The sequence below is a fragment of the Desulfopila aestuarii DSM 18488 genome (assembly GCF_900143695.1).
Classification (GTDB): Bacteria; Desulfobacterota; Desulfobulbia; order Desulfobulbales; family Desulfocapsaceae; genus Desulfopila; species Desulfopila aestuarii.
This window is the reverse complement of record NZ_FRFE01000005.1, coordinates 1-57,671: the sequence shown is the minus strand read 5'-3', so window position 1 is coordinate 57,671 and position 57,671 is coordinate 1. Positions and strand designations below refer to the sequence as shown.

General features: G+C 49.4%; 48 protein-coding genes (1 of these 48 running past the window's edge). 30 read left to right on the top strand and 18 right to left on the bottom strand.

All coding sequences use genetic code 11. The features are described from left to right. The 4 genes in view from BUF15_RS06640 to BUF15_RS06625 are tightly spaced (at most 12 nt apart) and all read right to left on the bottom strand, a layout consistent with a single transcriptional unit that may run on beyond the window. A protein-coding gene (locus BUF15_RS06640) for a pseudouridine synthase (RefSeq protein WP_073612686.1) crosses the window boundary here: on the bottom strand, positions 1 to 291 show its start. It extends 426 nt beyond the left edge of the window; the window shows 291 of its 717 coding nt (coding positions 1-291); it begins with the start codon at positions 289 to 291; its stop codon lies off the left edge, out of view. After that, complete coding sequence (locus tag BUF15_RS06635) at positions 288 to 2,066, bottom strand: UbiD family decarboxylase (protein ID WP_073612685.1); 1,779 nt, start codon at positions 2,064 to 2,066, stop codon at positions 288 to 290. Before BUF15_RS06635 ends, BUF15_RS06640 begins: the two co-directional genes overlap by 4 nt. 12 nt (positions 2,067 to 2,078) lie before the next feature. Continuing rightward, complete coding sequence (locus BUF15_RS06630; RefSeq protein WP_073612863.1) at positions 2,079 to 2,336, bottom strand: hypothetical protein; 258 nt, start codon at positions 2,334 to 2,336, stop codon at positions 2,079 to 2,081. An 8-nt stretch (positions 2,337 to 2,344) separates the two neighbouring features. Next, positions 2,345 to 2,755, bottom strand: a complete 411-nt coding sequence (locus BUF15_RS06625; RefSeq protein WP_073612684.1) for a secondary thiamine-phosphate synthase enzyme YjbQ — start codon at positions 2,753 to 2,755, stop codon at positions 2,345 to 2,347. Positions 2,756 to 3,321: 566 nt separating this feature from the next. Between BUF15_RS06625 and aroL the strand changes: the two genes are divergently transcribed. The 6 genes from aroL (at position 3,322) to BUF15_RS06590 (ending at position 12,780) form a co-directional block, all read left to right on the top strand. After that, positions 3,322 to 3,858, top strand: a complete 537-nt coding sequence (gene aroL / locus BUF15_RS06615) for a shikimate kinase AroL (protein WP_073612682.1) — start codon at positions 3,322 to 3,324, stop codon at positions 3,856 to 3,858. After that, positions 3,858 to 4,937 (top strand): chorismate synthase, encoded by a 1,080-nt coding sequence (aroC, locus tag BUF15_RS06610; RefSeq protein WP_073612681.1) that lies wholly within the window; start codon positions 3,858 to 3,860, stop codon positions 4,935 to 4,937. The genes aroL and aroC overlap by 1 nt, the downstream gene beginning before the upstream one ends. A 25-nt stretch (positions 4,938 to 4,962) precedes the next feature. After that, positions 4,963 to 6,597, top strand: a complete 1,635-nt coding sequence (locus BUF15_RS06605) for a glycogen synthase (protein WP_234981127.1) — start codon at positions 4,963 to 4,965, stop codon at positions 6,595 to 6,597. 82 nt (positions 6,598 to 6,679) lie between these two features. Continuing rightward, complete coding sequence (gene gap / locus BUF15_RS06600; protein WP_073612680.1) at positions 6,680 to 7,684, top strand: type I glyceraldehyde-3-phosphate dehydrogenase; 1,005 nt, start codon at positions 6,680 to 6,682, stop codon at positions 7,682 to 7,684. Positions 7,685 to 7,840: 156 nt separating this feature from the next. Beyond that, positions 7,841 to 12,115 (top strand): PEP/pyruvate-binding domain-containing protein, encoded by a 4,275-nt coding sequence (locus tag BUF15_RS06595; protein WP_073612679.1) that lies wholly within the window; start codon positions 7,841 to 7,843, stop codon positions 12,113 to 12,115. 422 nt (positions 12,116 to 12,537) lie between these two features. Further along, positions 12,538 to 12,780 (top strand): hypothetical protein, encoded by a 243-nt coding sequence (locus BUF15_RS06590; protein ID WP_073612678.1) that lies wholly within the window; start codon positions 12,538 to 12,540, stop codon positions 12,778 to 12,780. A 39-nt stretch (positions 12,781 to 12,819) separates the two neighbouring features. Here BUF15_RS06590 and BUF15_RS06585 read toward each other — a convergent pair whose 3' ends face one another. Next, positions 12,820 to 13,050, bottom strand: a complete 231-nt coding sequence (locus tag BUF15_RS06585) for a YgaP family membrane protein (RefSeq protein ID WP_073612677.1) — start codon at positions 13,048 to 13,050, stop codon at positions 12,820 to 12,822. A 45-nt stretch (positions 13,051 to 13,095) separates the two neighbouring features. Next, entirely contained in the window at positions 13,096 to 13,386 is a 291-nt protein-coding gene (locus BUF15_RS06580) for an ArsR/SmtB family transcription factor (RefSeq protein WP_073612676.1), read from the bottom strand. A gap of 446 nt (positions 13,387 to 13,832) precedes the next feature. On the opposite strand from BUF15_RS06580, the gene acs reads away from it, so the two are divergent. From acs to BUF15_RS06530, 10 genes are all read left to right on the top strand, one after another. Next, positions 13,833 to 15,800 (top strand): acetate--CoA ligase, encoded by a 1,968-nt coding sequence (gene acs / locus BUF15_RS06575; RefSeq protein WP_084553689.1) that lies wholly within the window; start codon positions 13,833 to 13,835, stop codon positions 15,798 to 15,800. A gap of 223 nt (positions 15,801 to 16,023) precedes the next feature. Further along, positions 16,024 to 16,596, top strand: a complete 573-nt coding sequence (locus BUF15_RS06570) for an isochorismatase family protein (protein ID WP_073612674.1) — start codon at positions 16,024 to 16,026, stop codon at positions 16,594 to 16,596. Positions 16,597 to 16,699: 103 nt separating this feature from the next. Continuing rightward, positions 16,700 to 19,348, top strand: coding sequence for an alanine--tRNA ligase (gene alaS, locus BUF15_RS06565; RefSeq protein ID WP_073612673.1), 2,649 nt, complete (start codon positions 16,700 to 16,702; stop codon positions 19,346 to 19,348). 299 nt (positions 19,349 to 19,647) lie between these two features. Next, positions 19,648 to 20,073, top strand: coding sequence for an ATP synthase F0 subunit B (locus BUF15_RS06560; RefSeq protein WP_073612672.1), 426 nt, complete (start codon positions 19,648 to 19,650; stop codon positions 20,071 to 20,073). 2 nt (positions 20,074 to 20,075) lie between these two features. Next, positions 20,076 to 20,792 carry a F0F1 ATP synthase subunit B family protein gene (locus BUF15_RS06555; RefSeq protein ID WP_073612671.1) on the top strand — a complete coding sequence of 239 codons (717 nt, stop codon included), beginning with the start codon at positions 20,076 to 20,078 and terminating at the stop codon, positions 20,790 to 20,792. After that, positions 20,789 to 21,334 carry a F0F1 ATP synthase subunit delta gene (locus BUF15_RS06550; RefSeq protein WP_073612670.1) on the top strand — a complete coding sequence of 182 codons (546 nt, stop codon included), beginning with the start codon at positions 20,789 to 20,791 and terminating at the stop codon, positions 21,332 to 21,334. The genes BUF15_RS06555 and BUF15_RS06550 overlap by 4 nt, the downstream gene beginning before the upstream one ends. Next, a complete protein-coding gene (gene atpA / locus BUF15_RS06545) occupies positions 21,335 to 22,858 on the top strand; it encodes a F0F1 ATP synthase subunit alpha (protein WP_073612669.1) in 1,524 nt (507 codons plus the stop codon). It begins immediately after the preceding gene. 17 nt (positions 22,859 to 22,875) lie between these two features. Further along, the gene (atpG, locus tag BUF15_RS06540; protein WP_073612668.1) at positions 22,876 to 23,745 is read left to right on the top strand and encodes an ATP synthase F1 subunit gamma; all 870 of its coding nucleotides are present in this window, start codon (positions 22,876 to 22,878) and stop codon (positions 23,743 to 23,745) included. Positions 23,746 to 23,789: 44 nt separating this feature from the next. Next, positions 23,790 to 25,205, top strand: a complete 1,416-nt coding sequence (gene atpD, locus BUF15_RS06535; protein WP_073612667.1) for a F0F1 ATP synthase subunit beta — start codon at positions 23,790 to 23,792, stop codon at positions 25,203 to 25,205. A gap of 29 nt (positions 25,206 to 25,234) precedes the next feature. Next, positions 25,235 to 25,645 carry a F0F1 ATP synthase subunit epsilon gene (locus BUF15_RS06530; RefSeq protein ID WP_073612666.1) on the top strand — a complete coding sequence of 137 codons (411 nt, stop codon included), beginning with the start codon at positions 25,235 to 25,237 and terminating at the stop codon, positions 25,643 to 25,645. Positions 25,646 to 25,966: 321 nt separating this feature from the next. On the opposite strand, the gene BUF15_RS06525 is transcribed toward BUF15_RS06530, so the two are convergent. The 3 genes from BUF15_RS06525 to BUF15_RS06515 form a co-directional block, all read right to left on the bottom strand. Next, a complete protein-coding gene (locus BUF15_RS06525; RefSeq protein ID WP_159441238.1) occupies positions 25,967 to 27,778 on the bottom strand; it encodes an N-acetylmuramoyl-L-alanine amidase in 1,812 nt (603 codons plus the stop codon). A gap of 285 nt (positions 27,779 to 28,063) precedes the next feature. Beyond that, positions 28,064 to 30,736, bottom strand: a complete 2,673-nt coding sequence (gene mutS / locus BUF15_RS06520; RefSeq protein ID WP_073612664.1) for a DNA mismatch repair protein MutS — start codon at positions 30,734 to 30,736, stop codon at positions 28,064 to 28,066. A gap of 151 nt (positions 30,737 to 30,887) precedes the next feature. Further along, complete coding sequence (locus BUF15_RS06515; protein WP_073612663.1) at positions 30,888 to 31,385, bottom strand: metallophosphoesterase family protein; 498 nt, start codon at positions 31,383 to 31,385, stop codon at positions 30,888 to 30,890. 407 nt (positions 31,386 to 31,792) lie between these two features. Between BUF15_RS06515 and efp the strand changes: the two genes are divergently transcribed. From efp to BUF15_RS06495, 4 genes are all read left to right on the top strand, one after another. Further along, positions 31,793 to 32,356 carry an elongation factor P gene (gene efp, locus BUF15_RS06510; RefSeq protein ID WP_073612662.1) on the top strand — a complete coding sequence of 188 codons (564 nt, stop codon included), beginning with the start codon at positions 31,793 to 31,795 and terminating at the stop codon, positions 32,354 to 32,356. A gap of 4 nt (positions 32,357 to 32,360) precedes the next feature. Beyond that, positions 32,361 to 33,281 carry an EF-P lysine aminoacylase EpmA gene (gene epmA / locus BUF15_RS06505; RefSeq protein ID WP_073612661.1) on the top strand — a complete coding sequence of 307 codons (921 nt, stop codon included), beginning with the start codon at positions 32,361 to 32,363 and terminating at the stop codon, positions 33,279 to 33,281. Positions 33,282 to 33,430: 149 nt separating this feature from the next. Beyond that, complete coding sequence (locus BUF15_RS06500) at positions 33,431 to 34,981, top strand: Wzz/FepE/Etk N-terminal domain-containing protein (RefSeq protein WP_073612660.1); 1,551 nt, start codon at positions 33,431 to 33,433, stop codon at positions 34,979 to 34,981. A gap of 92 nt (positions 34,982 to 35,073) precedes the next feature. Then, a complete protein-coding gene (locus BUF15_RS06495; protein ID WP_073612659.1) occupies positions 35,074 to 35,979 on the top strand; it encodes a polysaccharide biosynthesis tyrosine autokinase in 906 nt (301 codons plus the stop codon). 127 nt (positions 35,980 to 36,106) lie between these two features. On the opposite strand, the gene BUF15_RS06490 is transcribed toward BUF15_RS06495, so the two are convergent. From BUF15_RS06490 to BUF15_RS06480, 3 genes are all read right to left on the bottom strand, one after another. Beyond that, on the bottom strand, positions 36,107 to 37,996 hold the full coding sequence (locus tag BUF15_RS06490; protein WP_073612658.1) for a YgiQ family radical SAM protein: 1,890 nt from the start codon (positions 37,994 to 37,996) through the stop codon (positions 36,107 to 36,109). A gap of 134 nt (positions 37,997 to 38,130) precedes the next feature. Then, the gene (locus BUF15_RS06485) at positions 38,131 to 40,293 is read right to left on the bottom strand and encodes a SulP family inorganic anion transporter (RefSeq protein WP_073612657.1); all 2,163 of its coding nucleotides are present in this window, start codon (positions 40,291 to 40,293) and stop codon (positions 38,131 to 38,133) included. A gap of 169 nt (positions 40,294 to 40,462) precedes the next feature. Further along, positions 40,463 to 40,681 (bottom strand): hypothetical protein, encoded by a 219-nt coding sequence (locus BUF15_RS06480; protein WP_073612656.1) that lies wholly within the window; start codon positions 40,679 to 40,681, stop codon positions 40,463 to 40,465. A 337-nt stretch (positions 40,682 to 41,018) separates the two neighbouring features. Here BUF15_RS06480 and BUF15_RS06475 point away from each other — a divergent pair, with 337 nt between their 5' ends. Then, positions 41,019 to 41,687, top strand: a complete 669-nt coding sequence (locus BUF15_RS06475) for a response regulator (RefSeq protein ID WP_073612655.1) — start codon at positions 41,019 to 41,021, stop codon at positions 41,685 to 41,687. A 469-nt stretch (positions 41,688 to 42,156) separates the two neighbouring features. Beyond that, a complete protein-coding gene (locus BUF15_RS06470) occupies positions 42,157 to 42,429 on the top strand; it encodes an HU family DNA-binding protein (protein WP_073612654.1) in 273 nt (90 codons plus the stop codon). 200 nt (positions 42,430 to 42,629) lie between these two features. Here BUF15_RS06470 and lgt read toward each other — a convergent pair whose 3' ends face one another. From lgt to BUF15_RS06455, 3 genes are all read right to left on the bottom strand, one after another. Beyond that, on the bottom strand, positions 42,630 to 43,445 hold the full coding sequence (gene lgt / locus BUF15_RS06465; RefSeq protein WP_073612653.1) for a prolipoprotein diacylglyceryl transferase: 816 nt from the start codon (positions 43,443 to 43,445) through the stop codon (positions 42,630 to 42,632). A gap of 215 nt (positions 43,446 to 43,660) precedes the next feature. After that, on the bottom strand, positions 43,661 to 45,544 hold the full coding sequence (mnmG, locus tag BUF15_RS06460) for a tRNA uridine-5-carboxymethylaminomethyl(34) synthesis enzyme MnmG (RefSeq protein WP_073612652.1): 1,884 nt from the start codon (positions 45,542 to 45,544) through the stop codon (positions 43,661 to 43,663). After that, positions 45,541 to 46,419, bottom strand: a complete 879-nt coding sequence (locus tag BUF15_RS06455; RefSeq protein ID WP_073612651.1) for a class I SAM-dependent methyltransferase — start codon at positions 46,417 to 46,419, stop codon at positions 45,541 to 45,543. The genes mnmG and BUF15_RS06455 overlap by 4 nt, the downstream gene beginning before the upstream one ends. Before the next feature lie 313 nt (positions 46,420 to 46,732). Here BUF15_RS06455 and rpmH point away from each other — a divergent pair, with 313 nt between their 5' ends. The 6 genes from rpmH to mnmE all read left to right on the top strand — a co-directional run bounded on the left by rpmH (position 46,733) and on the right by mnmE (position 51,794). After that, positions 46,733 to 46,870, top strand: coding sequence for a 50S ribosomal protein L34 (rpmH, locus tag BUF15_RS06450; protein WP_073612650.1), 138 nt, complete (start codon positions 46,733 to 46,735; stop codon positions 46,868 to 46,870). Between the two features lie 8 nt (positions 46,871 to 46,878). Further along, positions 46,879 to 47,235: a ribonuclease P protein component gene (gene rnpA / locus BUF15_RS06445; protein WP_073612649.1), complete on the top strand. Its 357-nt coding sequence runs from the start codon at positions 46,879 to 46,881 to the stop codon at positions 47,233 to 47,235. Positions 47,236 to 47,269: 34 nt separating this feature from the next. Then, positions 47,270 to 47,464 (top strand): membrane protein insertion efficiency factor YidD, encoded by a 195-nt coding sequence (gene yidD / locus BUF15_RS06440; RefSeq protein WP_234981135.1) that lies wholly within the window; start codon positions 47,270 to 47,272, stop codon positions 47,462 to 47,464. A 74-nt stretch (positions 47,465 to 47,538) separates the two neighbouring features. Beyond that, positions 47,539 to 49,206 (top strand): membrane protein insertase YidC, encoded by a 1,668-nt coding sequence (yidC, locus tag BUF15_RS06435; RefSeq protein ID WP_073612647.1) that lies wholly within the window; start codon positions 47,539 to 47,541, stop codon positions 49,204 to 49,206. A gap of 197 nt (positions 49,207 to 49,403) precedes the next feature. Further along, positions 49,404 to 50,351, top strand: coding sequence for a Jag family protein (locus BUF15_RS06430; protein WP_073612646.1), 948 nt, complete (start codon positions 49,404 to 49,406; stop codon positions 50,349 to 50,351). A gap of 51 nt (positions 50,352 to 50,402) precedes the next feature. Next, positions 50,403 to 51,794 carry a tRNA uridine-5-carboxymethylaminomethyl(34) synthesis GTPase MnmE gene (gene mnmE, locus BUF15_RS06425; protein WP_073612645.1) on the top strand — a complete coding sequence of 464 codons (1,392 nt, stop codon included), beginning with the start codon at positions 50,403 to 50,405 and terminating at the stop codon, positions 51,792 to 51,794. Positions 51,795 to 51,906: 112 nt separating this feature from the next. Here the strand turns inward: mnmE and BUF15_RS06420 are convergent, their stop codons facing one another. Then, positions 51,907 to 54,186 (bottom strand): tetratricopeptide repeat protein, encoded by a 2,280-nt coding sequence (locus BUF15_RS06420; protein ID WP_073612644.1) that lies wholly within the window; start codon positions 54,184 to 54,186, stop codon positions 51,907 to 51,909. A 269-nt stretch (positions 54,187 to 54,455) separates the two neighbouring features. Between BUF15_RS06420 and BUF15_RS06415 the strand changes: the two genes are divergently transcribed. Together BUF15_RS06415 and BUF15_RS06410 are read left to right on the top strand one after the other, a co-directional pair. Then, a complete protein-coding gene (locus BUF15_RS06415) occupies positions 54,456 to 55,175 on the top strand; it encodes a polysaccharide biosynthesis/export family protein (protein ID WP_084553590.1) in 720 nt (239 codons plus the stop codon). A 33-nt stretch (positions 55,176 to 55,208) separates the two neighbouring features. After that, entirely contained in the window at positions 55,209 to 56,606 is a 1,398-nt protein-coding gene (locus tag BUF15_RS06410; protein ID WP_143170649.1) for a porin family protein, read from the top strand. 159 nt (positions 56,607 to 56,765) lie between these two features. Here the strand turns inward: BUF15_RS06410 and BUF15_RS06405 are convergent, their stop codons facing one another. Further along, positions 56,766 to 56,960, bottom strand: a complete 195-nt coding sequence (locus tag BUF15_RS06405) for a hypothetical protein (protein WP_073612641.1) — start codon at positions 56,958 to 56,960, stop codon at positions 56,766 to 56,768. 390 nt (positions 56,961 to 57,350) lie between these two features. Continuing rightward, the coding region (locus BUF15_RS06400) for an IS66 family transposase (RefSeq protein ID WP_143170701.1) at positions 57,351 to 57,671 on the bottom strand (321 nt) is incomplete at its 5' end.

Here is a 57,671-nt window from a genome sequence, read left to right as displayed (position 1 = left end):
GGGAATATCGCTTACCAGCGAAGTAACCACCGGCCTGCCCTGGGGATCGGAGAGGGTAGTGACATAGCCTTTAGGCTTGTTGAGCATGACATATATGTGCTCCTCATCTACCAGAACAGGTTTGCCATCGCAAAGAACAGTGTCTTTTCCAGGGCTGACTTTTTCGCCCATGGAGGTAATAACTTTACCATTAATGCTCACCCTGCCGGCGGAGATCAGTTCTTCGGCTTTACGCCTTGAGGCAACGCCACAGGTGGCAAGATATTTTTGCAATCTGACTGGTTCGCTCATCGGAATCGGGCCGGGATAATGCGTTCAAATTTTTCGTCAACGAGGCTTCGGGTCGGTTCATCAACCTCAAGTACCTCGGTATACCAGGGCTTCAAACGGCAGTCGATAATGATGGGCGCGCGCAGGCCGACGTGAAAGCGGCGAACAGTGCTTGCTGCGGCGTAAATATCATTTGCCGGTTCAAAACGGGTGAAAAAGGTCCAGAGGAATTCCTGCATGGAGCAGGTGGCTTCCTCGATATTGTCCACCAGAAGGACAAAGGGCCAGTTACCGAGCCCCTCCCATTGAGCCAGCTGGGCACCAAGCTCATGGTTATCATTGTAGCCAGTGCCTTGTACAACAAGGGTGCCTGGTAAAAAGACCTCGGCCTTGGTGCACTCGGCAGGAAGCGTCCCATGAAATACCTCGGGCAGTTCACGGATCTTCTCTTTACCCAGCCCCATGAGCATGGCTTTCGAGCCTTTGTTGACAGAGGGGCCAGTGTAGTCCAGGGTATCCTGGGAGACGTTGGCAAAAACAAAAAGATCCTGATCCCAACGAGCCCGCTCAAGGACATGGGTCCAGAGAGCACCAAAATCAGTGATATCCACTTCGCCGTCAGTGATGATGAGGAATTTGCTCAGTGAAAGTTGGCCTTCTCCGAGGATCCTGAGGCCGCAGGCAAAGGCTTCACGCGGATATCGATCGGCAACCCTGGCGGCGGCCAGGCAATGAAATCCTGTCTCACCGTACGTTTTTAACTCGCGTACACCTTTCATGACCAGGGGGAAGAGCGGTGAAAGCAGCTCCTGCAGATAGTCCCCGATAAAATAATCTTCCTGCTTGGGCCGGCCCACCACTGTGGCCGGATAGATGGCTTTGTTACGATGGTAGAGGTGGCTGACCTGAAAGACCGGATAGTCATGCTGCAGGGAGTTGTATCCGTAATGATCACCAAAAGGACCTTCGGGTCGGCGGAGATGTGGTGGAACTTCTCCTTTAATAGCAAACTCGGCAAAGGCAACAAGATTATGACCGCCACGCGGATCCTCAACCATCTTCAGCTTTTCACCCATTACGAGTGAGGTGAGCATGAGCTCGGGAATATCTTCGGGCAATGGTGCGATGGCCGAGAGCATAAGAGCCGGTGGTCCACCTATATAGAGCGTGAGTGGCAGAGATTTATTCTGTTTTTCCGCTGCATGGTAATGGTAGCCGCCGCCCTTATGGATCTGCCAGTGGATACCGGTGGTGACGTCGTCATGTTGCTGGATGCGGTACATGCCGAGGTTGTGGCCGTGGCCGTCCGGGTGTTCTGTGTAGACCAGCGGCAGAGTAACAAAAGGGCCGCCGTCGCTGTGCCATGAGGTGAGCATGGGCAGACTGCTGAGTCGTGCCGGACTTTGGCAATTTTCAAGAATGGGTGCCCGACCCGTTTTTTTCAGGCCGAGTTTCATACAGTCTGAAAGAAGGCCACGGTTGTCCCAAAGTTTGGCGGGAGTCAGTGGCATAGCTGTTTCAATCAAACGGACGATATCGCGAACAAACTTCTGGGGTTTGCCGCCAAAGGCCAGCTCGAGTCGGTTCGAAGTGCCAAAAAGATTGGTCACAACCGGGAAGTTGGAATTTTTCACCCTGGTAAAGAGAAGTGCCGGCCCACCTTTAGAGATGACACGGCGGTGTATCTCCGCGATTTCCAGATAAGGATCGACTTCCTCGTCTATGACCAGCAGGTCTCCATCTTCTTTGAGTAGATCGATATAGCTGCGCAGGTCGTGGAGTTTTCTTTCGCTCACTGGTTTATCCTTTCATGTATTGCTGCTGCTCTTTTCATGGGAGTCGTCCCGTAGGAAAAGCTCATGATATTCTTTTTCTTTGAGATGGCGCTTCATCAGCACCGTGAATAAATCGACAATTTCATGTATCTCCGTTTCAGTAAGTCGGGAGGCCAGGGTGTCTGCCATCTCTTTTCTGCCAATGAGTTGCAGATACGTGGAAATTGAGCTTTCGTCGAGTTGGCGATTGAGGCCAAAACAGATGTGATCCGGAGAGAGTGTGTTTTTCATAAGTTGGTTCAAGGCTCGGGAATACGATGCAGACGAAGGTGTACTTTCCTGGTTCGCGGGCCATCAAACTCACAGAAAAAGATGCGCTGCCAGGTGCCAAGCCGGAGCTGACCATTTTCAACGGCGATGGTGAGATGGCTGCCCATGAGCGAAGCCATGACGTGTGAGCGGGAGTTGCCTTCCGCATGACGATAGGGGATGTCTTTGGGGACCATTCGTTGGAAAGCGTTAATAATATCGGTCTGTACATCCGGATCCGCGCCTTCGTTGATGGTCAGACCGGCGGTGGTATGGGGATTGAACAAATAGCAGTATCCTTCTTCATGCTTCTGTGTGTGAATAAATCGTTGCACGTTACCTGTGATATCAACCATTTCCATGTGGCCTGCGGTCTTCAAAGTGAAGGTGTCGGAGTTCATCTCGGCTCCTTGCATGATGTTGAAAAGAGGGTTTGTCCGGGATCCTTCGGAAAACAAAACGATACACATTGCCAAACATGGTACACTGAATGAAAAGCATAACCTTTTGGCATGTTCCAGCCGGGTAGAAGATTCAACCCGTGCGATCACTATAGGGGCATTTCATTCTGTAGTCAATGTCACTAGAATCTTTATGGATTAAAAGATCCCTGGTGGCATAGCCAACGATAATCGTTGGTTCGTAGATAATTTCGGCAGATAATTGTGACCTCGGCATGGTGGGGATGAGTATTGGCCACCGCAATGGCTTTCTTGACAATGTGAAAACAGGAAATATCTTTTACCGTTGGTTTTCTGTAAAATCATCATTATGATTGGGGTGTTATCCGGTAACTGGGAAAAGCTTTTCCCAGTTTCTGAAAAATAATGGCTTCATAAAAAACGCATTTATAGCGACGGCTAAGTGACGAGCTCTATATGGTTTGCATGCCTATTTTCAATTGTTTCGGCACTATCAGTAACAGGACAACGTGTTTCCCACGTAATACCTCACCATTTTCTAAGTAATGACAGAGCATATTTTTCTCATCGGCTACCGTGGAGCTGGCAAGAGTACCATCGGCAGGTTGCTGGCGGCGGCGCTTGACTGCGCATTTGTCGATACTGATCAGATGGTTTGCCATAAACGGAACATGGAAATCTCGCAGATCGTTGCCAGGGAGGGTTGGGAGAGCTTTCGTCGCTCTGAAGCGGAGGCGATTGTGGAAGCGGCCGCTGGCCCTGTAAAGGTTGTCGCCACCGGTGGCGGTGCCGTCTTGCACCAAGAGGCGTGGCAGCAGATCCGGAAGCGGATCTTTGTTGTCTGGCTGAGTGCCGATATCGCGACCCTGGCGGCAAGGCTCAGCCCTACCGGGAAAGATGGTCGGCCGTCATTGACCGGCAGGGACAATCGTGCCGAAATTGAAGAGGTTCTGGCAGAGCGACTGCCATTGTATAGCGGTCTTGCCGATCTGGAAGTTGACACCGGCAAATATGGCACGGCCGAAGTGGTCGGAAAAATTGTGGAAAAGTATCGAGAACGATGCGGCAGGAGTGAAGGCTGATGGCAGGTAATAGTTTTGGCAAGGTGTTTCGGGTGACGACCTGGGGAGAATCACATGGAACGGGTATCGGTGCCGTGATTGACGGCTGCCCCCCAGGGATAACGATTGATACGGAGCGATTGCAGCAGGAGATGAATCGGCGTAGGCCGGGTCAGGGTGGGGCGTCCAGTCCCCGCAAGGAACCTGATGTTGTTGAAATTCTTTCCGGCATTTTCAGTGATGAGCCTGATGCCCTGCCGCGAACCACCGGGACCCCTATCTCTCTTGCTATATTTAATAAGGATGCCCATTCTAAATCCTATGCTCATATAAAAGATATCTACCGACCAGGTCACGGCGATATTACGTACGACGCCAAATACGGTCTGCGCGATTATCGTGGTGGTGGGAGAGCCTCAGCTCGTGAGACCGCTGCCCGGGTTGCCGCAGGGGCCATCGCCGGACAGGTGCTGGAGCAATATGGAATCAGGGTGCTTGCCTATACTGTGGCGCTGGGCGGGGTGAAAATCACCAGTTGCGACCTGGGTGTTATTGAGAAAAATCTCTATTGTTGTCCTGACCGTATTGCCGCGGAGCAAATGGAGCAGCGGGTGCAGGAAGTCCGCAGCGCGGGAGACACCTTGGGTGGCATTGTTGAGATCCGGGCCATTTGTCCTGCCGGTCTCGGTGAACCGGTGTTCGATAAACTTGAGGCGGAACTGGCCCATGGGCTTATGTCTATCGGGGCAGTGAAGGGTGTTGAGTTCGGGGCCGGTTTTGCTGTCGCCGACATGCTTGGTTCGGAAAATAATGACCCAATTACCCCGGAAGGTTTTGCTGCGAATAACGCCGGCGGCATTTTGGCTGGAATCTCCAGTGGTCAGGAGATCGTCATGAGAGTTGCTGTAAAGCCTATTCCGTCCATCGGCAAGGAGCAGCAGACGGTCAATCGTGCCGGCGAGCCAGTTTCGGTGAAGATTGGAGGCAGGCACGATATCTCTGCAATTCCAAGGGTTATTCCGGTGTGTGAGGCGATGGTTCGGCTGACATTGGTCGATCATTTACTGAGACAGAATGCGATCAAGCTGCCGAACATATGATAGAGGCGGAGAGATTCATAATCTTATGAAAAGCACAGAAAAAACGCAGCTCAATAATATATGGATGTTGAGCCGCGAGTATGGTGAGCTTGCCGGTGCCGGCGGGGTGAAGGATGTCGTTTGCCAGCTGGCCGAGGCGCTGGCGGTAATTCCCGGTCTGGCGGTACGGGCGGTACTGCCGTGCTATGGATTCATCCGCCCGGTGCAGAATGGTTTCGTTCCCCTGATGGATCCACTCGATAGCTCGCGCGAGCTCTTCTTTGATGTGGATATGAACTATGGACTTGAGGAGCGGCGGGAGCGTTGCCGGGTTTGGACCGCAACTTCTGGTGGTGTTGTGCTCTATCTGATCGAGGCGGATCGCTTTGTCGAAAAGGCAGGGGTCTACACCTACTCGGATAAAGACAGTGGTTGGGAAAGCTGGAAAAAGAGTGGTATGGGCCATTATGACTATTTTGCCATGAATCTGCTCCTCCAGAAAAGTAGCCTGGAGCTTATGATGCTCCTGGGAGAAACGCCCGATGTGATCCACTGCCATGACGGCCATACTGCCCTGGTGCCGACGCTTATCCATGAATGCCAGGGTTGGCGCAGCTATTTTCGTCGGACCGGTTGCCTGGTGACTATTCATAATGCCGGGATGGGCTATCATCAGGAGATTGCCGATCTCCCTTTTGCCCATGGCCTCACCGGATTGCCTTGGCAGACATTGAGCGAAAATCGGTTATCCGGGAAGTTTGATCCCTTTCTGGCGGCAGGCCGCTATGCTGTGCTCAATACGGTAAGCGAGAATTATGCCAGAGAATTGCAGGAGACCGAAGCCGATAATGCGACCGATGGCCTTGGTCATGCGTTGCTTGAACGGGGGGTGAACCTGGAAGGCGTTACCAATGGTATCTGTCCCGATTTTTTCAATCCGGCAAATGGTACGGAAATGGGGTTGCCCGCATCCTACAACCCGGCTGACAAGAAAGACGAATTGGCCGGAAAACGTACATGTAAAGAACATCTATTGAAGCTGGTGGCCACCGAAACAGAAGTCGAAGGGGTCGAACTTTATGGTTCTCTTGAAAAGGACAGCATGGAGCCACTTTTTGCCTTTATAGGCCGGCTCAGCGAACAGAAAGGGGTTGACCATTTCCTTCTCGCCATCGAACAGCTTTTTGCCGAGTACGAGCATGGCCAGGCAGTGATCCTCGGCACCGGCGGTGAAAGTATGGAGGCGGCCATCTTATCGCTTGCCGCCAAAAAAAGTTTGCATGGCCGGATCTGTTTTCTGCGAGGGTTTAGTTCAAAGCTTGCCAATCTGATTTATGCGGCTGGTGATTTTTTTGTCATCCCCTCACGCTATGAGCCGTGCGGGCTTACTGACTATATTGCCCAGCTTTTTGGCAATATCCCGGTGGTGCACCATGTTGGGGGACTGGTCAAGGTAGAGGATGGCCGTACCGGCATCGCCTATCAGGATGGGTCGGCCGAGGCTTTGCATAAAGCTCTCGAGCGGTCGCTCAGACTATTTGAAGACAAAAACACGCTGAGGAGCATGCAACTCGCGGCGGTGGAAGAGATTCGAAAAAAATATACCTGGGATGTAGTGAAAAAGCAGTATTTGAAACTGTATAATATGGCGAAGGAGCAGAGAGCCAAGGAACGCAGCTGACCGGTCACTATTTCCCGAAAGGAGAGTGGTGTCTGGTTCATGGGCTGTACCGGGATGAACGCTTGATGAAAAGGAGATGCAGATGACTGTGAAAATTGGCATTAACGGTTTTGGCCGTATAGGTAGAAACATGTTCAGGGCGCTCAGTAAGGACCCGTTGTTCAAGGATATCGAAGTCGTCGCCATCAATGACCTGACTGGAACCCCGACTCTTGCCCATTTGTTGAAATACGACTCGGTAATGGGCGTTTATGAAAAGGATGTACAGAGTGACGACAAGGGTATTATCGTCGATGGTAGACACATAGCGGTATCCAGCCAGAAAAATCCGGCGGAGATCCCCTGGGGACAGCTTGGTGTAGATTATGTTGCGGAATGTACCGGCATCTTTCGTGATGCGGAATCGGCTCAGGCCCATATTGATGGTGGTGCCAGCAAGGTGATCATCTCCGCTCCGGCCAAAGGCAGCGTCAAGACCTTTGTCATGGGGGTGAACGAGGATGAGTATGATGCGACCGAGCATCATATTGTTTCCAACGCCTCATGTACCACTAACTGCCTTGCACCTTTTGCCAAGGTTATCATGGATAAATTCGGTATCGAGCGCGGACTGATGACCACGGTTCATGCCTATACCGGTGATCAGCGGCTGCTGGATTTTCCCCACTCTGATTTGCGACGTGCCCGGGCCGCTGCGCTTTCCATGATTCCGACCAAGACTGGCGCTGCCGCCGCCGTCTCACTGGTTATTCCTGAATTGAAGGGGAAGTTTGACGGTTTGGCCGTGCGTGTTCCCACACCAACCGTCTCTTTGGTCGATGCAGTCATGGAGGTTGAGCGGGAAACGACGGTTGACGAGGTAAACCAGGCATTGAAAGAGGCCGCTAACAGATATCTGGGTTATACTGATCTGCCACTGGTTTCGATCGATTTCCAGGGTGACAGTCATTCCTCTATAGTTGATGGCTCCTGCACCAAGGTTATAGGTAAGACTGTCAAGGTGATGAGCTGGTATGACAACGAGTGGGGCTACTCAAATAGAATGCTTGACCTCATTCTTCACATGGAAGCGAATAAGCCGCTGTAGTCTTTCGTGTCTATGGAGTTCGAATGACGCCCCTGGAGTATTCCTAAAGGGGCGTTTTTTTTGATGCTTGTCAGGGGAAAACCGGAGGCGGTATAGTAAGTGGATATCGAATCCTCGTGGAGCTGGACGAGTGGCAATATGTTATCGGGAAAGGTTATGGACACGACGAAGACAGAAAACACCATCGAATCTGATGCCTTACGGGCTAATCTGCTGGAAACTGCGCAAACGGTGGAGATTGACCCCGAATTGCTGCTGTTGCTGGAGGTGGTTGACAAGTATAAGGGCTTGCATTCATCGCTTGAGAAACTGCTCTACGAAATCTGTCATCCGTTTCGTAACTGGAAGATCATTCTGCCACAACTGCGCAGCTTCGTCCTGAAAAACTCGAACCTCTATCGCGTCCATGAGAAAGGTCCTGCGGCTTTCCGGTGCTTTTCCCAGCTGTTTTTCGAAGCCCTGGAGGATTCTACCCGGTATCCCGCCTTGCTGAATCAGGTAGTGGGTGCCAAGCTCGCCTGGATAGACAAGATGATCACCCTTTTTAGCAGCGATGATATTCGCCGTTTTGAAGGTCCGTTAAATGAGATGTTCCGCCGGATTGAAGAGCTTGACCGGGAAGATGACGCCATCATTATGCATATTGTCCATGGTCAGCATTCGGTCACCAAGCTTGCCTCCCGCCTCCTTGCCTTTCGGGAGGGCGGCGAGCTGGAATTTAACTTCGAACCCCTGGCCTCGCTTGTGTGGACGGTACTAAGAAAGAATTACCTTTACTGGCTGCAGGAAGACGACCCACTACCCTGGTTCAACGAACATTGCGGTATTCTGACAGACGACGCGGGTTCGGCGGAACTCTTTGGCAAGGTTTCGCATTCGACTATGCAGACTCATGTCGATCTCCTTGAATCCCTGAATTGTGAGACTGAGCCGGTGATGGCATTGGAGAAGATGCTGCTGTTGCCCGGCCATGTGGATATCGTCCGCTATTATAGGGAGGTCCCTGGGATTTTGAACAATGCCGAACAGTCTCTGGCAACCTCTACGCAGAATAGTTCGGAGTTGCATCATTTTATCGAGAACAAAAAGCTACTATTTCTCTTTAAGATTATGGATACCAGGGGACTCTACCTCATCCATGAGGAGACCCTTCGCGAGATTAACCGCAGTCTAGTGCAGCTTGTCAGGCAGCAGACTTTTGAAGAGATTGAAGATTTTTTGCTCACCACCTTCAAGCTGCTAAAGGCCAATGTCGTCAAATTCCCCCACACATCTCTGCAGTGTATTCAGGTGCTTGGCGATGAGATCTTCGCCCGCGGCAACAGTCGCATGGTAGAGGCTTTTCTCTGGGGCGTAGTCCGTTTTGGCTTCCAGCACGCCGATGTTGAAGGCGTTGACGAAAACTGGCAGCCGTTGATTAATCCCGCCCATCTCAGCAACATCCGGGTTTGGCTACACCTGATCATGCGTGAGCCGAAATGGTGCGGCACCCTCTTTTCCGCACTTATCATCCATCTGAAACTTTCCGGCACCTGTATTAAGGATACCGATCTGTTCCAGCGTGATATCACCGAACTGCTGAATCATCCCATCGAGCCGATCTATAATCTTTCCAAACAGTTTACGAAGCTGATGCCGGTCTTCTACAACGAGATCGGCTCCGAAGGGGAGCTGCGTGATGTCTCCACAGAACTTGATGAGATTCATCGCCGCAAAGACCTCCTGATCCATTTCCTTCGTAAGCAGGGACATGTAGAGAGTTCAAATCTGATCGTCGACTTCATCAAGGCGATTTTTCAATTCTGGAAAACCCTGGATAAACCGCTTCTGATCCCCTTTGTGCCGGAAGAGGTCTATAATCAGATTGATTCAACCGGGCCGTTTGTGGACGAACAGCATCTGCTCAGTCAGAGGGTCTGGAGCCATTTTAACATTGTCGATGTTTACGATTTGCTGGAAGTGGATCATGAGAGTCTGAAGGAGTTGCTGGCCGAGCAGGTCGATCTGCAACCCCATGAAGTGCGACGCTTTGAATTGCTGGTAAAGATGTTCAAGCTTCTCTTTATGAAATATCGCTTAGGCTTTCAGGAGATTCGCACCGAGCTTGAGCAGGCGGTGCAGGATGGTTTTACCGAGATGGAGAAGGTGATCGAGGTATTGGACAACGAGAATACCGAGGAGTGTCTCGAGGTGATCTTGGAGGTCCTGGAAGGGTTGAAGACCATCATCCTTTCCGAAGAGAAGTTCGAGTCCCGTGAAGATATCTACTATAAACGGCATATTGCCGTGGATATTCCGTCTGTGTACGGGCGCTACAAGGAAAAGAAGTTTGACGCGCTGAGCCTGACCTTTCGGTTGGAGAATCTTGCCAATATTTATCTAGAGAAACTCCCCGATACGGTAAACCTCTCATTCATTACCCAGGCGACCTTCTGGCATATTATCCGCTGTCTTCGCATTTACATGAAGGCGCTGATGATTGACGGTATTACCTCGAGGCGACTCAATACCTACCTCTCATTACTCACCAACTCACTTAAGGTGAGGCGTTTTTCCTATACTCAGTATCTCGATATATTCAGGGGACTTTCCGAAGGTGTGAAAGATATCATCTACGCCTACTACACCAATATTCACCAGAACAACCTGTCGATGATCATCCCGCAGATCGGTGAAGACAATCTGCTCCCTAAATACAAAAGCCTCTATGTGGAGGACGAGATCGCCAATTCGATCCAGCGGTTGTCAGAGACATTTTTACGTGAGCTCATTTCCTCAACCTTTGGCTTGCAACATCTCGACAACTTTATTCTGCGGATCATCCAGACCTTGGAGAGCCAGAAGGATGAACTGGATAAGCAACATCTCGATCTGCTCATGACCTATAATCAGGAGAAGGCTATTTCCCTCTTGCACAAGCCTAATCCCTATACCCACAACCTGATCCATCTGGGGAATAAAGGTTTTAACCTAGCGACCCTGACTTCTGAGAACATTCCGGTGCCGCCCGCTTTTGTCATAACCACCGAAATCTTCCGCTGCCGCGACGTCGTGTTCGGTTATACCCAGGCGCGGGAAGAGTTCATGCAACGGATTCGCGAGTCTTTGACTGAAGTTGAGCGACTCACGGGCAGGGTCTATGGATCGCATGAACGCCCACTTCTTCTCTCGGTGCGCAGCGGCGGGGCCATATCGATGCCTGGCATGATGGCAACGGTGCATAATGTCGGCTATAACGAGGATATTATCGCCGACTATGTCAGTATGAACGGTAATGAATATGTGGCCTGGGATAACTATCGTCGATTTCTGCAGTCCTGGGCCATGATATCCGGGGTTGAGCGCGAGGATTTTCAGGAATTAATGAACGCGGCCAAGGCTCGGCATGGTGTGGCTTTGAAGAGACAGTTCTCCGCCGAGCAGATGAAAGAGCTGGCTCTGTCGTATCAGAAACTGACCCGGCAGCGAGGCATGGGGATTCCCGACGATCCATGGCTGCAGCTGGTGAATGCCATAGAGCTGGTGCTCGACTCCTGGGATACCAGGAAAGCTTCCGATTACCGTCGGATTATGGATGTGAGTGATTCGTGGGGTACTGCGGTGATTGTCCAGGCCATGGTGTTTGGTAATAAGAGCGAAACGGCGGGTTCAGGTGTGGTGTTTACGGCCCATCCGTATCGGAAGGTGCAGAGGGTCGCCCTTTGGGGTGACTACGCCTATGGTGATCAGGGTGAAGATATCGTCTCCGGCCTCGTCACCAGCTATGCTATTTCGGTGGAGCAGGCAGAACTCGATGGTCGATCGGTTGATGATACCCTGGAGAGACGTTTTCCGAATATCTATGCTGAACTGCTGAAAATATCGCGGGATCTGGTCTATTATAAGCGCTGGAATCCGCAGGAGATTGAATTCACCTTCGAAGGGCCGGAACCGGACAATCTTTATCTCTTGCAGACCCGTGACATGATCACCATCAAGAAGAAAGAGCACTTAAGCGTCTTCATCGAATCCGATAGTCTAGCCGAATGTCATCTGGGTCAGGGGATTGGTGTCTCCGGATCGGCACTTTCCGGGCGGGCGGTGTTCACCGAGGAAAATATTATCGAAATGCGGGCCAAGGATCCCAGCACACCCCTGATCCTCATCCGTTCAGATACAGTCCCTGAAGATATCAAGGTTATCAGCATGGCTGATGCATTGCTTACTTCACGGGGAGGACAGACCTCGCACGCATCGGTGGTCGCGGTTCGCTTGGAAAAAACATGTGTGGTGGGCGTTCGGCAGTTGAAGGTCTATGAAACGGGGCAATATTGCGAAATTGGCGACCACCGGATTTATTTTGGAGATGCGGTCTCTATCGACGGTCGTAATGGAGTGGTATTGCGGGGCACCCATCCGATCCGAGAGGAGCATCATATCCTGCCAATCTGATGAAGCGCGGTAAAGAACAATGCGCCGGGCCTTCTGATAAAGGCCTGTCGTATTGATGCATTCAATTGAATTTTATGGTTTTTTCCTCTCCTGGATATGTACTGCATAAAGAATGTCAAGAAATGTGCTGATAAGTCTGGACATTTTGCCTGAGGTGCTTATATAATAAGCAGCATAATCCTCTCGTTAGGTGTTGATGCTGTATCTCCATCGGAGTTGTTCCGTAATATAGCGTATTGTTTATATAATTAATTCGCGTCTGGTTGTGACGCCGTATGTTTTGGTATGTCTGATAGTTTTTAATGCACGTGTAAAACGTCTTATGACCTGCTGGTTGAGCAGAGTGGCTTTCAGTGCCGCAATGCGCAACCAGTGGCTATCCTGTATTTTTATCAAACCACAAATGTAAGAGGTGATGATCTATGGCACCAAAAGCCTATCTCAAAGGACCGAAACTGTTTTCTCTGGCACGTAAAAAAGCACTTCGGATGGATATCCCGCAGTATAAAGGCATCAAACTTTCCGAGCTGATCAGCAGAATTCAGGAGAAGGAAGGAAACCTGCCGTGCTACCAGCAGAGGGAGGTTTGTACCCAGACAAATTGCTGTTGGCAGGCATCATGCTGTCCAAAGATGGTAGATCAGATGAAAACAGCGAAAGCCTGATATTGTGGTAAAGGAGCTGGTGTTGTTTGCCGCTGGCAATCAGGCGGAAGGTGATGTTCCAATCCTATTTTCCGGAACACCAAGTTTCTTTAATATCAGTCCGAGCGGACAGAATTTGGTGAAGCCGAACTGCAGCAGGTTCGCACCGACAAACGCGGTGAAGAACAGCCAGTAGCTGCTATGGTACAATGGGCTAGCCTCTACTCCGAGAGCGAGACTCACTAGGATGAATGTACCGGCAATTGCGTGAATCCAGTCTGTTATGATCATCTTATACCTCCATGATGGGGCCTGAAATGATCCCAGGTCCCATGATTAGTCAAACGTGGGGCAGAACAACTTGCGCATGGTCTGGATCAGTTCCAGGATGCGCTTGTCTGTTATTCTGTTATAGATAAAATTTGCATCCTTTCGGTAGTCGATGATTCCCTGACTGCGGAGGATGTTCAGGTGCTGAGACACATTGGCATTGGTTGTTTCAACCTGATCACGGATGTCGCCGACAGAAAGTTCTTTATCCTGCAACAGACAGAGAATTTTCAGTCGAATGGGGTGAGACATCGATTTGAGAATCTTTGACATCGCGTCGATCTGATCATCTTTCATAGTTTTGCCTCGGTATGCATTTAAGCTTTTAATATAATTATTATGCAGGACGTGTAAAGCATAGTACTAACATCTTCTTTTTACCAAGGAATTTTTCTTCTGGATAGTTTTTTTCATCTTTGCGGTATCTAAGAGCCGTATTCTTCTGATGTTTCATCTGTGTTGCCGGCTGGCAAATCCTACATTGTCGGCTCTCTTTTCGTTAATAATAGTGGTGAAAGCGAACTTTATTCTTTACTATAGTGCGGAAACAGCGATTTAATCCTGAAGGAAGTGGATTCTTGAGGGGCTGGTTGGGGCCAGTCTGGAAGATTGTGTTGCTGATTTCCTCACACTATTGACTCAGGTTCTGTGGTTGAGACTACAGTCAGCTGTTGACGTGAATTTCGCCTTGATGATGACCAGAAACAGAATGCAGGGAGGAGAATATGAGCGGCGACACCACCATGTTCCACGGCCTGTCTGGGAAAACACGTTCCGATGGACCGGCATCAGCCGAGATAGAGAGGCGGGGAGGGGCCGGGGTTCGCGAAACCAAAGATACAGCCATGCTCTTTCCTGAAGATGCTGTACGTTTCTGGGGGGAACAGGCTGAGGCGCTGGTCAGCTGGTCCGAAGGTTGGTCCAGTGTGTTGTCAGGGGAAAAAGAGATGAGCAGTGTCCGCTGGTTTGACGGGGCAAAGCTCAATGTTGCCTATAATTGCATAGACCGGCATCTCGCCAGAGGTCGAAAAAATAAAGCGGCTCTCATCTGGCAGGGCGATTGTAATGATGATGTGCGGGTTTTTACCTATCAGATGTTGCACATGGAGGTTAGTCGCTTTGCCAATGTCTTGAAAAAGTATGGGGTCAAAAAGGGGGATCGTGTCGTTATCTACCTGCCGATGATCCCTGAGCTGCCCATTGCCATGCTGGCCTGTGCCCGAATCGGCGCGACTCACTCTGTAGTTTTTGCAGGCTTTTCTGCTGTGAGTCTCAGGCAGAGGATCGAGGATTGCGGTGCCCGACTGGTTATTACAGCCGACCATGTTGTTCGTGGCGGGAAGGTGCTGCCACTCAAAACACATATCGATCAGGCGCTCTCCACTCTCTCTCAGGTCCTCAACTGTATTGTTGTCAAACGGGGAGACGGAGATGTCTCCATGCAGGAAGGGAGGGATCTCTGGTATCACCGGGAAATAAACTGCATTGATATTCTCCCGGAGTGTGAGCCTGAAGAGATGGCCGCCGATGATCCTCTGTTTATTTTATACACATCCGGCTCTACTGGTAAGCCCAAGGGTGTGGTCCACTGCTGTGGCGGTTACCTGGTCTATACCCTCTACTCCTGCCAGTATGTTTTTGCATTACACGAAGACGATACCTACTGGTGCACGGCGGATATTGGCTGGATAACCGGACATACCTGCACCGTCTATGGCCCACTCGGTCTTGGCGCCACCACCCTTATGTTTGAGGGGATACCGTCCTACCCCGGGCCTGACAGGTTCTGGCAGATTGTCGAAAAATATGGGGTATCCATCTTTTATACGGCCCCAACGGTAATTCGGGCACTGATGCGTTATGGGAATGAGCCGGCAGAAATTCATGATCTTTCTTCACTCCGTATCCTTGGCTCAGTCGGGGCACCGCTCAATACCGACGCCTGGAAGTGGTACAACACGGTGATTGGTCAGGAGTTGCTGCCTATAATGGATACCTGGTGGCAGACGGAAACAGGTGGAATTATGATCTCATCACTCCCTGAGCTTGGTGGAGGGCAAGGTTGTGCCGGTGGCAAACCACTTCCAGGAGTCGATGCTGTTATTCTCGATGAGAACGGCCAAGAGGCTTCTGTCGGGGTTACCGGCAGCCTGGTGATCCGCCACCCCTGGCCGGGAATGCTGACCGGCTTGTTTGGTGATGGTCGTGAGTATCTGGTGAACTATTACCAAAAATTCCCAGGTATGTTTTTCACAGGCGACAGCGGGTGTCGAAATGCAAACGGCTGTCTTGCCATTACCGGTCGTCTCGATGACGTGATAACCATTTCCGGTCACAGGATCGGTACAGCGGAGGTGGAATCAGCACTGGTGAGCCACACTTCCGTGGCGGAGGCCGCGGTGGTGGCTATGCCGCACCCAGTCAAGGGGCAGGCTATTTATGCGTATGTCAGTGTGAAGGATGATGTTGGACAGGATGATCAGTTGATAGAAGAGTTGAAGAGCCATGTTCGTAAACAGATTGGTGCGATAGCGACACCAGATGTTATCCAGGTTGCCGGGGGCCTGCCGAAAACCAGAAGCGGCAAGATCATGCGCAGGGTGTTGCGGAAAATCGCAGCAAAAGAATATAACGATTTTGGCGATACCTCAGCTTTGGCAGATCCGTCGATTATCTCTGATCTCATTGCTTGCAGGAAAAACGAAGCCTGAAATCCCTTCATCTATTCACATAACAATCTGATGCTGCCATGCGCCGGCTATGTGCCGGCGCATCTTTTTTGGTGGCGGCGGGAGGATACTCTTGAATCTGGTGAAAGAAAAGAGTTAATTAGACGGGTATCTGAAGGAATTACACCCATTATTGCGATAGTCATTGTATCTGTTCCGACTATTAAGAGCTTGGTTATGGAATGATTTTGTGAACGGAGGGACTATGAAACCTGCTGGTCAGCTTTTGACTGCCGATACCTGCTATCTCCACGTGATTGATGTGCAGGAGAGTTTGATGCGACAGATTCACGGGGTGGAACAGGTGACCTCCGTGACAGCAATGATGATGAAATTTGCTCAAATCATGGAAATTCCTGTCTTGGCCAATACCCAGTACAAGAAGGGGCTGGGGCTCTATGTACCGGAGCTGGAAGAACTTGCGGTTGGCATTCCCCGTCCCGATAAGGTCGAGTTTAGTGCCATGGCCAACGAGGAGACATTAGCATTGGTGGAGAAGCTCCCGAAAAACATAACCAATGTGATTCTGGTCGGTGTTGAGACCCATATCTGCATTTATCAGACCGCCATGGGTGCTCTGGCGCGGGGATTGACCCCGTGGATTGTTTCGGACGGTGTTTCCAGCAGGCGTAGAGAACACCACGAAGCTGGTATTGCCCGACTCAGTGCTGCAGGTGCCAATGTTGGGCCGGGAGAGATGTTGATCTATGAGTTGCTTGGCCGCGCGGGAACACCGCAGTTCAAGCAGGTATTGCCGCTCATAGTTGCGCAGGGCTGATGCCCAGGCACACTATCGTAAGCTGACACCGGATAATGTCCGGATACGGTACTCAAGGGAATACGGGAACCGTGTTATGAATTAATGAAATTGAAGAGTATTTATGAAAGGCAACGAGATTCGATCGAAATTTTTGGAATATTTTGAAAAAAACGCACATACGATAGTTGAGAGTTCTTCGCTGGTGCCAAAAGACGACCCAACCCTGCTCTTTACTAATGCTGGTATGGTGCAGTTCAAGACCGTATTCATGGGCGAAGACAAGCGCGACTATGTCCGCGCAGTTACCAGTCAGCGTTGTGTTCGAGCCGGCGGCAAGCATAACGATCTGGAGAATGTTGGTTATACTGCCAGGCATCATACCTTTTTCGAAATGCTCGGGAACTTTTCTTTCGGTAACTACTTCAAAGAAGATGCGATCCGTTTTGCCTGGGACTTTTTAACTGTTGAACTCAAAATACGTCCTGAAAATCTCTGGGTTTCCATTTTTGATGATGACGATGAGGCTTATGCGCTTTGGGAAAAGGTTGAGGATCTACCAAAAGGGCGCATCGTCCGCATGGGTGAAAAGGACAATTTCTGGGCCATGGGTGATACCGGACCATGTGGTCCTTGCTCCGAAATTCATATTGATCAGGGCGCGGCGGCTGGCTGCGGCAGCCCTGATTGCAAACTCGGTTGCGATTGTGACCGGTTTCTCGAGCTGTGGAACCTGGTCTTCATGCAATTCAACCGTTCCGAAGATGGCACGATGACGCCGTTGCCAAAGCCGAGTATTGACACAGGCATGGGCCTTGAACGGGTTGCGGCGGTGCTGCAGGGCAAATACAACAACTACGATTCGGACCTCTTCTTACCGATTATAAAACGGCTGGAAAAACTCTCCGGTAAAACCTATGGCGAAATTGACAGCGTCAATGTTGCCATGCGGGTCATTGCCGACCACGCCAGGGCCACCACTTTCCTGGTGGCGGATGGGGTACTGCCATCCAATGAGGGGCGCGGCTATGTGCTCAGAAGGATTATGCGAAGAGCCGTACGCTACGGCAAGAACCTTGGGCTTGACAAACCGTTCATGGAGGATGTGACCGATGCCGTTGTCGCGGCTATGGCCGATGCCTATCCGCATCTGCTTGGTGCTGTCACCCTGTTGAAAAAGGTGGTGAACAACGAGGAGGAGCGTTTCCGTGAGACCTTGGAGCATGGACTTTTGCTACTCGATGAAAAGATTGCTCAGATGAAGGACGGTACGGAAACGGTTATTGACGGTGAATTTATCTTTAAGCTCTACGATACCTTCGGTTTCCCATTTGATATTGTCCGCGACATTGCCCTCGAAAAAAAGGTGGGCTTTGATGAGAGCGGTTTTCTTGCAGCAATGGATGCCCAGCGGAGTAAATCCCGCGCTTCCCGTAAAGGGGAGGGTGTGCGTTTGAAGGATGAAGGTGTAAAGAGCCTTGCTGAAAAGGGGCTGAAATCTGAATTTACCGGCTATAACTCTCTGACAGAAACAGTGACTGTCGATGGCTTGATTGATGGCGAGGGTAAGAGCGTTTCAGTGCTTGCAGCAGGTGATGGCGGTAGGGTCTTTTTTACCAAAACGCCCTTTTATGCTGAATCTGGCGGCCAGTTGGGTGATCGAGGTCAGCTCCGCTGGCAGAGTGGCAGCGGTGAGGTTTTCAATACTATGAAAGAAGGTGAAGGCCTGGTACTTCATGAGGTACGGATTACCGAGGGCTCACTGGCGTTGGGGCAGACTGTCGAGCTGACAGTGGCAAAGAAAATGCGACGGGCGACTGCAGCTAATCATTCCGCTACCCATTTGCTGCAGGCTGCACTTATCAAAGTACTTGGCGATCATGTCAAGCAGTCGGGTTCCCTCGTGGGACCGGAGCGGCTCCGCTTTGACTTTACCCATTTCTCGCCCATGACAGAGAAGGAACTTGAGCAGGTTGAAGTTTTGGTCAATGATGCAATACGGGATAACATGCTGGTCGAGACAGCGGTTCTCGCCAAAGAAGATGCGATCCAGGGAGGTGCCACTGCACTGTTCGGGGAAAAATATGATGACCATGTCCGCGTGGTTTCCATGGGTGATTTTAGCCGTGAACTTTGCGGTGGTACCCATGTTGGCGCATCCGGAGAAATTGGTCTTTTCAAAATTCTGTCCGAGAGCGGTATCGCTGCCGGTGTGAGACGTATCGAGGCCATAGCCGGTGAACCGGCCTTTATGCTGGCACAGGATGTCTCCCGACGAGAACGACGTCTGAGTGAGCTTCTGAACGCCCGTGACGAGGAAATCGTTGCCAAGGTCGAGGCGATTCTCGCCAATCAGAAGAAACTAGAAAAACAGATCGGTGAGCTGGCGGCAAAACTTGCCTCTTCGGATCTCGACTCAATCCTGCAGGGGGCAATTGAGATAGCAGGTGTGAGGGTGCTTGCTGCCGAGATACCACTGGATAGCCCGAAGACGCTCCGTGATGTCGGGGACAAGATTCGGGACACCATGGGGTCGGCCGTTGCGGTGCTGGGCGGTGAAGTCAATGGCAAAGTTGCCCTGCTGGCCATAGTCTCAAAAGATCTCACCGGCAAGGTCAAAGCGGGCGATATCGTTGGCAAGGTGGCGCAGGTGGTTGGCGGCAAGGGTGGTGGTCGGCCCGATATGGCGCAGGCCGGTGGACCAATGGTCGACAAGCTTACGGAAGCCATTGGTCAGGTGCCGAAAATAGTTGAATCTCTCCTTGGCAACTGATTGAGTTATGAGAAAAAGCTGGTTTCTAAAAAGAAACCAGCTTTTCTGTATAGGAATCTAAGAGCGCTAACTCTCTTTGGTTTCAGCTGAAAACGAGCGGTTGTCAAGTCGATAAAGTGGTTGACAGCGCCCTATATATACAGTAAAGATTTTTTGCTATTGTGAATGGTCGTTCAGTGTAAAAATAGAACGATTCTCAGTTTTTGATGCCAGTTTTTGCCGTATTTGCGGTTATCATTCACCGCGGTGAATGTTAGTGTTTTTATTTTCTTATCCAAGTTAATCGGGGGCTTAACGACATGATTACGATGGACATTACTTTGGTGATTCAGATCATCAACATGTTTGTACTCATGTTTCTCCTTAACAGTGTTCTTTACAAACCAGTAAAGAAAATACTGAAGGAGAGATCTGAAAAGCTGCTGGGGATGCAGGCGGATATCTCGAAATCTGAGAATAACGCCCAACTCCGGCAGGCAGAAGTCGATGCGAAAATGGCCAAAGCATCCGGCAAGGCAAAAGCGGCGCTGGACACCGCCAGAGCGGAAGCTCAGGCGGCAGGTGACAGCAAGCTTGCCGAGATCAAGGCAGCGGCTGATGCCGACAAGGCAAAGCAGTTGGCTGAGATCAGTTCTCAGATTGAGAACGCCAGGAAGACCCTTCATGGTAATCTTGAAGGTTTCGCGGCAGAGATGGCCGGTAAAATTCTGGGAAGGAGTCTCTAGCGATGAAGAGTGTGAAGCAAGCAGCCAGACTGCTCATTCTGGCAATGGTAGCACTTTGTTTTACCTTTTCAGCGGCGTCTGTCTGGGCATCTTCAACCCAGCCTACCCACGGTACCGAACAGCAGGCGGCCGCAGGCCATGATGCCGCGGCTACAGCCTCTCATGATGCTGCGCCCGCCGAAGGACATGGCGAAGCCGCTGCAGGGAGCCACGGTGCCGCAGGCGGTAGTCTCTCCGCTGCTAAGCTGAAAGATCTTGGCCTCAGGGTTATGAACTTTGCGGTTCTTCTGTTCCTGCTGGTGAAATTTGCTGCCAAGCCAATTGGTTCAGGACTTGCCGGCCGTCGTAAGGCTATCAAGGACGAAATCGAAGAACTTGAAGCAAAAAAGGCAACTGCAGAGAAGTCATATAAAGAATTTGAACAGAAACTGGCTACAGTTGAAAAGGATATCGACAAGGTCGTTGATCGGGCCATAGCTCAGGCTGAGGTAGAAAAAGCGAAGATCATCGAGAAAGCCGAGCAGGCTGCAGCAGATATCAAACGTCAGGCGGAGATGTTGATCCAGAAAGAGATCATGGAAGCCAGACGTACCCTGAAAAATGAAGTGGCAGAGCAGGCCGCTGTGCTGGCTGAGGAATTGATCGTGAAGAATCTCACCGCCGATGATCAGGTGAAGATTGTTGAAGATTATCTCGATAAAGTGGGGGCCGTACAGTGAAACAGACAATTCTAGCACGAAGATACGCCAAAGCTCTTTTTGCGGTTGGTAAAGAGCAGGGTACCTATGAGGCGTACAAAGACGCCTTGCAGGCTCTGGGCGCACTTTTTGAGACTACTCCAGAAGTGGCCGATGCGCTGACCAATCCGCTCTACCCAATGGATATCCGGGAAAAGGTCATGGCCGGTATCGTCAAATCTATTGACGCCGACAAGGTCCTGGGCAATTTCCTTAACCTGCTGGTTCAGAAAAAGCGGGCTGAGATTCTTCCAGAGATAGCAGAAGCATACCAGGTCATGGTTGATGAAGAGCAGAACATCAGCCATGGCAGTGTCATTTCAGCGGTTGAATTGAGTGATGAATTGCAGGCCAAGGTTCGGGCTACACTTGAAAAGTTAACAGGCAAGAAGGTGGAACTGACAATCAGTGTCGATCCGTCGATTATCGGCGGGGTGATCGCCAAAGTTGGCGACATGGTACTGGATGGAAGTATAAAAGCACAACTTGCAGGTTTAAAAGATTCCATTAAGGGGAGAGAATAGATGCAGATCAAAGCCGAAGAAATCAGTCAGATCATTAAAGAGCAGATTGGCGAGTATGAGACACGTATTGACCTCAACGAAACCGGTACCGTTATTTCGGTAGGTGACGGTATCGCCCGTGTATACGGTGTCCAGAACTGTATGGCCATGGAGCTCCTCGAGTTCCCGGGCGGCATCATGGGTCTTGCCCTGAACCTTGAGCAGGACAACGTCGGTTGTGCTGTACTTGGCGACGTTGCCCACATCAAGGAAGGTGACATTGTCAAGCGTACCGGCAGAATTGCCGAGGTTCCGGTTGGTCCTGAAATGGAAGGTCGCGTTGTTGACGCCATTGGTGCACCTATCGATGGCCAAGGCCCGATCGCCGCTACTCGCACCTCCAAAATTGAGGTTCTGGCTCCTGGTGTTATCGCCAGAAAGGGCGTACATGAGCCGTGCTACACCGGTGCCAAAGCTGTTGACGCCATGACCCCGGTTGGCCGCGGTCAGCGTGAGTTGGTTATCGGCGACCGTCAGATCGGCAAGACCGCTCTCTGTGTTGACGCCATTATTGCTCAGAAGAACACCGATGTTCACTGTATCTACGTAGCCGTTGGTCAGAAAAAGTCTACAGTTGCCCTGGTTGTTGAAGCCCTCAGAAAACATGGTGCAATGGAGTACACCACCGTTGTTGCCGCTTGTGCTTCCGATCCTGCACCAATGCAGTACATCGCACCGTTTGCCGGCTGCGCCATGGGCGAATATTTCCGCGATAACGGCATGCATGCCCTGATCATCTATGATGATCTCTCCAAACAGGCTGTCGCCTATCGCGAGCTCTCCCTGCTGCTTCGTCGTCCGCCGGGACGTGAGGCATACCCTGGTGACATTTTCTTCAACCACTCCCGTCTTCTTGAGCGTGCTGCCAAAGTAAACGACGATCTTGGTGCAGGTTCACTTACCGCCCTGCCGATCATCGAGACCCAGGCAGGCGACGTTTCCGCCTTCATCCCGACCAACGTTATTTCCATTACCGACGGTCAGGTATACCTGGAACCGAACCTCTTCTTCTCCGGTGTTCGTCCGGCGATTAACGTTGGTCTGTCGGTTTCCCGCGTTGGTGGTGCTGCCCAGGTAAAGGCAATGAAGCAGGTTGCCGGTACCCTTCGTCTTGACCTTGCCCAGTTCCGCGAACTTGCCGCATTCGCCGCTTTCGGTTCCGATCTTGATGCTGCAACCCAGGCCAAGCTGACCCGCGGTGAGCGTCTTGTTGAGATTCTGAAGCAGCCTCAGTATCAGCCGCTGCCAATGGAGAAGCAGGTTACCATCATCTATGCCGGCTCCAACGGTTACCTCGACAAACTGCCGGTGAGCTCGCTGGCAGAGTACGAGCGCGAACTGTACAGCTACATTGAGTCCAATGAGCCTTCGATCTTTACCGATCTCGTTGCTGAAAAGGCCTTCACTGATCCGATCAAGGAGAAACTCAATAAACTGCTGACCAGCTTTGGCGAAACTTTCAAGGCAACAAAAGGTCTTAACTAATACAGATAGGTACCGATATGCCGAGTTTAAAAGAAGTTAAAACAAAGATCTCGGGTGTGAAGAAAACATCCCAGATCACCAAAGCCATGAACATGGTCGCCGCGGCAAAACTGCGCGGCGCCCAGGAGAAGATGGAAGCGTTTCGTCCATATACCTCCAAGTTCAATGAGGCTATGTCGAATCTTTCAGCCGGAGCAAATCCTGATCAGTTTCCCCTCATGGAAACTCGTGAGGTAAAAAATGTCGAGCTGGTCGTAGTGACCTCCGATCGAGGGCTTTGTGGTTCTTTCAATGCCAACATCATCAAACAGGCTCTGAGGATGATGGAGGCTTACGAGAAAGAAGGCAAGACCGTAAACTTCGTCTGTGTTGGAAAAAAAGCTCACCAGGCGCTCCGTAAAACCGGTAAGGTTCGTAAATCCTATACCGCTATTATGGCGCATTTCCAGATGTTCAATGCCAGAGAGATTGCTTCGGATGTTGCAGATCAGTTCTTAAAAGGTGCTTGCGACAAAGTCGAGGTTCTCTACAGTGAGTTCAAATCGGTTGCATCGCAGAGGCCGGTTGCCAAGCAGATGCTTCCTGTCCAGCCGATCGAGACTGAAGGCGAAACAGCAAACAAGCAATCCGGTGATTACATCTATGAACCTTCAGAAGAAGAGATCATGGATGTACTGCAACCGCTCTACCTGAACGTTGTCGTCTATGCAGCCATGCTTGAGGTTGGCGCCGGTGAGCATGCCGCGCGAATGACCGCAATGGATAATGCGACCAACGCTTGTAAGGATATTGTTTCGAACCTGACAGTTGTCTACAACAAGGCTCGCCAGGCCGCCGTTACCAACGAACTTATGGATATTGTTGGCGGTGCAGAAGCCCTGAAATGATTTTTTGACTATATAATCCAAAACTGTAGGAGGGGTTAGGCCCTATGAGTGAGCAAAGAATAGGAAAAATAACACAGGTAATTGGCCCTGTCGTTGACGTTGAATTCGAGGCCGGGAATCTTCCGTCCATCATGAGTGCTCTTCTCGTTACCAATCCGAGTATCTCTGATCAGCCGGATAACCTTGTTATCGAGGTTGCACAGCACCTTGGTGACAACCAGACCCGCTGTATCGCTATGGATCAGACTGATGGTCTGGTGCGCGGCATGGAGTGTAAAGACACTGGCAACCCGATCACCATTCCGGTTGGCGAGGCTTCTCTCGGTCGTATCATGAACGTTGTAGGTCGTCCGGTTGATGGTCTTGGTCCTATCAGTTCTGATAAGACTTTGCCGATTCACCGTCCGGCCCCTGCCTTCACCGAGCAGGATACCGAGGTACGCGTACTTGAGACCGGCATTAAGGTTATCGACCTGCTTGTTCCGTTCCCACTGGGCGGAAAAATGGGTCTGTTCGGTGGTGCCGGTTGTGGCAAGACTGTTATTATGATGGAGATGGTTAATAACATCGCCATGCATCATGGTGGTATTTCCGTTTTCTGTGGTGTTGGTGAGCGTACCCGTGAAGGCAACGATCTCTACCATGAGATGAAAGAGTCCGGCGTTCTTCCGAAAGCCGCTCTCGTTTACGGTCAGATGACCGAACCTCCAGGTGCTCGTGCCCGTGTTGCTCTGACTGGTTTGACCGCTGCCGAGTATTTCCGAGATGTAGAAGGACAGGACGTTCTCTTCTTCGTTGATAACATCTTCCGTTTTACCCAGGCCGGTTCCGAGGTTTCCGCTCTTCTTGGTCGTATCCCGTCTGCGGTTGGTTATCAGCCGACCCTGGCTACCGACCTTGGTGCCCTGCAGGAACGTATTACTTCCACAACCAAGGGTTCAATTACCGCCGTACAGTGCGTTTACGTACCTGCGGACGACTTGACTGACCCTGCACCTGCTACCACATTCGCTCACCTTGACGGTACTGTTGTTCTTTCCCGTCAGATCGCTGAGCTTGGTATCTATCCGGCGGTTGATCCTCTCGACTCAACTTCCAGGATTCTTGATCCGAACGTTATTGGTGAGGAGCACTACCAGGTAGCCCGTGGTGTTCAGGTTACCCTGCAGAAATACAAGGACCTTCAGGACATTATTGCCATCCTTGGTATGGACGAGCTTTCAGAGGAGGATCAGATCCTCGTTGCCCGTGCACGTAAGGTCCAGCGCTTCCTGTCTCAGCCGTTTACCGTAGCTGAGGTATTTACCGGTATGGCTGGTAAATTCGTTAAGGTTGCCGATACTGTTCAGGGCTTCAAGGAGATCCTTGAAGGTAAGCATGATGAGATGGGCGAGAACTCGTTTTACATGGTTGGATCAATTGACGAGGCCGTAGAGAAAGCAGCTAAGGCCAAAGAGTAATTCAACCGACTACCAATGAGGTCAATCCGATGGCAGAACAGATCAGACTGGAAGTCGTGACCCCAGGCGGCTCGGTCGTTGACGAGGATGTCAATATCGTCAATGCCCCGGGTTACGGTGGCGACTTTGGTGTGCTGGCACATCATGCCCCCATGTTGTCAACGATCAAGATTGGCACTCTTACTTACGAGAAAGAAAAAAGCCGCGAAGCGCTGATGGTCAGTGGCGGCTTTTGTGAAGTCTCGAATAACAAGATCACCTTTCTTGTAGAGAGTGCAGAGTTTGGCCGTAACATCGATGTTGAGCGGGCCATGAGAGCGAAGGAGCGGGCAGAGAAGCGCCTTGCTCAGGGCAAATCACATGATGAGCAGTTAAATATTGCACGCGCTGAGGCTGCACTGCAGAGAGCGCTGGCAAGACTTAAGGTCGCTAAGCTGTAAGAAGGATTATTGCAGTGAGGAATATAAGGGTCGTCCTTTACGGGCGGCCCTTTTTTTTTGATTTTGGCTTGGAATGGTTGGTTTCAGCTTTAGCAGTAGCTGAATTTGAATCCTGTATGAACAACAATATGAAAATTGAGTGGTAACTGTTGGTCGACAAGGCTTGCAATTGAATTGTCCATGTAAAAAATACAAGCTGGTTATCAGAGGTCAGTCAGTGTGTGCCGCATTTATCAACTTTTGGGCCGCAAATAGGGAAAAATATTCTCCGCTATAGAAAGCTTAGAATATGATACTGCAGGAATGGATGAGAAATTGAGATTATAACTTGGCGGTGGCACTATTGACATAGGCCTGAACGCCAAGGGCAATCTCATGGGCCATAGCACTGAGGTACGCATCAGACTTGAGATTTTGGACATCCTCTTCGTTGCTGATAAAGGCAAGTTCCATGAGAATGGCAGGCATCTGGGCCCCAATGAGGACGTAAAATGGAGCCTGTTTGACCCCGAGGTTCTGGACATCGCCAAATGATTTTTGGGCAAGACCAGCAACAAGGGTACCATGAACCTGCTCAGCGAGCCGGGAGGATTCTGTGATCTTTGAGTTCTGCATGATGTCTTGTAGGATATCCTGCAGGTCGCTCATTTGGTTGGTGGATGTGGCGTTTTCCATGGCTGCAACGCGCATGGCCTCTGCATTGGTGCTAAGATTGAGATAGTACGTTTCCAGGCCACGCACTTTCGGTGACGGGTGGGCATTCAAGTGGATGGAGATGAACAAGTCGGCGTTCTGGGTGTTGGCAATCGCGGTTCGTTCTTCAAGTGATATAAAAGTGTCAATATCTCTCGTGAGAAGAACTTCACAGCCAATTTCTTTCTCTATGGCTGGTTTTAATTGCTGAGCAAATTTCAAAACAATGTCTTTTTCCTGGAGACCGTTAGCCAGCGCTCCCGGGTCCTTGCCACCATGACCGGGGTCGAGAACAATTCTTTTGACCTTCAGACCTAGCTGTTGGGCGAGCGAAGGGGCCAAAAGTTCTGGCATTAGCGCAACAACTTTGCTGTTGTTACTTTTGAGGATCATCTTTCCCCTATGCTGTTCTGCGGCCAGCACTTTCCGTCGTTCAGGATGAATAACAATGGGTTTGGCAGTCGCCGGGGGGATGGCCACAATGGTATCCGGAGTTTTGACTGGAGCGGGTTTGGTAAGCTTTTTTTGATTGTTGGCGACACTTTTGCCGCGAACGTCGACGACAACCCGAAAGGGCTCCGGCAAACTATAGATGCGATAGGAGTCTATACTCTCAATGTCGAGTACGACCCGGACGGTGTCTTTGCTGAACTGCGCGGTTCGCACTTGCTGAAGAAGGCCGTCCTCAATTTTCAGTGGCTCACGATATTGTGGTTCGATATAGCTGCTCTGGAAATCGATATAGAGCCGTCTTGGCTTCCCCTCAGAACCATCGAGTAGTTCTTCACGATAATTGACGGGGCCGGAGGCCATTATAACAATGCGGGTATAGTCATCGGATGACCAGTATTTCACCGGAAGAATATAGTTGAGTTTACTCAGTCCGGAGTTGCCAACCATAACAGTGGGGAGGGCAACGTTATGATCGGTACTCAGCTGTTTCAACATTTCGGCCGCCTGTGGGTGCATATCCCCTGACTGGTAGTCCTGGACGATTTTGCTGAACTGCTGTGCAGCCTGATCGGGATCCTGCTTACCTTTCAGGTAAAGGAGCCCCATTGCATAATAGGAGTCGTCCGCAAGCCGGTTCTCAGGAAACAGCCTTGCGACGTCCTTGTAGTAGCTAATCGACTCGTCAAGGTCTGAGACGTTGTGAAAACGCTGGAACATATATGCATAGATCTGGCCGAGCATAAAAAGGCAGGCGGGTGCTTGTTCGGACTGTGGGTCGGCGAGATAAATGCGGCGAAAGTTCTGGGCTCCTCGCTCCCAATTCTCAACCTTTTGGGAGATGGTGTCGTTGGTCAGCAGTTCGTTGAAATAGAACTTTGCTTCGCTATATCGTTGAGATATTGAGTCCTCAATTGCAGGCTTGTCGAGGGAGGAAGAAAAAACGAGATTTGCTGGGATAATAACCTGGAGGAAAAGTAATAACAACAAAAGAGGCGCTCGCCGTATTCGTGGCTTACCCGGTGTGATGCGTGCTGAGTATAGAGTGCGTTGCACAATCGATGACGTCATGTTGAAGACTTATTGGGCGCTATTGCCGTTGGTGAAAATATCTGTTGAATATACTGAAAAGAAGTTGCTATGGCAAAGCAAAAGCCAGCCGGAGATGCAAAGGACATTAAAAGAGACACATTTATAGGTAACATTGCTGTTCGCCAATCCAGCAGCTTGAGAATGAGGGGACGAAAACACTTTACAGTAATGTTTGAGCTCATATCAGTTGTTGCCCATCATGTCCTTTAATTTGTAGAGAATTTCAAGTGCTTCTCGTGGAGATAGCTGATCGGCATCAAGGATGCGCAGGTAATCCCGAACCGGGTCTGATGGTGGCTGGAAGAGTGAGAGCTGATCCGGATGGGTTCGGATTCTCTTTTTTTTCTGTCCGGTGGATTTTGCGATGGCCGGTTGGCCGGTATGATCGAACTCTCCGCGTTCAATATTGTTCAAAATTTCTTCCGCTCGTTCGACTACATGGTTTGGAACACCGGCGAGAGCGGCAACCTGAATACCGTAGCTGCGATTGGCCCCACCTTCGATCAGTTTATGCAGGAAAATAATTGAGTCGTTCCATTCCCTGACGGCGATGGAAAAATTGCGGACCCGGTCATGGGTGCGCGCAAGATCGGTGAGCTCATGATAGTGGGTGGCAAACATAGTTTTTACCCCCAATTCATTTTTCTGGACAAGATCTTCGGCAACGGCCCAAGCGATGGATAAACCATCATAGGTCGAGGTGCCACGTCCGATTTCATCGAGGATGACAAGGCTTCGTGGCGTGGCGTTGTTTAAAATATTGGCGGTCTCACTCATCTCAACCATAAAGGTCGACTGGCCGCGGCGCAGATCATCCATCGCACCGACTCGGGTGAAAATCCGATCGACAATGCCAATACTCGCTTTGGCTGCAGGGACAAAGCTGCCCATCTGTGCTAGCAGAACGATGAGCGCTGTCTGGCGGAGGACGGTGGATTTACCGGCCATGTTCGGGCCGGTGATAATCAGCAATTGCTGACTTTCCTGATCAAGATGAACATCGTTTGGCACAAATCGACCGGCAGGAAGTGAACGTTCGATGACGGGATGGCGTCCTTCAGAAATGGTGATGACATTGTCTTCGGTGATGGTTGGGCGACAATAATTATAGCGTTGGGCAACCTCCGCCAGGGCGCAGAGCACGTCGAGCTGTGCGAGAAGGGTTGCGGTGTGCAGCAAGCGATGACTTTGGGCGACGAGATGATTGCGGACCTCGATAAAGAGCTGGTACTCCAACTCAAGTCTTCGGTCCTCAGCACCGAGGATTTTGTTTTCAAATTCTTTGAGTTCAGGAGTTATGAAACGCTCGGCGTTCACCAGGGTCTGTTTCCTGATATAATGATCCGGAATCTTATCGGCCTGGAGTTTACTCACTTCAAAATAGTAACCAAAGACTTTGTTGAAGCCGACCTTGAGTTTGGCGATGCCGGAGCTCTCACGTTCACTTATTTCCAGTCGTGCGATGGTTTGTTTGCCATCGCGCTGGATGGCGATTAATTCGTCAAGCTCCTGATGGTAGCCTTCTCTGATAAGATTGCCATCGCGAAGTGTTACCGGTGCCTCAGGATTGATTGAGGACTCGATGAGGGAATGAAGGTCGTCAAGCGGGTCAAGTTCGCCAGCTATCGTTTTGATTTTTTCCACTTCAATAGTGGAAAGAATCTGCAAAAGTTTGGGGAGTTGACCAAGGGATTGTTTCATGGCCAGCATGTCACGGCCATTTCCGGAACCAAGTATCATCCGGCTGGTGAGACGTTCCAGATCATAGACAGTATTTAGCAGTTCCCGAAGATTGCGACGATGGCCACTGTTTTGATAGAAAAAACTCACTGCTGCCAGTCGCCTGTTGATTCTAGCGGGGTCCTGGAGGGGGAATAGCAGGTTGTTTTTCAGCATCCTTGCACCCATTGGGGTGCAGGTTTCGTCGAGTACCGAAAGGAGCGACCCTTCCCGCTTCCCCCCTATGATGGTCTGAGTGAGTTCAAGATTGCGACGTGAAGAGTCGTCAATCTGCAGGACTGTCTCAAGATTCAGCGGGGTAAGACGGGTGATGTGGGTGAGTGATGTTTTCTGGCTTTCAAGCAGGTAGGAAAATAGCACTCCGGCCGCGATAATGCCTTGGGTAAAGCTGCTGCAGCCGTAACCATCAAGGGTTGACACGCCAAAGTGGGTTAACAATTGTTCCCGCAAGGTGGAAAACTGGAAAATTGAGGCAGGCTGGATGGTAATGCACAGTTCGGGGAGCAGCAGACGAGCACCCTCCAGTAGGTCTCGACAGGGATCGAGATCACCGTCACTTATGAGAATTTCAGAAGGCGTGAGCCTGGTCAACTGGTCTAGAACCGATTCCCCTGAGCCTTCTCCATCGAAAAATTCGCCTACCAGAAATTCGCCCGTACTGGCTTCGAGAAAACTTATGCCGAAGAGCACCTGTCCACCATGTTCTTTCCGACAAATGGCACAGACGTAATTGCTGTTTTTGTCGTCAAGCAGCCCATCTTCAGTAATCACCCCAGGTGAAATGATACGTACAACCTCGCGTTTGACGATGCCCTTGGCCTCAGCCGGATTTTCGACCTGTTCGCAGATAGCGACCCTGCGGCCCGCCTTGACCAGTTTGGCAAGATAGCCTTGGGCAGCATGAAAAGGGATGCCGCACATCGGCACCTTTGGGGCATCGCTCTTATTATTTCTTGAGGTCAGAGTTATGCTGAGGATTTTGGAAGCGATTTCTGCATCATCAAAGAACATTTCATAGAAATCACCCATGCGGTAGAACAAAATTGTATCGTTGTGCTGCTCTTTAATCTCCAGATACTGCTGGAGCATGGGGGTGAGTTTCAAATTGGCGGTCATTTGGCTATCAAGAGTCACAGTTGGTTTTGATATATGAATAATACCTGTTGTTCACTGGTGGGTGTGATCACGTCAGGCCGAAAGGAAAATTGCCGTGGAGAAAAGATAAACAGGACCGTTTGGGCCCGGCATAATGCGCTTGTCCGATGGATCATGATGTCCAGGGCAATTCATGGATTGCGCCATGCAGCCCATCATCGTTTATCTGCAGGATACCATACGTCCCTTGTGCACCATAACGGCCTGTCGACTGGAAGCTGCCTGGATTGATAAAGAGTGTCGTGCCGACTGTATGGCAGACGGCAAGGTGGGTGTGCCCGTATACTATACAGTCGGCCTGAGGAAAGAGAGTGAACATCCTGTCCTCTATATTGTGGCGGTTGCCGGCGCCATGGCAGATACCTATAGTGTATCCGTCCTGAATGAGCGTACGATATTCCGGTAAAGCCTTCTGAGTAGTTAGATTGCACATATTGCCATGGACTGCGTAGACATTTTTGCCGGAGAATGCCTTCAGGATGGCAACATCGGTCAGATCGCCGGCGTGAATGATAATGTCGCAGCCGTTAAAGGCGTGGGTAATTCGGTGGAGAAAATCGTTGTCACAGGAAACCAGATGGGTATCTGACAAAATGCCTATACTCGTCATGACCGTTGTTGCGTAATGTAAATATTCAATAGGTGGAGGAAATTACCGTCAAGTAATCCGAGGAAAGAGAGCAGAGTCGTTTTTTCGCTACTGGATTGGTGATGTGACTTCCTCTTGCTAACTGAATAGTATACCAGAGCGGAAATGAAAAGGCGGGGAAAAGAAATGGGTATAATGTAAATCGGTCGCGAGTGGCTGGAAAAAATGAAAAATCACTTGACAGGAAAATCGGGACGGAATTTTTTGGACTTGCCAAGAAAGGAGGAGGGAAGGTATACTATATGGCTTCCTTATCCACTTTCAGTCGCGACGCATGTGTGTCTCCCGGCTGCGTTGCTCCCTGGTTAGGGGAGTATTTTCTAGTACAACTATTGCTTCGGTTTGGCCGACAGTTATGGAGAAATCATATGTTTAGTGCTTCGGATCTGCGTAAAGGGCTCAAATTACAGATTGACGGTAGCCCGTATATTATTACTGAATTTGAATTTTCTAAGCCTGGCAAGGGGCAGGCGCTCTACCGCTGCAGAATGCGGAACATGATTACCGGCAACCAGTTCTCAAAAACCTATCGTTCCGGCGATAAGTTTGAGAAGGCCAATCTGGAAGAGCGCAAGATGCAGTACCTCTATCACCAGGACGACGAGTATCATTTTATGGATACCGAGAATTATGAGCAGCTCTTCATTACAGCAGAGCAGCTTGGTGACAACATCAATTTCCTCATGGACAACATGGAACTTGAGGTGCTGTTTTTTGATGATCGTCCAATCGATGTCAGCCTGCCCATATTTGTCAACCTGACGGTAACCCAGGCTGATCCATGGGCCAAAGGCGATACTTCGGGCACCGACACCAAGCCAGTCACTGTTGAAACCGGATATCAGCTGCAGGTTCCACCGTTTGTAGACGAAGGCGACAAAATCCAGATCGACACCCGGACCGGGGAATATGTGACCCGGGTTAAAGAGTAGACCGATGCTTGATCTTCAAGGGCTGCACATTCGTGCGGCCCTTTTTCGCTTTATCAGGGATTTTTTTTCCCAGCGCGATTTCCTTGAAGTGGACACCCCGATACGTCAGCCGGTGATCATCCCGGAATGCAACATCGTCCCCATTATGGCCGACGGCCAGTATCTGCAGACTTCTCCAGAACTGTGCATGAAGCGCTTGCTGGCTGCCGGTTGCCAAAAGATCTTCCAGATCTGCCCATGTTTTCGTAAAGATGAGCTTGGCAAAAATCATCTGGAAGAGTTCATAATGCTTGAATGGTATCGTATCGACGCAAATTACCGTCATTTGATGCTGGACTGTGAAGAGTTGTTGCAATATGTTGTATGGAGGTTTGCTGATCAGTTTCCTGAGGTATGTGATCAAAATGATGCTGTGGCGGAGGCCTTGCGACTGTTATCAGCACCGGCCGACCGGATGACAGTAGCAGAGGCGTTTGACCGTTTTGCCCCTGTTTCTGTAGCTGAGGCACTGCAGCAGGAAATATTTGAGGAAATGCTGGTTGAATTTGTCGAGCCAGAGCTCGGAAAAAAAGGTCCATTCTTTCTTGTGGATTATCCGCACGAGCTGGCCTCGCTTGCCAAGGTTGATCTGAATAGGCCGGAGGTTGCTGAACGCTTTGAGTTATATCTATCCGGAGTCGAGCTGGCTAACGGATTTACTGAACTGACCGACGCCGGAGAACAGCGGCGGAGGTTTGTCACAGAAATCGAGGTCATTCGACGAACACAGGGACGAGAACAGGTAATGCCAGAGCGGTTCTTAGGTGATCTCGGTTTATTGAACGGTGCAGCAGGTATTGCTTTCGGTATTGACAGGCTGCTCATGTTGCTTTTAGCAAAAGAAACAATTCATAACGTAGTGTCGTTTAATCCTGCTGACTTTTGAAAAACGTGCTATGCTAACTTGTCGAATTGCATTGTAATCTGTAAAAACAACAGATGACATTTATACACGCGTCAGAAATCAGTCCTAAACAACTGATTTCTGAAACGCAGGGATGATCTCATAGATTCTTTTTTGCTGATACTTCTTCAATGGATAAACAACAGAGTCTTTTGCTGAAAAAATATGTGGACCTTCTATATCGCTGGAGGGTTCTGCTAATCGTGTTGCTCCTTATAGCATTGCCGGCCGGGCTAGTCTACTACATTATTACCCCCAAGGTTTATGACGCATCCTGTTTGCTCAGTTACCAGCAACAGAGTGTTAATCCCAACAAAATGGCTCCGGATCTCACCGCGCGAATTCAGGATACGGTGAGTACCCTTTCCCAGATTGTCACTTCGAGAACCAATCTAGAGGAGATGATATCCCGGTTTGACCTCTATAAAGAAGCCAGGGAAAAACTTCCTATTGAAGATGTTATTGAGATAATGAGGAAGAATATTGATGTGCAGCCTTCGCGAAGAGGCGACATTTTTACTATTACCTTTAGTGGTGGGGATCCTTCCACGGTTGTAAAAGTTGCTAACGATCTGGCGGCAAAGTTCATTGAAGAAAACCTGAAATATCGTGAGGAGCGGGCTGTCGAGACCTCGTCGTACACCAGTAATGAGCTGGAAATGGCGAAAATGACCATGGATCGGAAAGAAGCGACCATGCGGGATTATAAACTCAAACATTACAATGAGATGCCTGATCAGCGCCAGGCAAATCTTTCTCGTTTGACTGCACTCCAGGAACAGTATCAGGCGGTGCAGGTGAGTATCCTTGAGTTGGAGCGCACACGGGTTCTTGTTCAGGAACAGATTGCTTTACGGAAAAAAGCATTAGGTGTGGCAGGAAATGGGGCAACAGTAAGTAGTGTTACTCGACACCCAAGCTATGAACAGTTACAGAAAATGCGTCGCAATCTTGAATTGCTACTGGTAACGCACACCGAAAGTCACCCTGAAGTGAAAAGGGTACGGAAAATTATCGAAAAACTTGAGGCTGAAGGAGCTGATACCCCTCAGCGACGAGTCGTTGCCGGGAGAAGTGCACCGCTTGCTGATAAGGACCTAACGCAGTTGCAGTCACAATTGGATAAGATCAATATCGATATTGAGACGATTGAGCTTGAGAAAAAGCAGATGAGCGAAAGCATTAAAAAATATGAGGAGTGGGTGGCCGCAACTCCTGTCCGAGAGGCTGAATGGTCAGCTCTCACCAGAGAATACGGACAACTGAAAAGCCACTATGATCACCTCATCTCCCAGGATTTACAGGCAAAATCCATGCTGAATCTTGAGCGACGGCAAAAAGGAAGCCAGTTTAAAATCGTCGACCCTGCCCGCTTTCCGGAGAAACCGACGAAGCCGGATTTCCTGAAAATCATGGCGGTTGCCGTTGCCGGAGCTATGGCTGCTGGTGTCGCTGTTATTCTTGCCATTGATTTTCTCGATGGTTCTTTTCGCGACCCGGAAGAGGCTGAACTGTTTCTTGGCATTCCGCTGCTCAGTACCATTGAATTCGTCGAAATTCCGACAGAGAAGAGAAAAAAGCTATATCTTTCTGGTGGCGTAATCTTGGTGCTATTGACAGGTGTGGTTCTGGTGATAGGCCTTTTCTGGTATGCCTGGAGTCGGGGAAAAATCGTCTTCTGATCGCTCGATTTTTAATACAGCCCCATTGACTGATGTGGCGTTGTTGGTAACGAATTTTAGATAGTTTAGAGCTGACTAAGAAGTTGGAGTGTATGGGAAATATTGCTGATGCGCTAAAAAAAGCTGGTGTTGAGCTTCCTGATCATGCCCCGGTTGAGGTGAGAAGGGACGATGAGGTTGTGGCTGCTGAAGAACCATCCTCATATCAGGAGTCGACCTACACGGTTACGAATAAGAGGGCTCCTGCTGTTGATGCCTCCCAGCCGTTGCAGTCTGGGCCATGGAATGAACGAATACAGATGGTCCTTGACAGCGTTGGACCAGTAGCCGAATCGTTTAAGGTATTGCGTTCTAAGATTCTGTTCCCCAAAGATGGTAAAGCCCGTCCACGGACGATTATGATATCTTCTAGCTCTCCGGAAGAAGGGAAGAGCTTTGTCTCCATCAATCTGGCTGTGGCGATCGCCCGAGGACTTGATCAGCATGCCCTGCTAGTCGATTGTGACCTGCGTCGGCCAAGTCTTCTGGGATTATTGGGGATGGGGGCTGAATATACACGAGGGCTGGCAGAATATCTTCAGGGGGATTCTGAGTTGGCGGAACTTATCTGCAGAACATCCGTTGATAAGTTATCACTTCTGCCCAGCGGTACGCCGCCGCAGAACCCGGCAGAACTTCTAACTTCCGTACGAATGAGTCGACTTGTAAACGAGTTGTCAGGTAGATATAGTGACAGATTTATTATTTTCGACAGTGCGCCGTTCCAGATTGCTTCCGAAACGATGGTCCTAGCCAAAAATGTTGATGGGGTTGTTCTCGTTATAGGATCCGGAAAATCTGATAAAGCCAGACTCAGGAGAATGGTTGAAAATATCGGTCCGGACAAAATTCTGGGAATTGTCTTCAATGGCCATAAACAGGGGTACTTCAAAAAGAAGATGTTTGATCCGTATGGAAGCTATTACGGCAAGTATTACAGTTCCAATGCGAGGAAATGAACATCTTCTTTACAATACACGCAAAAACTGTGTCCAGAAAACCTGTGCGACAATAAACTGAGCCACGACTTTCGAATGTCACGTGACTTCATTGGGTATGGAAAACTGGACTGAGAACTACTTTTTTTCATTTTTGAATTTTCTGGTTTTTTCCCACCTTTATGTGAACTGATTTCTCTTCCTGCCTACCGCGATTCAGAAATCGCTCCTCAATTATTCTACGCTGTCGCATTCGCTCCTCATTGTTTCTCGGCACAAAGATCTTCTTGCCATCTCTATCTTGTCCAGCAACATACATTGCCGTTGAGATTGTTCCGGGTGTGGGGGTGAAATCCTGAAACTTGGAAATTCTCAGCTTCAATGCGGCCATATCTTCAGCGAGTTGTTTGGCATGACGTTCTGTGCAGCCAGGATGAGCACTGATTACGTAGGGGACCAGTTGGAGTGTTTTGCCTCTTTTTCCTGAGCTGATTTTCCGGCACTTCTCGACAAAACGTTTGAGAAGAGAATGTGACTCCTTATGCATGAGGGTAAGCACCTCGTCGCTGGTATGTTCCGGTGCAATTTTCATGGCTCCTGGGGTATGGTGCGTAATGATTTTTTCCAGAAGCGAGGGAGTGTTGAGCAAGAGTTCCATGCGAAGACCCGACGAGATGAACACGTGACGGACGGAATCAATGGCTGAGACATTTTTCAATAGATTTATAAAACGTTGTTCATCAATGCGCAGGTGTTTACAGAGTGTTGGGTAAAGGCAATCTTTTTTGGCGCAGGTGCCGATGGCACACGAGGTAGCAAACAGATTAGCGGTGGGACCGCCAAGGTCGCTTATAGTCCCTTGAAAATCGTCCTGCCTGGCCAAGAGAGTACATTCGCGAAGGATTGAATCGTTTGATCGGCTTTGGATCGCGGCTCCCTGATGTCTGGTAATCGCGCAAAATGAGCAATTCCCGGAGCACCCGCGAACAATGGTCACCGAGTCCTTGATCATCGCATACGCAGGAACATCTGGTGTGGAAGGGTGCGGCTTTCGTGTATAGGGAAACTCGTACAGACTATCGAGTGCCTCTATGGTGAGGGTAGGCGAGGCCTGATGCTGGACGACCCAGTGGTGCTGTTGCCTCTGCAGAATTACCTTGTTGGATGTGGCACGGGAATGGATGTCGATTGCAAGTTCAGCTTTAAGAAACAACTCCTTATTCGAATGGATATCGGCAAAAGAAGGCAAAATGAGAAAATCCTGGTTGCTATCTTCAGCACAGTAATGAGGGTATCTTTCTTGTAGTTGACTGTCAGTCAGTCTCTCACATGTACCGGGAATGGCATTAAGAGGTTCCCCGTTCTTACACTTTTCTGCTGTGGACAGCACTGCCTGTTCAGCCATGCCATAAATGAGCAGATCGGCCTTGGCATCGGCCAGCAGGGATGCTCGCAGTTTATTTTGTTTGTAGTCGTAATGAACAAAACGGCGAAGTGACGCTTCGACTCCGCCAAGGATAATTGGGGTATCTTTGAAGGCGGACCGGGCAAGGTTGGCATATATCAGGCTGGCGCGGTCGGGTCGGTATCGATTGTTTTTGTTATGGTCAGACGATCTCCAGGGATTGCCTTTTGGTGAATAGGCGTCAGTTTCCCGAACTTTTCCATTTCCGGTGTAATTTGCTACAATGGAATCGAGATTTCCCCCGGTAATGCCGCAGAAGAGGCGGGGAGCAGGGAAGTCGAGAAAGTCACGAGAACTGTCGTATCGCGGTTGTGCCAGGATGGCAACCCGGTAGCCGTGATGTTCAAGCAGGCGACCGATAAGAGCAACACCGAATGAAGGATGGTCAATGTAGGCATCACCGGTTACCAGCAGGATGTCAAGAAAATCCCAGCCACGGGAACGGCACTCTGCCCATGAAACAGGTAATGGTAGCAGGTTGGTGGCGCCTGACTCTAGATGTTTATGTGCAACTGTCAAGGTGAATGCCAGATATGAGGTGAGAGAGGAGTAGGAAAACGGAGGTCGAAACACGAGAGCTTGTCATGCCTGCGCATGCCGAAAACTATTATTACTATACCAGCATGGCTCGATCAAGACAAGAAGTGGCCGCCATATCACTTCGTGTTTCAGAAGTGATATGGCGGTGGATGGGTGAAAGGGTTGGCTTACTTTTCAGCAGGAATATACTGCGTCAGCGGACAGTTTTTGCAGCCTTTCTGTGGAAGATCCGTATTGGTATGCACCCTGTCGATCAGGGCCGCCACTGCCGCTTTGCTGTCGGCAAAGATCTCATCGTCACCAATCTTGGCCATGAGACCGGTTCTTTCCATTACATTGATAATGTGGCCTTTTATGCCACACATTGCAAAGCCCAATCCGGCACTGCGGACCCGTTTTACCAACATTTCCAGGGCTTCTTCACCTGAAGCGTCCATATCGTTAATACCCCGGGCGTCCAGAAGAATATAACGGAGGTCGGGTTGCTCATTGCGGAATTTCAGCACCTGCTCATCAAGGTAGCTGGCATTGGCGAAGAACAGCGCTCCGTCAAAACGGACTACTGAAATGTGTCTGCAGCCTTTCAGGCGATAGTGCTCGGCACTTTTCAAAACCTTTTCCTCACTCAGTGAGAGGCTTGCGACTACTGGCCGCATGGATTTGTAAAGGAAAACGGTCATGGACAGGGCTACACCTACCATGATGCCTTTATCAAGATGCGGTGCAAAGTAGAGGGTAACGACAAAGCTGAGAATGGAAATGGCGCCATCATACCACTGTGCTTTCCAGGCGTGGATGAAGCCTTTAACGTTGACCAGCCCGATAACCGCCATCATGATAACGGCAGCGAGAACAGCCTGGGGCAGATGATACAGCAGCGGGGTAAAGAACAGCAAGGTAATGACCACCATAATGGAGGTGACAACCGAGGATATTCCTGATACGGCGCCAGCCTGGAGGTTTACCGCCGAACGGGAGAACGAACCTGAAACAGCATAGCTTGAGCCGATGGAGCCAATGATGTTGCCAAGTCCCTGACCTATAAGTTCTTGGTTCGGATCAAGTTTTTGTCCGGTTTGGGCGGCCATGGCTTTGGCGATGGCAATGGCTTCCATAAAGCCTAACAGAGAAATGATAATTGCCGTGGGCAGCAATTTGAAAAAAGTTTTGGAGCTTAAGCTTGGCAATACCAAGGTTGGCAACCCTTCTGGGATTTTACCGACAATAGCTCCGCCACCTACCATTCGTAGCTTGGCAGTATCAAGGGTGTTGTTGCCGACTTTAATGCGCCATGTGGTATTATCTGTTGCAACACCTTCAGGAATTGCTTCCTTTGGGTAGAAGGTATGGGTGTCGTTGTCCTCAACGGCCTCAAATTTCATGTGGCGTAGTTCGTGACGGATTGTTCCGACCTTTCCTGCTAGTTCGTCCATCTCCAGGGTTAGAATCGCGACATCACCTTGGAGTTTGATCAGCTCGACCGATTTACCGTGACCGTTGGCTTGACGTTGTTTTTCTTCATCGACTTTCAGACCGATGTCTTTGCGTTGTTCACCGAGTGTTTTTATGTGTTCGACAGTTGCGTTAAACTCCGATATTTTTTCTGAAAGTCCGGGTAGCTGAATGGCAGAAATATCGACATACTTGTCATTGTTATACCCGGTGAAATAGGAAACGACAGTGGTCAAGGCTACGGCAACCAATACATTCGGAATGCGGGGGTTGATCTTTTTCAGCGTAACCATGATTGTCACCGCCACCACACCATATATCAGGGTTGGGAAGTGGGTGAAATCAATAGCAGCCTGGGCCACTCGCACCATTGTTTCATAATGATGGGCAGCAGAATCAACGTCTACTCCGAAAAATTTGGAGAATTGTGACGAGGCGATAATGATTGCCGCAGCGTTGGTGAAGCCGTTGACAACCGGATGAGAAAGAAAGTTTACCACCAGGCCAAGACGCAATACACCCAGTGAGAACTGAAAAATTCCGACGGTCAGGGCTAACGCTACAGAATAGGCAATAAATTCAGCGGACCCAGCAGTCGCAAGTGGGCTGAGGGACGCAGCCGACATGAGTGATACAACAGCAACCGGACCAGTTGCAAGCTGGCGACTGGAGCCGAACAGGGCGGCAACCATGGGGGGAAGAAATGCGGCATACAGACCGTAATATGCGGGTAGTCCTGCCAATTGGGCGTAGGCCATGGACTGGGGGATAAGGACGAGAGCGACAGTTATACCGGCAAGCAGATCGATTTTGAATTTGCCGATATCATATTCCTTAAACCAGGACAAGAAAGGAAAAAAACGAAGAAGAATGTTCATAATGATCTCAATGTATTGTGATGCAACTTCGCTCTTGTCATCTTGAGGCTGCGGGTCAGGGACCCGGCGGATAAAGAAACTTCATAAGCCGGGTAGCTCGGAGCTCCCAGTGAGTCTGAAGTCTTGCACAAGGTTGAATAAAGCGAGGTTGTCGATTCATTTAGGAAAATCAGTTTTCAGAACGGGATGTTGCAACGTTTTTCGTCCTATCGCAGATGAAAACATCGGCAGAATGGACAAATGACACCATGTGTACCCCATGAGGGAGGATACGTATGGAATGAGCATTTGGGTCGACAATCGTTTTCCCTCGGTTTTCGTGTGGGTGCCGGTGCCTGATCTCCAGCGCCTCTGCCGCCGTAGAGCGGGGAGACTTGTTGGCTGTCATGATGTTCTCCTTTAAGTGTTTGAAATTGGAAAAGTATAAAATCAAAGGAGCTGTAAGCTCCATAATGTGTAATAATTGCTGAGGGCGCGTAGATTCTAATCCCCCTATTTTTACAGAACAGTTAATGAAAGCTCTCTGACTGTTAAAGTCAAGCAAAAAAAAGGAGAGTAATTGGCATATGCATACAAATGAAAAGTTGCCCTGTAGCTGTCCGTCATGGAATATTTTCTGTTTAGGGAAGAGGAGTTATCAGGTATTATATAATTTTGTAAAATACTGAACATTTGGTTTGATCTTCTTTTAGAAGAGAAACTGATATCGTGAATGGAAGGTGAATATGTATCAGGATAGATCCTATAGAATAGTGCTGGCAGACGACCATGTGCTAATCCGCCACGGGATTAAAAATTTGCTTTCACAGAATGTAGACCTGAAGGTTCTTGGCGAGGTAAGCAATGGCGAGGAGCTGATGGTTTTTCTGAGTTCAAATCAGGTCGATCTCATCATTCTCGATATTTCCATGCCAAATATTGGTGGTCTGGAGGCTGTCACACTGGTCAAGGACCGTTATCCAGCCGTGAAGATTCTCATCTTCACAATGCACAAGAGTAAACAGTATTTTTATCACGCGATGATGGCCGGTGCTGATGGCTACCTGGTAAAAGATGATTCTGAAGAGGATCTTCTTACGGCCATTCGTCGAATCCAGAGCGGTAAAAATTATATTTCCCCTTTTCTTGCAGAAGATTTTGCCGATGATGTCATCAATGTCTACCGGAAAGAAAAAAAGAGTCCTTTTCAGGAACTCACCAGGCGTGAACGGGAAATTCTACAGTTGGTTGTCGATGGGTACACCAGTAAACAGATAGCCGATAAGCTCGGTTTGAGTCCCAGGACAGTCGATCATCACCGCTCTAATTTGCTGCGGAAGTTTGGGATGAGCAACAGTGTGGATCTTGTGAATTTTGCGGTTCGCAATGGTTTTGCCACTCCTGCTAAGTATTGATCTATTCTGAAGTAGGCTTCATTTCACAGAGTTTCTGCGCCTGTCAGCTTTCCGTGACGTTCTCAGGCTCGGTCTGTCAATAGGTGCAACCTGCAAGAAACACCTCTCCCTCATCAATTCACTCCAGTATTCATCTTTTTCAGCGCCTTTCACCCGCGTTTACTCATAGTGGCGAACGGAGTATGTGTTTCAATATACACAATATTATTGGATTGTTGGGGTTGGCAGCTGCATCTGATTGATATAGGAAAAATTATCTCAAAGCAAGAAACATTATGTAGCGATTTAAGTGAAGACTGTTGGTAGTTTCTTGAAATAATATGCAAATTATGCACGCAAAAGTGCGACTAGGTAAATATACCTAGAGGGATGTTGGTATATGCCTCGATTGTTTTTTCCCCTGAAGACATTAATAATGCGGACTTCATGGTGTCCAACCGAGAACCGTCAGCTGTAAAAGGAGAGAAGCATGAATAAAGGGGAACTTGTGGCGACAATCGCCGATAGCAGGGGGATAACCAAAGTCCAGGCAGAAAGAGCATTAAATATTGTGCTGAAAAACATGGCAGAGGCAATGGAGCGGGGAGAGCGTGTAACCCTGGTCGGGTTTGGTTCATTTAAAGTTGTCGAGAGAGCTGCCCAGAAAGGACGCAATCCGCAGACGGGCAAAGCGATCACCATTCCTGCCCATAATGTTGTGAAGTTTAAGCCGGGTAAGCGGCTGTGTGAAAAAGTTCAGTGAAATGAGTATATTGCAAAATGAGGACTTTTGTTCAAAATTGAGGCATGTGAAAAATTTTACCACAGGCATATAAGTAATATTCCGAGGATAAAATTTTTTAGCATAATGCTGAGTTTGGCCGAAAAGACCATTTTGCATGATGCTCAAATGACTATGCCGTCTTTGATGGTAGAGTTGTGCCATCAAAGACGGTGTGCTTTTCACTTGTTGATTGTTGTTTCGCGGGTATTGTACAGGCGGAGACTCCAGAGGAGGGCGCCTCCCGCTACCATGAGGAAGCTGAGAAGTTGGCCCATGGTGAAAGCATTGAGCAGAAAGCCGATTTGTTGGTCAGGTTCTCTGACCAACTCTATTCCCATCCTGAAGAATCCGTAGCAGATAAGAAAGAGTGCGAGAATCGAACCGTGAGGCCAGTATCTGCGGTGCTGCCATGGTTTATCTTTTGCAATCCAGAGAATAGCGAAAAGAACGGCACCCTCGAGAGATGCTTCGTAAAGCTGTGAAGGGTGGCGGGGTACTGAACCGCCATACGGAAAGACCATTCCCCATGGGAGATCGGTCTCTCTGCCGAACAGCTCTCCATTGATGAAATTTCCGATCCGGCCAAGGCCTAGACCAACAGGAATAGTGGCAACATAGATATCGGCAGTTTTCCAGAAATCAAGGCCAATTTTGCGGGTGTACCACCAGCCGCTGACTATCAGGGCAAAGCAGGCGCCGTGAAAGGACATGCCGCCGGTCCAGGTTGCAAAAATTTCTAACGGATGCTGAGAATAGTAGGAAAGATTATAAAAGAGAACATAACCTAGACGACCACCCACAATGACAGAGAGTATCAGGACCAGATTGATATTCTCGAAGTGTTCAGCGAGTAGTGCATATTTGTGTTTTCGGATCTGAAACTGCACCAGGAAATAACTGGCCATAAAGCCCAGAACGTACATCAGTCCATACCAGCGGACCTTTAGAGGACCTATTTCCAGTAAAACCGGATCTATATCAGGAAAAGAGAGCATAATCGGTTAGCCTTGATGGCCTCATGTGACGGTGGAGTATTCGAAACAAAATCGAGGATGGCGAAGTAGAAAGTCATCTTTGCCATACGGATGGGCTATGAAAAAAGTTCGATATACGAGGCGTAGGTCATGCCAGGCAATTCGGCAGTACATCTGGTACGGCGAATTGTCTGGCATGACCTGCAACGAAGTAGATCGAAATTTTTACAAGTCCATCAACCTTTCAGCCGACGTAAATGCACCTGCAGCACGGAGATTGCGGCAGGAGTGATTCCTGAAATTCTCGATGCCTGGCCGAGCGAAAGCGGTTTTACAGTGGAGAGTTTTTCCACTACCTCGTTGGAGAGTCCGGACATGGAAGCATAATCGAGATCTTCAGGTAACTTTACCGCCTCCATCTTTTTAAAACGATCAACCTGTTCGCGCTGGCGGTCGATGTATCCCTGGAATTTGATTTCGAGTTGCACCTCGTCAGCGACCTTCGAGTTACTGAGTTCTGCGAGCTGAGCTTGCAGTTCTTCTCCAAGGGGGAGTTGTGCTATTTTTTTCAGGTCAAGTTCGGGGCGCCGCAGCAGGTCGGCCAGAGACAACTTTTGCCGGGAAGTATTGCTGCCGAGAGACTCAAGAGCGGCATTGATTTCAGCTGACGGTTTGGCATGATGATCGTGCAACAGAGCGATGCCAGCCGCTATCGCATGCATTTTTTGTTGAAAAATTCGAAACTTTCCTTCGTCGAGAAGGCCGATATCATAACCTCTTTGGCAGAGGCGAGTGTCCGCGTTGTCCTCACGCAGCAGTAGCCGGTATTCTGCTCTGGAGGTAAAGAGACGATAGGGTTCCTTGGTGCCGCGTGTGACCAGATCGTCTATCAGCACCCCAATATAGGCCTCCGATCTGTCCAGAATGAGCGGATCCTTGCCCTGGACATAGCGTACGGCGTTGATTGCCGCCATCAATCCCTGGGCTGCGGCTTCCTCATAACCGGAGGTACCATTAATCTGGCCGGCAAGATAGAGGCCTTCAAATTTCTTGGTGGCAAGTGATGGTAATAGCTCAAGTGGGTCGACATAATCGTATTCAATCGCGTAGCCGGGACGAATAATACGAGCGCTCTCAAGTCCTTTAATAGATTGGATCATCGCCTTCTGGGTGCTGAGCGGCAGGCTGGTCGGAATACCGTTGGGGTAGACCTCGGTGGTGTCAAGCCCTTCCGGTTCCAGAAAGATCTGGTGCCGTGTTTTCTCAGGAAAACGCATCACCTTGTCCTCGATGGACGGGCAATAGCGAGCGCCGATTCCTTCTATAATACCGGCATACAGCGGCGACTGGTCGATTCCCTGGCGGATGATCGCGTGGGTGTGCTCATTTGTGTACGTGATATGGCAGGGGAGCTGAGGCAGTGTGTACCGGCCCGAGGAACTGAAAGAAAAATGGGCGGGCGGATCGTCACTGTGTTGGGCTTCCAGCTCGGAATAGTCAATGGTATTGGCGTCAATACGGGGTACGGTGCCTGTTTTCATTCTACCGACATTGAAGCCCGCTTCTTTAAACCACAGCGCAAGCTTTGTGGAAGGCGCGTCGCCAAGTCTGCCGGCAGGAAAGTTCTTGAGACCGATATGGACCAACCCATTTAAAAAGGTACCAGTCGCAACGACGACAGCGCCGGCATGAATCTCTTCGTCCAGCGAGGTACGAATGCCACAGACCCGACCATCTTTAACAAGTAAACTGTCGACGACTGTCTGGCTTATGGTGAGATTCTCCTGATGTTCAAGAACCGTTTTCATGCGCAGTCGGTACAATAAGCGATCAGCCTGAGCGCGGGAAGAGCGCACAGCTGGGCCTTTACTGGTGTTGAGTCTGCGGAACTGGATGGAGGTGGCGTCGATATTTCTCGCCATCTCGCCACCCAGCGCGTCGATTTCCCGCACCAGGTGTCCTTTGGCAAGGCCGCCGATGGCAGGATTGCAGGACATGGCACCAATGGTGTCAGCATTAATAATGGTGACAAGAGTCCTGCAGCCCATGCGGGCGCTGGCAAGAGCGGCTTCGCAGCCGGCGTGGCCGGCCCCGATTACGATGACATCATATGTGTTCATGAGGATCTTTCTGGTGTGTTACGTTTACTGGTAGTATCGGTTTCTATGGCCTTTTCCCACCAGATCAGTGCCCATCGAAGAGGATTCTGCCTGGGGATGGAGATTGTTCCATCTGGATTAGGACTGGCTTGTTTAAGCAGGAATTGTTTTAGTTGCTGTTCTTCTTTTGAGTTTAGGTCTTTTATCATCCAGGAGTAGGTGAGAAAGGCCTGGTCGAGATCCTGAAAGCTAAAGTCGGACTCTGGTTGCAAGATAGTGACGTTGGGATGAATCCCCATGGTATAGAGAATATTCAGCGTGTAGATATAATCAGGTCCGGAGTGAAAAGGTCTGCCGACGGCGGCGAAGGCCTCTGGAACAAAAGGGGGCGGAGTTATCCGGTCGGCAATGAAGACATATCGCCTGGCAAATGCATCAAGTTTGGCGATGGCTGCCGTGAGGTCATCGACACTAAGCGAACGGGAGGCGATGGCAATATCGTGGGGCAGAACACCGAGCGCATGCCAGTCATCTTCCCATGCACATCTTTTGGCGGTGACATTCGTGATGTTTTTGGCCTGGATCTCGGCAACAAGTATTTCCAACATCTTCTCTGAGAAATCGAGGGCGGTGACAGACCGGCTTCTGCCGGCGAGAGGAATCGCAAGATTTCCTGGCCCGCAGCCTACGTCCAGGACGGTCAATTCTGACGTCACGGGCAGATGCATCAGCAATAGGTCGATAAATGGCGAAGTGCGGTTTCGAGCGGCAAAAGACGGTGCCTTTTTGTCCCATTCGGTTGCACCCTTGCTTGACCAGCCCTTTTGGCGACGGGCGTTTTGCCAGAGCTGTTTCCAATCGAGGGTTGCGTGGGTGAGATCGTGAAAATCGGTCATAGAACCATTGGCAAATGCGAAAAAAACGAACTGTAGGATGGCTGTTGCATGAGCCTTTTAGTAGTATCATAGCTGATCCTGATGTGCAAGCAGAGGCGTCAATAAGAAATGAAATAGTTTGACAGTGGAAACGTTGTGTGGTTAATATTCATCTTTTGTGATTTTGTGATCCCCCGACCGGAATTTGAGCTGAACAGCTGGTTGGGGAAATGGCGTTCTGCGGGTGCGACCACCTGAAGCAGAGGCCGCTGACGCCGAGAAGGTTTTAACATTCTCCATGCTCTGCATGGATTTTACCACGAGGAAGTGAACAATGAGCAAACGTACTTTTCAGCCTAGCAATCTCAAACGTAAACGCACCCATGGATTCCGTGCCCGTATGGCTACCCGCGCCGGACGTGCGGTCATTAAAGCCCGCAGGGCACACGGCCGTAAACGTCTCTCCGCCTGATTTGCTGTTTGGAAAAACTGTCATTTCCCAAAAGCTCCCAGCTGCGCAAGGGTTGGGAGTTTGATCAGGTATACAATCAGGGGAAGCGCTTGCATGGCTCCGGATTTTCGCTTATCTGTCGGATGACTGATCAGGCTGATAGCAGGATTGGGATCAGTGTAAGTCGGAAGATCCGCGGGGCAGTCAGGAGGAATCGCATCAAACGGATTATTCGAGAGTCTTTTCGTTTGCGGCGGGATCTTTATCCGGGAGGTGCGGACATTGTCTTTGTAGTTCGCCCTGATTTTAACATCTCATCGCCGCAAGAGATTTGGCGGGCCGTAAAGCCGCTCTCCAGCAGGTGGATTGGAACGCATGAAGGCTGAGATCAGGATTTCAGAGTTCCCCAAGACAGTTCTTATGGGATTGGTCAGAGGGTACCAGTATTGCATTTCCCCACTGTTCCCCCCTAGTTGTCGTTTTATTCCCAGCTGTTCCAGTTATACCATCCAGGCAATTGAAAAATATGGCGCTTTGAAAGGATCTTTCCTGGGACTCTGCCGTATCATTCGTTGCCATCCATTTTCACGAGGCGGCTATGACCCATTACGTTAAGCTGTTGCCGCCATTCTCTTCAACGTTCATACCACTGGAATTTCTCCTGTGGGAAAAAATCATCGGTACGCAAAATGGACACCTATAGAGCCTTTCTGGCAGTCATTATCTCCTTCGCCATCCTGCTCGGATACCAGTATTTTTTTGTGGGATTCGAGACCCCGGAAGCACCCGTGGAAAATCCAACAGCAACCTCTACACCACAAGCGACTGATGGACAGCCGGTGCCAGGAGCCGTTCAGGCGGTCGTTCCGCAAATCGCGGCGGCAGCACCTGCTGTGCTGCATCCTGACGCGACAGACATCTCTGTGGAAACCGACAGGTATACAGCTGTTTTTTCAGAAAATGGTGGCGCTTTAATACAACTTGTGCTCAAGGGACAAAAAGAAACAAGTGCCAAGGACTCTCCGGGTAAAGAACTGGTAAATAGTGATGTTAATCTTGGTTTTCCCCTCAAATTTTCTTGGGGAAGCATCATAGGTCAGGACCTTTTTTATAAGAGTACAGCAAAGAATGTGACGTTTACCGACGGTAAAGGCGTTCTCACCATGGAAGCGGATGCTGGCAATGGGCTGACCGTTGTAAGAACGTATACTTTTGCAAAAGATAGCTATGTAATCGGTCTGGATATCACCGTTAAGAACAGCTCCGGTCAGTCGCTTCAAGGCATGGCACAATTACACCAGGTGAATACGCCGTTCCAAAAGACCGGTGGCCCGGGGAATATGTATCTGTTTCAAGGTTCCGAGGCATATATAAACGGCGAACTGCACGAGATCAAAGCGAAGGAATATGAGGACGGTCCGGTTACTTTGCAGGGCAATGTTGAGTGGGCCGGATTTGGCGGTAATTATTTCCTTCGTGGAATCGTACCCATAGACGGAGCCGGTGTATCTTATGTGATGCAGGGCAATGACGAATTGACCCGGACTGCGTTAATCGGAAATCTCGATACGCTGCAACCAGGCTCTGAGAAAACCTATGCCTACAAAATTTACTACGGACCTAAGAAGGTTGAGTTGCTGAGAGAACTTGGTTACAACCTCGAGCGTTCTGTAAATTTTGGCTGGTTTGACATTATCGCCCGGCCAACCCTCTGGCTGCTCAATTTCCTCTATGGGTTTGTTGGGAATTACGGTGTTGCTATCATCCTGGTGACCATTATGTTCAAGGCAGCCTTCTGGCCAATCAGCCAGAAAGGTATGAAGTCCATGAAGAACATGCAGAAGTTGCAGCCGAAGATGGCCAAGCTCAAGGAGAAGTACAAGGACGATCCGACCCGCATGAACCAGGAGGTGATGAATCTCTACAAAACCTACAGGGTCAATCCGCTTGGCGGATGCCTGCCGATGGTCTTGCAGATTCCGGTCTTCTTTGCTCTCTATAAGGTACTGCTGCAGTCGATTGAGTTGCGGCATGCTCCTTTTATGTTGTGGATTACGGATCTTTCCGCTCCTGATCGTTTGTGGATAGGATTTGACCTTCCTTATCTCGGAGGATTGCCGGTTTTGACCCTGCTCATGGGGGCATCCATGTGGCTGCAGCAGAAGATGACACCTACAACAGCTGATCCGACCCAGGCGAAGATCATGCAGTTTCTGCCGCTCATTTTCACCTTTATGTTCTTGAACTTCGCTTCTGGTTTGGTTCTTTACTGGTTTGTGAACAACCTGTTGTCCATCCTGCAGCAGAAGCTGATCAATCGGGAGTCCGAGGCCAAGCAGGCTGCACAGTCTGCCTGATAAACCGGCAGGTCTAGCCTGTTGTTCGTCAGGGCAGAGGAAAATCTGGTCAACAGCTGTTAAAGCTCCCTGGCGAATATGAATAGTAGCGGGTTACAGAGATGAGTCGTCGGTGTTGAGTAGGTAGCTTTCTCCTCATTATGTGAGGAAATATAGCTGTTTCCCGATTCAAACATATCTAAAGTACAGAGAATACAATGTCTGTAAAGAAACATGATTTTTACGGAAAAGAAGTTACCGATGCAATACGCAGCGCCTGCGAGGCCCTGAGCGTTCCGCAGGAGATGCTGGATATTGAGGTGGTTGAGACTGGTTCAACCGGCATTTTCGGCCTCATCCGCAAAAAAGCGAAAATCCGGGTTTCCATGAAGTCGGAGAGTGGGCAGAAAAAAGTTAAGTCAGAAATAGTTGTACCTGTGGCTCCTGTTTCTGAACAAGCACCGGTTGTAGAAGTCGAGCCGGTGAGTGAACCGGTTGAGGTGGTTGAGGAACCAAAGGTGGTTGCGGAAGAGACGTCAGAGCGGCGGGCCGATACCCGTAGCGATGGCGATGACAGCGACGACGATGAGGATGACGATGTCCCCGGGGAAAGCGAAGATGATGCTGGGGGGGAGACTCTGGAGATTGTTCAGGCAGAAGTCACCCGTCTTGTTGAACTCATGGGTTTTCCCTCAACCGTTGAGGTTAGTGCGAAAGGCCTTTCTGTGAGCTGCAGCGTAAAAGGCGAGTTTGAAGAAGAACTTGCCGGGCCTGAAGGAAAAACCCTAGATTCTATCCAGTATCTTGTCCGAAAAATTGTTGCGAGAAAATGCAGCGAACGTCTACGGATTTCGATAAACGTTGGCGATTTTCGTGAACGCAGGCTTGAAGAACTGAAAGTACGTGCGGTTGAATTGGCCAAAATGGTCAAAGAGAGCGGTAAAACCCAGGTGCTTCCAGCCTTGAATCCTTCTGAGCGGCGAGAGATTCATATGGTTCTGCAGGAAGATAAGGATGTACGGAGCCGTTCAGTTGGTGACGGTTTGTTCAAGAAGATCCTTATCTATAAGCCGGGCAAGGGCAATCGCGGTGGACGCCGGAAGAATGCTCCCCGCAATCGTCGCGGAAAAGGCGGTCGAAATGGCAACGGCTCCGGAGAAGAATAATTTCCTGGCCGGTTTGCCAGTAGGTTTTAACCGATCATCTCCAGTAGAGAAATGCATACATCTTCTGCCCAAAGTCAGACCATAGCTGCCATTTCGACGCCTGCCGGATCTGGCGGCATCGGCATTATCCGTATGAGTGGTGATGAAGCGCTGCAGGTCCTGCAACGTATTTTCAAGCCCCGCGTTTCGGATTGCTCGTTTGCCAGTCATCATCTTTATTATGGCCATATCGTCGATTCAGCGACTGGTCGTACTCTTGATGAGGTGCTTGCTGTCTACATGCGGGCACCTCATACCTATACCAGAGAAGATGTGGTCGAAGTTCACTGCCACGGAAGCTTTCTGGTCCTCCAAAATGTTTTAGAACTTATACTTGCTCAGGGGGTTGCGCTTGCCGCTGCTGGAGAATTTACCAAGCGTGCCTTTCTGAACGGGCGAATAGATTTGACCCAGGCCGAGGCGGTGATTGATATCCTGTCGGCTCGCACCAGAAAAGGCGTTGATCTTGCACAGGAACAACTATCTGGCGCTCTCTACCAGCGTATTGACCGCATACGCAAGAGCCTTGCGCAGATGCGTGCGGTGATTGAGGTGGCAATCGATTTCCCTGATGAAGATGTTGAGATTGTTGATCACAGTCATATTATTCGGCAATTGCAGAATGAGGTTGCTGAGCCATTGGAGCGGTTACTGAAAAATGTTGATCAGGGTAAAATTTACCGGGAAGGCATTTCTGTTGTAATCGCCGGGCTGCCCAACGTCGGAAAATCGAGTCTACTTAACACACTTCTCGAAGAAGAACGGGCCTTAGTGACTGAAATTCCTGGGACAACCCGTGACACCATCGAAGAGTACCTTGATGTCCATGGGATGCCAGTGCGTCTCATTGATACTGCCGGAATCCGTGATAATGCTGGAAAAGTCGAAGAGATGGGAATTCAGCGGGCAAAAAGCCTGATCAATGAGGCTGATCTTGTACTCTTTATGTTGGATGGATCTCGAGATGTTTCGGTTGAGGATTTGAAACTCTATACGGCTGTAAGCCATAAACCCATGCTGGTTGTGGTGAACAAGATTGATCTCAATAAGGTTGATAAGCATTTCATCGACCCACTTCAGACTATTGCTCCCGTCGTGCATATCTCAGCTGGAAAGCAGCTGGGGATTGATGAGCTAAAAGATGCAATCTTTCGGCGCGTGGCTTCCGGTGCAGATCAGTGGGAAGAACAGGGCTGTGCGCCGAATGTCCGTCATAAACAAGCCCTTCTCAAGGCGCATGGTGCATGCTTACGCTTGCGAGATGCCTTTGAAGTTGGAGCCACGAGCGATTTGATAGCCGTTGATCTGCAGGAATGTCTGGATCAACTCGGTGATATTGTCGGTGAGACTACCACCGAAGATATATTGGACGTGATCTTCGAGCAATTCTGTCTAGGTAAATAATAGATCTACCTATCGAAACCGTAACCTGAGGGGACAGATTTTTTTTCACGTCTTTTTGTGAAAATCAGATAAGCGCATACTTCGATCTGTCCCCGGATCGAATACCCTGATTTTACTTCCCATCAACCTTCTTCAACAGTTCCTCCGCTTCCGCTCGCTCAGCAAAGGCCGTTTCAGAAGCGAGCGACTTCTCCAGAGCCGCACGGGCACTCGCCATATCATTATTGCCAAACTGAGCCAGCGCCAGATGATAATTGATAATCGGATCGTCCGGTCTGTTTATAAGAGCCTGCTCAAATTGCGAGATCGCAAGCCCATAGGCGTCACGTTTGTAGTGGACCATGCCAAGCGTGTCGGCGATATGAGGGTCATCCGGCAATGCCTGTTTCGCCAGCATGGCAAGTCGGAGAGCTTCGCCAAGATCGCCGTTTTTATCCTGAGTGATCAAATAGGCGAGATTGTTGGCGGCAGCAGGCTGATCGGGTTTAAGCTCAAGCACTTTCAGATATTCAGCTTTGGCCTCAGGGTATTTCTTTTGTATTTCAAGAAGAGTTGCCATGCCCATATGCCCGGGGACAGAATTCGGCTGTTTTGCCAAGAGATCCTGAAATTCTTTTACAGCGTCATCTGTCTTGCCAAGAGCGTGCATGATGCGGGCGCGGATGATATATGGTTGCGGATTCTGCGGGGCAAGAGACTGAGCCTTGGCAAATGCATCAAGAGCGGTTTCATGCTGCTTATCGCGCAGGAGCAGGTCGCCGAGCAACATATAATGCCCGCTTGCCTCTGGGGCCAGTTCAATCTGCTTTTGCACCAAATTTACTGCCATTTTGACATCACCTTGAGCGGTAAGGCTGGCTAAGAAGGCGAGGGCCTTGGAGTTGGCTGGGTCAAGCTCAATTAGTTGGGAGAAGGCTTTCTGTGCCTCTTCATTATTTTTAGCACCCAAGTGGGCCAAACCCAGGTTGCCGAGCATCTCGATGTCGGTCGGCGCCTGCTCCCGGATCTTGGTGATCATTTCGACAGCTTCCGTGAATCGCTTTTCCTGCAATAGGGCTTTAGCGAGTAGTTTCGCTGCGGCAAAATTGCGCGGTTCAAGTCTCAGAGCTATAGTTGCCTCGCGCCCTGCACTCACGGATTCGCCCTGGATGAGAAAAATCTGGGCCTGTAGTGTGTGAAACCGGCTGTCTGCCGGAGCAAGTTTCAGTGCTTCGTTCGCTGCTTTACTGGCAAGCTCTATTTCCCCTAAGCGTAACCTGGCAAGAGCAAGAAAATAGAAAGGATCACCCCATTTGGGGTAATTGGCGGTGATGGCAGTCAGCAAATCGACAGCCTCTTTAACTTTATTGTCGTTCAGCAACAGCTTTGCCTTAACGAATGTGGCTCCGCCGTGATCAGGGTTTGTTGCCAGCACAGCTTCCATCGTTGCTCTTGCGTCATCAAAGCGTTTCAGCTCAAAATAATAATCAGCAAGAGTGGCTTTGATTTCAATTGAATCCGGAAGTTTGACAAGAGAGTTCTCAAGAAATGTTGCAGCTTTACTGAAATTGCCCTGTTTTTTGTAAAATCCGGCCACCATGATGTAGAGCGATTCAGTTTTAGGATCTAGTTCTAGTGCTTTTAGTGCGGCTTGCTCGGCCTTGTCAGGTTTCCCTGTTGCACTGTAGAAGTTGGCTTGCAGCAAATGGGCCTGGACATTTTCAGGAAACGTGGTGGCAATCTTGTTCAGGATATTTTCTGCATCATCGACCCTGTTTTGCTGTTGGTAGAAAATTAGTAATGTCCTGTGGTTGGCAATATTGTCCGGAGCAACTTCAAGGGCCTTTTTAAACATCTCTTCACTGGCGTTGATGTCCTTTTGGGCGGCATACACCCGGCCTCTGATGTTGTAAAAACGGTCAGTATTTGCCTTGTCTGCTGGGACTTTATCGAGAGCCGTCATGGCCGCATCGAAATTACCATCCACAAGCTCGATGTTGGCCAGCAGCGCCAAGGCGTCAATATTTGCCGGATCGTTTTTCAAAACCTGCTCTGTATACTTTCGGCTTTCCTCACTGTTTTTTGCCAACAGAAGGAACTCTGCGACTTTCACGCCAGCATCGACATTCGCGGGATCAAGGTCGGCTGCACGTTTGAGCTGCCCGAAAGCATCCCGCATTTCTCCATTTTTCAGATGGATGAGCGCTAACTGATACCTGGCATTCGCGAATTTTGGATCTATCTGAATTGCGTTTTTCAGTTCTATCACTGCGGATTTTGAGTCATCTTTTTGAATGAACTCAAGTGCTTTATTATAATGTGATTGTTTTTTTTGCTCCGGGTCGGTACAGGCGGTGAAAAAAAGAAGGGTCAATATGAGACAACACAGTCCAAGCCCGCGTGAGTAAGCCATAAGTTTACCTATTGAATGGTTTTGTCTTATTCCGAGAAGCAAGGTTCGGAACCTTAGTGTCTTGTCATCGAATACATTACAGATTAAAAACAATACTGTAGAATAAATCAACGCCTTTCCCTATAGAAATCACAAGAAACCTCTACGCAGGCATGTTGTTAGGGAAAAGAATTCACAAATGGGTAAATATTTGACAGTAATACAAAAATGTGATCGAATGCTGTTTTAGAGATGAGGATACAGATTAACCTTAATGCAGAGAGGGTGTCATGGTAGGAATTCGCTCATTTATGTTCAGTTTTGTAATGGTATTACTTTGTGCATTTTCTTCGTTTGCCGCTCAGTCCACCAAGGATATTAGTGCTTCGGATGATCTGAAAATACAGGCAAAGAAGACTGTTTTGGGCGGCAGTGGTGTGGTGAAGCCACAGGATCCCGAATATGTGATCGGCCATGGGGATTTTCTCGAGGTTCAGGTTTACGGTGAGGGGAGCATGGCGGTGTCTGCTCCGACTACTACACCTGATGAAGGTTCGAGCGGTGCAGACGCGGCAGGTACCGGTATTCAGGTACGTATTGACGGTCGAGTATCTCTGAAGCACATTGGGGATGTCGAGGTGGTTGATATGACCTTGACCCAGATGGCTGATTATTTGAAACTTCTTTATGCAACAGTATATGATGATCCGATTGTAACGGTCGTGCTAAAAAAGAGTAACAGCAAGTTGTATACGGTTATGGGCAAGGTCGTGAACCCTGGTATATACAATATCGATCAGCCGATAAATCTGGTGCAGGTGATCGCCAGAAGTGGTGGATTTACTGAGTGGGCCAATTCCGAGTTGACTGTTGTACGTGAAAATGGCAGCAAGAGTTCGCCAATGTTCAGTGGTAATACCCTGAAGTTTGATTATGATGATTTTCTCGATGGCCGTAATCTGGAAAAGAATATTGTAATTAAATCCGGTGATATCATAATTGTACATTAACCCTCGAAAGCGTGAGGAGAGAATACTGGGGCTATGAATATAAAAATATTACCCTTGGGAGTTGCGGTTTGTCTGAGCATGTCTGCTCCTCTTTCTGCAGCGGTCAATACCATATCTGCTGGTGTGAGCACCGGTTACGAGTATTTTGACCGGAATTATGATAATTCCAACTCTCCTGATGACGATGATTATTCGCGTTTGAGGGTGTCACCATTTATCACCATTATCTCAGAGACTGAAAGGCAATCCCTCGATTTTACCTATGCACCGAGCTTCTGGTATGATTTTGATGAGAGTGAGGATGATATCGACCATAAACTCTCGCTTGAGTATTTGCGGATGTTGACGCGGTATTGGAACGTTTCTCTGGCTGATAATCTCAGTATTACCGATGAATTTAACTCATATAGCCCGACTACGGATCCTGAAACAGGCGATATCGTTTCCGGAGGTCCGGGAGCTGACGTCGCTGGCGATACCTTAAGGGATCAAAATGGCCGGCGAAGATATACCAACAACTCGCTCAGCCTTGGAACGATGTATACATACTATGAGGACAGCTCGGTGTCCTTCGATTACGTTTGGGCCATCCTAAGAAATGATAGCGATTACTCCGGGAGCGATTATCAAGACTACGACAAGCATGATTTCGGTTTGACTGTTAATCATAAAATCAACTCAAAATGGAGAGTTACCACATCGGCAGGTTTTATTCGTGGCCTTTATGATTCGGTCGAAAATGACAGCGGGTCTGCAATCCCTGCTGATTCCGATGATGTTGATGAGTATCGGGGGAGCTTAAGTCTGAATTATAGATTGAATCCACTCCATGCTTTGAGTGGGGCCTACAGTTACAATCTGTCTGATTATGACTCCAACTTGAGGAGTGATAGTGAGATCCATAATGTTACATTGGGCTGGGTATGGGATGTTTCTCCTCGGCTCAACCTGAGTTTTGGAGCTGGCCCATCTTATTCCAAACAGGACGGTCAGAGCGGTAATTGGGGCTCAAACGAAAACTTCGGATTAAACTATACGCTTGAGAAAGGGTCTGTCGGACTGACTGCTGCTCATGGTTTCCGTTTCGATAACTTTGACGGAACAGATCAAAAAGGGAGTACTGAATTTTGGAATATGCAGACAAGCTTGCAGCATGCCTTTACTGAGTATATTAGCGGTTCTGCCTATGCAAGTTTTGCCAAAGAAGATAGCGATGAAAGCAGCGAAAACGGCACACCCTCTGGTTTTGAAACTGTGAATAGCAAGGTTTATGCGACCGGCTTGAGTGTCAACTACAGGTTTCTTGAAGATTACACAGCCGGCATTTCCTATGGTTTTGTGCATTACACATCGGGTAACAATGAAGATGATTATGATGATCATCGGGCCTCAGTGACTATTTCCTACGAAAATGAGTTATTCCAATGGTAATAGGAAGAGGATAGAGACTACCGAGATAGAGGTAAGAATTTTTTTTGGTCAGGAGGGAGGCTGTGTGGATGATAAAAAACAGAAGTTGCTGAAGTTGTTTCCGGGAGATGATGGCTATTCGTATTCTTTGTGCGTAGGATATGAACCCGGTATCCAATTTTAAAAAAGCGGCACTGGTTTTCCTGTCAGTTGCGCTGTTTGCACTTTTCCTTCCCGGATCATATCTGCAGATCCATTTGCGTTCCATTTATCATCTATGGGAATGCGGTCATATAATACTGTTTTTCCTATCAAGTTATTGTCTCCTTCTTTTTTTCCCAAGACTCTCGCGGCTACCATTGTTTCATTTTTCATTCGCTGTGCTTGTGATGGTATTGATCTTGGCCATATCAGTTGAAGGATTACAAGGCTGGGTTTCCGGAAAAGGAATCGAACCAGCAGATGTTGTGGGAGATCTTGCCGGAGCTTCGTTGTTCTTGTCTTATACCTCCTGGCGAAGGAGAGTCGAAAACATACTTATTCATGGTATAGCCTTTTTGTTGGCCTTTTTCGTTCTATGGCCAGCACTGTCATCTTTTGCAGATGAACTTCTGGCAAGATATCAATTCCCTTTGTTGGCTGATTTCGAGACACCTTTTGAGATAAGTCGTTTTGAAGGCAAAACTGGCTCAGCGGCACGGTCAGGCCAATATGCTTATCACGGCCAATACAGTGCGAGGTTGTCCTTTTATCCGTATCCGCTAATTAAACCCCACTTATTGATTGCGGCAAAAGGAGGTCGGCGGCTTTGAGCCTGTTCGGTAGCAGCTCTTCGTAATCGCTCTGCGATTCTGCGAAAGGAAGTTTTTCGAAGATAAAACGAAGATATCTGTACGGTTCCAGGCCATTTGCTTTCGCTGATTCGACGAGACTGTAGAGGCTGGCACTAGCTGCCGCTCCGGCAGGATTACCGGCAAAGAGCCAGTTTTTGCGGCCTATCACAAACGGCCTGATGGCATTTTCAGCTGCATTATTGTCTGGGCCGACTACGCCTTGGTCAAGGTAGACGGTGAGGCGGCTCCTTTG

Coding starts and splice junctions, on each gene's coding strand:
- BUF15_RS06630 (WP_073612863.1), bottom strand. CDS start 2,336: ATGAAAAACACACTCTCTCCGGATCACATCTGTTTTGGCCTCAATCGC.
- BUF15_RS06625 (WP_073612684.1), bottom strand. CDS start 2,755: ATGAACTCCGACACCTTCACTTTGAAGACCGCAGGCCACATGGAAATG.
- aroL (WP_073612682.1), top strand. CDS start 3,322: ATGACAGAGCATATTTTTCTCATCGGCTACCGTGGAGCTGGCAAGAGT.
- aroC (WP_073612681.1), top strand. CDS start 3,858: ATGGCAGGTAATAGTTTTGGCAAGGTGTTTCGGGTGACGACCTGGGGA.
- BUF15_RS06605 (WP_234981127.1), top strand. CDS start 4,963: ATGAAAAGCACAGAAAAAACGCAGCTCAATAATATATGGATGTTGAGC.
- gap (WP_073612680.1), top strand. CDS start 6,680: ATGACTGTGAAAATTGGCATTAACGGTTTTGGCCGTATAGGTAGAAAC.
- BUF15_RS06595 (WP_073612679.1), top strand. CDS start 7,841: ATGGACACGACGAAGACAGAAAACACCATCGAATCTGATGCCTTACGG.
- BUF15_RS06590 (WP_073612678.1), top strand. CDS start 12,538: ATGGCACCAAAAGCCTATCTCAAAGGACCGAAACTGTTTTCTCTGGCA.
- BUF15_RS06585 (WP_073612677.1), bottom strand. CDS start 13,050: ATGATCATAACAGACTGGATTCACGCAATTGCCGGTACATTCATCCTA.
- BUF15_RS06580 (WP_073612676.1), bottom strand. CDS start 13,386: ATGAAAGATGATCAGATCGACGCGATGTCAAAGATTCTCAAATCGATG.
- acs (WP_084553689.1), top strand. CDS start 13,833: ATGTTCCACGGCCTGTCTGGGAAAACACGTTCCGATGGACCGGCATCA.
- BUF15_RS06570 (WP_073612674.1), top strand. CDS start 16,024: ATGAAACCTGCTGGTCAGCTTTTGACTGCCGATACCTGCTATCTCCAC.
- alaS (WP_073612673.1), top strand. CDS start 16,700: ATGAAAGGCAACGAGATTCGATCGAAATTTTTGGAATATTTTGAAAAA.
- BUF15_RS06560 (WP_073612672.1), top strand. CDS start 19,648: ATGATTACGATGGACATTACTTTGGTGATTCAGATCATCAACATGTTT.
- BUF15_RS06555 (WP_073612671.1), top strand. CDS start 20,076: ATGAAGAGTGTGAAGCAAGCAGCCAGACTGCTCATTCTGGCAATGGTA.
- atpA (WP_073612669.1), top strand. CDS start 21,335: ATGCAGATCAAAGCCGAAGAAATCAGTCAGATCATTAAAGAGCAGATT.
- atpG (WP_073612668.1), top strand. CDS start 22,876: ATGCCGAGTTTAAAAGAAGTTAAAACAAAGATCTCGGGTGTGAAGAAA.
- atpD (WP_073612667.1), top strand. CDS start 23,790: ATGAGTGAGCAAAGAATAGGAAAAATAACACAGGTAATTGGCCCTGTC.
- BUF15_RS06530 (WP_073612666.1), top strand. CDS start 25,235: ATGGCAGAACAGATCAGACTGGAAGTCGTGACCCCAGGCGGCTCGGTC.
- mutS (WP_073612664.1), bottom strand. CDS start 30,736: ATGACCGCCAATTTGAAACTCACCCCCATGCTCCAGCAGTATCTGGAG.
- BUF15_RS06515 (WP_073612663.1), bottom strand. CDS start 31,385: ATGACGAGTATAGGCATTTTGTCAGATACCCATCTGGTTTCCTGTGAC.
- efp (WP_073612662.1), top strand. CDS start 31,793: ATGTTTAGTGCTTCGGATCTGCGTAAAGGGCTCAAATTACAGATTGAC.
- epmA (WP_073612661.1), top strand. CDS start 32,361: ATGCTTGATCTTCAAGGGCTGCACATTCGTGCGGCCCTTTTTCGCTTT.
- BUF15_RS06500 (WP_073612660.1), top strand. CDS start 33,431: ATGGATAAACAACAGAGTCTTTTGCTGAAAAAATATGTGGACCTTCTA.
- BUF15_RS06495 (WP_073612659.1), top strand. CDS start 35,074: ATGGGAAATATTGCTGATGCGCTAAAAAAAGCTGGTGTTGAGCTTCCT.
- BUF15_RS06485 (WP_073612657.1), bottom strand. CDS start 40,293: ATGAACATTCTTCTTCGTTTTTTTCCTTTCTTGTCCTGGTTTAAGGAA.
- BUF15_RS06480 (WP_073612656.1), bottom strand. CDS start 40,681: ATGACAGCCAACAAGTCTCCCCGCTCTACGGCGGCAGAGGCGCTGGAG.
- BUF15_RS06475 (WP_073612655.1), top strand. CDS start 41,019: ATGTATCAGGATAGATCCTATAGAATAGTGCTGGCAGACGACCATGTG.
- BUF15_RS06470 (WP_073612654.1), top strand. CDS start 42,157: ATGAATAAAGGGGAACTTGTGGCGACAATCGCCGATAGCAGGGGGATA.
- lgt (WP_073612653.1), bottom strand. CDS start 43,445: ATGCTCTCTTTTCCTGATATAGATCCGGTTTTACTGGAAATAGGTCCT.
- mnmG (WP_073612652.1), bottom strand. CDS start 45,544: ATGAACACATATGATGTCATCGTAATCGGGGCCGGCCACGCCGGCTGC.
- BUF15_RS06455 (WP_073612651.1), bottom strand. CDS start 46,419: ATGACCGATTTTCACGATCTCACCCACGCAACCCTCGATTGGAAACAG.
- rpmH (WP_073612650.1), top strand. CDS start 46,733: ATGAGCAAACGTACTTTTCAGCCTAGCAATCTCAAACGTAAACGCACC.
- yidD (WP_234981135.1), top strand. CDS start 47,270: ATGGGATTGGTCAGAGGGTACCAGTATTGCATTTCCCCACTGTTCCCC.
- yidC (WP_073612647.1), top strand. CDS start 47,539: ATGGACACCTATAGAGCCTTTCTGGCAGTCATTATCTCCTTCGCCATC.
- BUF15_RS06430 (WP_073612646.1), top strand. CDS start 49,404: ATGTCTGTAAAGAAACATGATTTTTACGGAAAAGAAGTTACCGATGCA.
- mnmE (WP_073612645.1), top strand. CDS start 50,403: ATGCATACATCTTCTGCCCAAAGTCAGACCATAGCTGCCATTTCGACG.
- BUF15_RS06420 (WP_073612644.1), bottom strand. CDS start 54,186: ATGGCTTACTCACGCGGGCTTGGACTGTGTTGTCTCATATTGACCCTT.
- BUF15_RS06415 (WP_084553590.1), top strand. CDS start 54,456: ATGGTAGGAATTCGCTCATTTATGTTCAGTTTTGTAATGGTATTACTT.
- BUF15_RS06410 (WP_143170649.1), top strand. CDS start 55,209: ATGAATATAAAAATATTACCCTTGGGAGTTGCGGTTTGTCTGAGCATG.
- BUF15_RS06405 (WP_073612641.1), bottom strand. CDS start 56,960: ATGAAAAATGAAACAATGGTAGCCGCGAGAGTCTTGGGAAAAAAAGAA.